The following is a 57030-nucleotide window of genomic DNA, read 5'->3' on the forward strand; positions in this document are numbered from 1 at the left end:
CTGGAGGGGGAGATGCCCGGCAGGGCAGAGGGGGGCGCCGTGGAGCGCCGGCCTTGCCCTCGGCGAAAGACCACCAAACGCTCCCTGAGTTCGCGGCGATGATCGATTGACAATTCGGCGGGACAGCGCCCCCCTCTGTCCTGCCGGACATCTCCCCCACGAGGGGGGAGATTGGCAAACCTTAACCCGCGCTGCTCTGCGGATAGCAGATGATCGAGAGATACCGCATCGGCAGTTTGGTCAGTTGCTCCGGCCCATGCGGCGCATCGGCGTCGAAGAACAGGCTGTCGCCGGGCTTCATCGGGTAGAGGTTGCTGCCGTGCCGGTACACGACCTCGCCCTCCAGCATATAGAGGAACTCCATCCCCTCGTGCTGGAAGGTCGGGAACACGTCGGAATCCTCGGTCAGCGTGATCAGATAGGGTTCGACGACCACGCCGCTGGTGTTGGAGCCGATATGGCCGAGCAGATTGTATTGATGGCCGGCGCGGGTGCCGCGGCGCTCGACATCGAGGCCTTCGCCGGCCTTGACGAAGACGGCGCTGCGCTCCTCCTCGAAACGGCGGAAGAAGGCTGTCACCGGGACGCCAAGCGCCCGCGACAGCGCCTGCAAGGTGGTCAGCGATGGCGATGTGATGCCGTTCTCGATCTTCGACAGCATGCCCAGCGAAATGTCGGTGGCGACCGCGAGATCGGCGACCGTGATGCCGAGCTTCTTGCGGAACGCCCGCACCTCGCGGCCGATCGCCACCTCCAGCACCTTCTCACGGGTGTCGCGTATGGCATGCGGGTTCTGCGTCAGCGGCGCCCGTATGGTCTTGCCGTCCGCCGAGACCTTCGGCAGCGGTTTTGCCTTTGCGCTCGCGGGAGCGGCCTTGGAATCGGAAATTGCCTTTGCCATGTCGCTCCCGAATCGTCAGGATTTATTTCACTCAAGGTGAACATGTCAGGTGCCGATACATGAGCGCAACAGCGACGGCAAGCCATCTTGTGTCGTATGCGCCTGTCCGGTGATTGCAGCCGCTGCAGGTTTTTCGCCAGGAATTCGTTGCGCGCAAACGCAGTTCGCGCAGATGTCTGTTGACAGCAGGCAAGCGCCAATTAGTGTCACTGTCAGTGAAATTTGTTTCGCTGGGGAAATCAAAAAGAGGAGGCCCGGAATGAACACTCGCGTTGCCGTCATCGGAGCCGGACCGTCCGGCCTGGCACAGCTCAGGGCCTTCAAGTCGGCGGCCGACAAGGGCGCCGACATTCCCGAGATCGTCTGCTTCGAAAAGCAGTCCGATTGGGGCGGCCTGTGGAACTACACCTGGCGCACCGGCCTCGACGAGCATGGCGACCCGGTGCACGGCTCGATGTACCGCTACCTCTGGTCGAACGGACCGAAGGAATGCCTGGAATTCGCCGATTACACCTTCGAGGAGCATTTCGGCCGGCCGATCGGCTCCTACCCGCCGCGTGCCGTGCTGTGGGATTACATCAAGGGCCGCGTCGAGAAGTCTGGCCTGCGCAAATGGGTGCGTTTCAACAGCCCGGTGCGCATGGTGACGTTCTCGGACGAGACGAAGAAATTCACCGTCACCGCGCATGACCGCACCAACGACGTCACCTATTCGGAAGAGTTCGACAATGTCGTCGTCGCCTCCGGGCATTTTTCCGTGCCCAACGTTCCCTATTTCGAAGGTTTTTCGACCTTCAACGGCCGCATCCTGCACAGCCATGATTTCCGCGACGCGATGGAGTTCAAGGGCAAGGACATCCTGATCATCGGCCGCTCCTATTCGGCCGAGGACATCGGCTCGCAATGCTACAAATACGGCGCCAAATCGATCACCTCCAGCTACCGCTCGAAGCCCATGGGCTTCAAATGGCCAGAGAATTGGAAGGAGGTGCCGCTGCTGCAGAAAGTCGTCGGCAAGACAGCGCATTTCAAGGACGGTACAACGAAGGATGTTGACGCCATTATCCTCTGCACCGGCTATCTGCATTCCTTCCCGTTCCTCACCGACGATCTCAAGCTCAAGACCGCCAACCGCATGTGGCCGCTGGACCTCTATGAAGGCGTCGTCTGGGAGAAGAACCAGCAACTCTCCTACATCGGCATGCAGGACCAGTTCTACACCTTCAACATGTTCGACGCGCAGGCCTGGTTCGCTCGCGATGTCATCATGGGCCGCATCAAGCTGCCGTCGGCCGAAGCGATGGCCGAACACGGCGCCAAATGGCGCGCGCGCGAGGAGACGCTCGAAGACGCCGAGCAGATGATCTGGTTCCAGGGCGACTACACCAAGGAGTTGATGGACCAGACCGATTATCCCGGCTTCGACGTCGAGGCGGTCAACCAGACCTTCATGGAGTGGGAACACCACAAGGCGGAGAACATCATGGGCTTCCGCGACCACGCCTACCGCTCGCTGATGACCGGCACCATGGCGCCGCTGCATCATACGCCCTGGCTGCACGCCCTGGACGACTCGATGGAAAGCTACCTCGAGGTGAAAGGGGTGGCTGCCGAGTAGGCATGATCCCGAGCCGAAGGAGCGTCGCAGGACCTTCGATACACGATCGGGAGCATAGCATTGGCGAGCGGCGGCATTCCGCCGAACTGAACAGCGCCGTCCAGGCGGGGGAGGCAGCGCCACCGGGCTGCCTTATGTTCATTATTTCGCTCTCGATAGCATTAAAGGTTTTCGCTCACTCAGACGAACAAAAAGTCACCCGCTGTCAGCGTGCTCGTAAAGTTCGCAAGAGTAATTTGGTCGGTTCCTGCGACAATGATGGTGCTGGTTCCATCTTGGGTGATAGTGAGATCATTGAACGATTGCACATCCTCCACACCACTAAACACGATACTGTCGCCTTGGTTCTGGCTGAAGTCTTGGATAGTATTTTGGATTCCGACCGTCATTGAACCGTCATCCCTGAATATGAACTGATCTTTGCCGCCCTGAGCGAATTCGCTCAGTTGCCCATCACCCCACATGTCATTGATGACCGTGCAGCCGGGGGCCGCGCTCCCAGCGTACAGGGTATCGTTTCCACCCTTGGCCGAGCCGGACATGTGTAGGGCGTCGCCGCACAGGAAGTTGCTGACTTGTCCGCTTTCGCTGTTCGCGCCCCCGGTAAGAATATCGTTGCCGCCCCTGGCGGACCCGGACATAGCAAGTGCGTCACCGTACAACTCGTTTAGAACATCCGGACCGGAGTCCCTGTTGCCGCCGGTCAGGGCATCGTTGCCGCCCACAGCGCTGTCGAGCATCGTGGCGGCGTCGCCATAGCCCAGATTATGGGTGCCTTGCAGCACCGCCACGTCATCGCCGCCAAGCGCATGGCCGGACATGGTGCCGCCCGCGTCGCCGTAGAAAGTAATCTGCGAGCCACCGGCGCTCGTGAAGGTGTCGTTCCCGCCCTTGGCGAAACCGGAAAGACCGCCGCCCGCATCGCCATAGAGTGTTTTGTTCGGGATCGCCCCACCCAGGTCTGTGTAATGGTCGTCGCCGCCCTGAGCATGGTCCGACATGTCACCGCCGGCGTCACCGAAGAAAGTGCTGGTGGAAAAGAAGGCGCCGATGAAGGTGTCGTTGCCACCCCTGCTGTGGCCCGACATATCGCCGCCGGCATCACCGTAAAAAGTGTTGAGTGAGTCGGTCCTGCTGGTGAAGCTGTCGTCGCCGCCTTGCGCACTGCCGGACATGTTGCTGCCGGAGTCGCCGAAGAAAGTGTTGGTGGCCTGTCTAGAGCCCTGAAAGTTGTCGCTGCCACCCTTGCTGTGATCCGACATTTCGCCGCCCGCATCACCGTAGAAGGTGTGGGTAGCTCCTTGGACAGTGCTTGTCAGGAAGGTGTCGTCGCCACCTTGGGCATGGCCGAACATGTTGCCGCCGGCGTCACCGTAGAAAGTGTCGACCACCTGTCTTGCCACTCCACTGTTGAAGGTGTCGTTGCCGCCCTTGCTGTGGCCCGACATATCGTCGCCCGCGTCACCGTAGGCGGTGGTGGTGGTGGACGACAGCGCCGTGGTGAAAGTGTCGTCACCGCCTTGAGAAAAATTGAACAAGCTTCGAGCCGCGTCACCGAAAAAAATGTAGGTCGAGGGTGCGGTTTCCGTAAAAGTGTCGTTGCCGCCTCTCGAGAAGTCGAGCAGGCTGCCGCCAGCATCGCCGGTCAAGATATTCGTATTTGGATCGCCTGCGAGGATGTCGTCGGTGCCCCATTGATGACGTATTAGATCACCGGGAGTAAACGGAACGCGGTTAGACATTGTACCCTCTCCTGTTGAGCCTACCCGACCCATGACAGCCCTACGCTGCTATGTAGGAGCGAACAATAATCCGGAAGCGGTAAGTCTTTAGGCGTAGGGATCAGTAGCCCTTCACTAGCCGCTCGTGGCGATAGAGTAATTCCAGGAAAGTGTGAAACGGTTTTCCCGGGAAAAGCGCGTAGCGCTTTCCCTTGGGAATTGCGTCAAAACAAAGAGTTAGAGCAGATCGCCGTTTCCGTGAAACGGTGAACTGCTTTAGCCAGCCGGCCGAGTTTCGATTTTGGCTAGCCAAGCCTCGCCCGTGCCTTCGCCGTCCAGGCGTTGAACAGCCGGTCGGCGACGATGCCGATGAAGGCTATTGCCAGGCCCGCGACGATGCCGCGGCCGGAATCGGCCTTGGACAGCGCGATGAACACTTCCTGGCCGAGATCGCGGGTGCCGACCATGGCGCAGATGATGATCATCGCCAGCGCCATCAGGATCGTCTGATTGACGCCGAGCATGATCTCCGGCAGCGCCAGCGGCAATTGCACGCGAAAGAAGGTCTGGCGGGGCGTGCAGCCGGAAACCTTGGCCGCCTCGATCAGTGCCGGCGGCACCTGCCGGATGCCGTGATTGGTGTAGCGGATCGCCGGCACCACGGCGAAGGCAATCGTTGCGATCATCGCGGTGACGTCGCCGACTCGGAACAGCATCACCACCGGGATGATGAAGCAGAAGGACGGCAGCACCTGCAGCGTATCGATGATAGGTGTGACGATCTTCTCGAAGCGATCGCTGCGCGCGGCCGCGAGCCCGATCGGGATGCCGATCAGGCAAGCGATGAAAGCCGAGATGCCGCAGAGATAGACCGTCGCCATTGTCTTTTCCCACAGGCCGGTGATGGCGCAGAAGGCGGTCAGCGCCGCGACAAGCGCGGCCAGGCGCAAGCCTGAGAGCTGATAGCCGGCGAGACCAAGCAGGAACACCGCGCCCAGCCATGGAAAGCCTTCGCAGAAGGCACGCAGCGGGTTCAGCACGTTGAGGATCAGCGCCACGCGGAAGGCCTCGATCGTGTCGAAGAAGTTGATCGTCACCCAGTTCACCGCCGCCTTCCACAGCGGCGCGGTGGTGAAGGTGATCGCCTTCGGCACCGCCGCGAAGACCGGCACGAAGAGCCCAATCAGCGTGGTGACGGCAAGGATGGCGACAGCCAGTGTCAGATTGGGGTAGCGCCGCCACAGATTCGGGCTCGCCACCTGATGGACATGCCCCTTCGCCTGCTTGTGCGCGATGGCCTGGCTCAGGCGGTCGAGCGCGATGGCCAGCGCGACGATGGCGAGGCCGGCTTCCATCGCCTCGCCGACCTTCAGCGCGCGCAGCGCGAGCAGCACGTCGTAGCCGAGGCCGCCGGCGCCGATCATCGAGGCGATGATCACCATGTTGAGCGCCAGCATGATCACCTGGTTGACGCCGACCATCAGCGTCGGCCGCGCCGAAGGCAAAAGCACGCGCCACAGTTTCTGCCGCGCGGTGCAGCCGGCCATTTCACTGAAATCATCGATCTCGGACGGCACCCGCGAAAGCCCGAGCATCGTCGCCCGCACCATCGGCGGCGTGGCGAAGATGGCAGTGGCGATCATTGCAGAGACTGGGCTGTTGCCGAACAGAAGCAGCATCGGGATGAGATAGGCGAAGGTCGGGATCGTCTGCATCAGGTCAAGGGCAGGGGAAACGATCAGCCTTTCGGCCCACGGCTTGCGCCAGGCCCAGATGCCGGCGAACAGTCCAGTGACGATGCAGAACGGCACGGCGATGGAGATCAGCGCCAGCGTCAGCATGGCGCTGGTCCATTGGCCGAACAGCGCGATGTAGAGAAAGCAGCCGCCGACCAGCATGCTGAGTTTCCGGCCGCCCACGGCATGCCCGGCGAGGAAGGCGGCGGCGCACACACCAACCCAGGACAGGCGCGGCAGGACATAGGCGTCCGCGCCATGACCGATCTTGAAGTTCTTGGCCAGCAGATTGAGCGCGAAGTCGAGCGGGACGCCGAGCACCGCGGTGATCGAGCGGGTCAGCCACGACAGGTTCGACTTGATCCAGCCCATCAGCGCGCTGACCCAATCAGCGATGGGGATGACGGCGCCGGCCGGATAGTCGACTGCCCAGGGCAGGCTGTCCTGCAGCAGGAACACCGCGAGCACGGTTGCAAGTGCTGCCGCCCAGACCAGCAACCAGCGCTGAACTGGCGGCCGTGCTACGCTGACGCTTGCCGTCACCGTCATGCGCCGGCTCCGGAGCGCTCGATGCCGGCCAGCAGATCGATCACCGCTTGCGGCGTCACTTCGCCGATCGGCTTGCCGGTGCCGTTGACCACAGCGAACGGCTTGCCGGCGGTGACGATCTCGGCCGAGAAGCTGGCTATTTTTGCCTCAGGCGCAACCGTGCCGCCGTGCTCCGAGCCATCGCAGGCGCGCATCAGGCTGCGGGCCGAAATCACCTTGGCGCGGTCGACGTCGCGCGTGAACTCGGCGACATAGTCGGTGGCTGGATTGACCACCAGCTCCTCCGGCGTGCCGATCTGGATGACCTCGCCATCCTTCATGATGGCGATGCGGTCGGCCAGCCGTATGGCTTCGTCGAAATCATGGGTGATGAAGACGATGGTCTTGTGCAGCATGGTCTGCAGCCGCACCAGCTCATCCTGCATCTCGCGTCGGATGAGCGGATCGAGTGCGGAGAACGGTTCGTCCAGGAACCAGATTTCCGGCTTTGTCGCGAGACTCCGGGCGATGCCGACACGCTGCTGCTGGCCGCCGGACAATTCACGCGGATAGAAATGCTCGCGGCCGCGCAGGCCGACGAGTTCGATCACCTCGCGGGCGCGTGCCTCGCGCGTCGCCCGGTCCTGGCCCTGGATGCTGAGCGGAAAGGCGATGTTGTCCAGCACGTTGAGATGCGGCAGCAAAGCAAAGTTCTGGAACACCATCCCCATCCGGTGGCGTCTGAGTTCGATCAGTGCCGCATCGGAAATTTTCAGCAGGTCCTTGCCCTCGAATTCGACCTTGCCGTGGGTCGGCTCGATCAGCCGCGACATGCAGCGCACCAGCGTCGATTTGCCGGAGCCGGACAGGCCCATGATGATGAAGATCTCGCCCTGGCGGATTTCGAGGTCGACGGCGCGCACGGCGCCGACCAGCCCGGCTGCGGTGACGTCGGCCATGCTGGCTTTGCCATCGCGCTCGCGGATGAAATTGGTCGCGTTCGCGCCGAACAGCTTCCACACGTTGCGGCAGGCAAGTTTTACCGGGCGGCCATCCGTGCCCGGTTGCGTCGACCCCTGTTCAGTCCCGTCCGTCATCCAATCGTCCTTCTGGAACATCAAGACTTGAGGCCCGGCGGATCAACGGCCGGGTCTCGCGTTTCCAATGGGACAATTACTGCGCCCAGGCTTTCCAGTCGGCCTCGTGGGCGGCAATCCAGGCGGCGGCGACGTCTTCCGGCGTCTTGCCGTTGAGGTCGATCTCGCCGCTCATCTTGTTCAGTTCGTCGGTGTCGATCGTGTAGGCCTTGGCCACCTTGTAGGCGACCGGCCATTTGTCCTTCATGCCGGACCAGGAGTATTTCCAGATTTCGCCATGCGGCTTGCCGCAATCATATTTGGCGTCGGGGTTCACGCCCCATTTCGGGTCAGTGTAGCATTCGGGCGTGTATTCGGGGAATTGCACCCATTCGCCCTTGTATTTGGCCGGCGCCCAGTGCGGCGAATAGATCCACAGCATGATCGGCGCCTTGCGCTGATAGGCGGAATCGAGTTCGGCGAACATCGCCGCATCGGTGCCGGCGTGGATGACGGTGAAGGGCAGCTTCAGCGCCGCAACACGCTCGTCGTCAAAGCCTTCCCATGTCACCGGGCCGCCGAGATAGCGCCCCTTCGGGGCCGTCTCCGCCGTCGAGAACGAAGCCGCGCATGTGGCGTCGAGCAAGGCATGCCAATCCGGCAGGGTCGGGCATTTCTCCTTCATGTATTCGGGAAACCACCACTCTTCCTTGGCCTTCGGGCCAAGCTTGCCGAGCCGCTCGGTCTGGCCGGTCGCGTCGGAGGCTTTCATGGCCTCGCCGGCGGTCGTGTCCCAGAATTCCAGGCCGACATCGAGGTCGCCATTGGTGAGGCCGGTGGTCAGGCTTGAGAGGTAGTCGGCGGTCGGATATTCAACGGTATAGCCGAGCTTTTCCAGGATGCCGCCGAGGATCTTGGCGTTCAGATTGACGCTGGTCCAGTCGAAAAGCGCGATCTTGATCGGGTCGTTGGATTCCGGGGCCGCGGCTTGGGCGGAAGGTGTCAGCAGGCTAAGCGTCGCGAGCGCGACAGCGCCCATCGATAGTTTCGAAATTCTGCTCCGAAATGACATGCTTGTTCTCCTTCAAGCTGTGGCGGTTATCGTTCGTTCCCTTCTTGCGACTTTTCTTGATTGTGTTGGAAAGACCTATCGTTGCGCAAGGCCGTTGCCGCCGTGTCGCGGCTGAAGCCTGCGCAGGCAAGATGGTGCTGAATTTCGGTGGTGATGAAATATGCCGGGAGGGTCAGCGTCATGACTGCCGATGGATCGCTGCGGGAGCGATCACCTGCGGATCAATTGCCAGTCTTGCGGCGCCCTGCAAGGTGCGAGCCATCAAGGTCTCATGATCTCGGCTATCAGCCCGGCAAGCCCCTTCTCGCCACGGCCGTTTCATGGGATGAAATTATATATACCAACGTTCATCGCGCGCAACGACTAAGGCTTTGCGTGACGCATAAATTCAGACCGTAGGCGAAGTCGAACCCGGCCGTTGGACATTCCTACCAGCAGACATAGCCGCCATCGACGATCAGATCGAGGCCGGTGACGAAGCTCGAGGCGCGGCTGGCCAGGAACACCGTCGGCCCGACCATTTCCTCCGGCGCTGCCATGCGTCCCATCGGCGTGTCGCGCTTGAAGATCTTCACCTCCTCCGCCACCTCCGGCCGCTTGTTCATCGGCGTCAGCGTATAGCCCGGGCTGACGACATTGACGCGCAGCCCGCGGTCGGCCCACTCCATGGCGAGGCTCTTCGACATGTGAATGACGGCGGCTTTTGAGGAGTTGTAATGCGCCTGCGTCAGCCCGCGATTGACGATCGTGCCCGACATCGAGGCGATGTTGATGATCGAGCCCTTGCGCCGCGCCAGCATCTTGCGCGATTCGGCCTGGCAGGACAGGAACACGCCGGCGACATTGACCTCGTGCACCCTCTGCCATTTTTCCAACGGCATCGTCTCGGCCGGCTCCGAACCGGCGATACCGGCATTGTTGACGGCCACCGTCAGCGCACCCAGTTCGGCCTCGACGTGATCGATCGCGGCCGCGAGGTCGCTCTCCGATGTCACCGTGCCGGTCAGGACAAGCGCCTTGCGGCCGAGCGCCGTGATCCTGTGAGCAGTTTCGTCCAGCCCGCCCTTCGATGCATGACCGAAACAGGCGACGTCGGCGCCGGCCTCGGCCAGTCCGATCGCGATTGCCTGGCCGATGCCGCTGCCGGCCCCGGTGACCAGCGCGACATCGCCGTCCAGCTTGAAAATATCCATCATGCCCTCCCTGTCTCAGAGAGGGTACGCATTGAACCATGCTTCGATCAAGCGCCCCGTGTGCCCAAGCGGATTAACAGGCGCCGATGCTCAGAAATAGCCGTTCGAGGCGGCCGTCGCCTCTTTCGGGATTTCCACGCCGTCGACCAGGATCTTGTCGACCAGTTCGTGGTGGAAGCAGACCAGTCCCTTGATGCGTTCGGCTTCGTGTACCGGCTCCGGATAGTACCAGACGAGGTTCTCGTGCCGCTTCTTGGGCGTCGTCACGTGATAGTAGTTGGAAATGCCCTTGTAGGGGCAGCGCGAAATGTAGCGGCTCGGCGCGAACATATCGAGCCGCGTGTCCGAAATCGGCAGATAGTGGCGCACCGGATGGCCGGTCTCGAACAGGAAGACGCCGCGGCGTGAATCGGCAACCTGCTCGCCGTCGAGGATGACCTGCACCCGCCGCGAGGATGGCAAGCAGTCGACCCGGCGGAACGGATCGCGGGCGTGCACGAAGATTTCTTCGTCTTCCTCATACCAGTGGGTCATCTTGGGCCAATAGAAGGACATGTAGTCCGAGAGGAGCGGGGATCCCTTGACCGGGTCGAGATAGCGCCAGGCGGCATCTTCGACCAGCGTGATGCCGGTGTTCAGGGAATAATGCGTGGCGACGCCCTTGAACGGGCTCTCGGTTGTCGTCGCGCTGGGCAGCAGGAACTCCTCGCGCACGTCACTCATCGGAAAGTAATAGACCGGCAGATGGTCGCTCTCGTAGAGCACCAGCGCCTTGGTGGTGTCGGCGACGATCATCGATCCTACCTGCACGCGCAGCCGCTTCTGCATCGGCATGGTGAAGGCGATGTAGCCCGGCTCGAACTCATACTGCACGATGATGTCGAGCACGGGGAAATGCGGTCCGCGACCGCGCAAATGAGGCTTGCGAATGGTAGTCTCCCGTCTTCTTGTCTTGGCGGCCGCGCGGTTGGACACGGTCAGCCTATGGATACACGATCAAGCAGCAGCCCGGCAGCGATCGGCGGCAAGCCGCTGACATTCTTGCGCACCGGCACCAGCAGATCCGGGAAATAACTGAAGATGACCGGCGTCTCGTCGAGCAGCAGCTTCTGGATGTCGGAGGCAGCCGCGCGCTGTGCGCCGATGTCGAGTGCCTTGAGGTAACTGGTGACCATGCCGTCATAGGCCGGGCTCTTGAAATGCGCCGCGTTCCACGGCCCGTCGCCGACCAGCGGGCTCTTCAGGAAGACGTTGGGCACGCTGCGATGCGCGTAATCGGTGATGCCGAGCGGGCTGTCCAGCCAGTCCGATTGGCCGAACACCGCCTTGCCGTAATATTTGTCCTGGTCCTCGATGTTGAGCGAGATGCGCGCGCCGATTTCCTTGGCGAAATTCTGGAACAGCTGCGCATAGCCCGGAATGTCGGAATAGCGCAGCGTCGTCAGTGTGATATCGAACCCGCCTGCGAGGCCCGCCGCTTCCAGGAGCTGCTTGGCCTTTGCGATGTCCTGGACCCGCTGCGGCACCGTCTTGTCGGTCGCGGGGAAGGCCGGCGCGAACGGGCTGTCATTGCCGGTCGCCGCCATGCCGCGGCACAGGCCATCGACCAGCTTGGAGCGATCGATGCTGAGCGCCAGAGCCTGGCGCACGCGCTTGTCGGTGAAGGGACCGGTGTCGCAGCGCATGTGGAGCTGGCGGTGCGCGGTGGAGGCGACACGCAGCACCGTGATGTCGGAGCTGTTCAGCACCACCTGGCTGACATCGAGCGGCACCGCATCGAGGATATCGACCTCGCCGGCCTGCAGCGCCAGGATACGCGGCTGCACGTCGCCGTAGAATTTGAACTCGAGCCGGTCGGGCAGCGCCTTCTCGCCCCAATAATCGGTATTGCGCACGAAGGTCGCGCCGACCTTCGGCGTGTAGGTCTCGAGCCGGAACGGGCCTGTGCCTTCGAAGGTTTTCTCGTAGTCGCCCTTGTAGCTCGCCGGCAGGATGACGGCGTTGTAGTTGTCGATCGACACCGAATAGGGAAAGCTGCCGTTCGGCGCATCGAGATGGAAGGCGACGGTGTGGTCATCGACCTTCTGTGTGCCGCCCTTCGACAGCAGGCCCTTGAACACGGAAAGCGCATTCGAGGCGCCCTTGGGGTCAGCCAGCCGGTCGAAGGTCGCGACGACGTCGTCGGCCTTGAAATCCTCCCCATTGTGGAATTTCACGCCCTTGCGCAGCTTGAAAGTCCACACACTGCCGTCCTCGTTCGGCGTCCAGCTTTCCGCCAGCACTGGTTTCAGAGTGAGGTCGGGCTGGGTGATGCACAGGAACTCGGCGGTCTGGAAAACCAGTTGGTAGCTGCCGCTGTCATAATAGGTCACCGGATCGATGGCGCCGCCTGGCGTCGCGACGCCGGCGCGCACCGTGCCGCCCGGCTTGCCTTCGGCGCGTGCCTTCTGCATGCCGAGGCCGGCAGCTGCGACAAGGCTGCCCAGGAACGGCAGCGAAAGGCCAAGCACGCTGCCATGGCGCAGGAAATCGCGCCGGTCGAGCCTGCCCGCCAGCAATTCGTCGACAGCGGAATTTTCGATTGCACTGAGATTTCTGCGAGTGGCGTCGATCATCCTGAAATGCCTTGGCATGGCTGCATTCCTTGCTTGCCCTAGGGAGATTGGCCATTTAGGTCATTGTTGACCGCGACCGGAAAGCGATATTTTTTGATGGGGCTCATCGAAATTTTCGATGAAGGAGCAAAGCCATGGATACCGAAAACCTGCGCAGTTTCCTGGAGGTTGCGGAACATGGCAGCTTCACCATAGCTGCCAGCCGGCTCAACCTTGCGCAATCCACGGTCAGTGCGCGGATCAGAGGGCTGGAGGAGCAGCTGGGGCGCCGGCTTTTCGTGCGCGATCGCGATGGCGTCACGCTCACGCCGGCCGGCCGGCAATTCCTGCCGCACGCATCCTCCATCACCCGCACCTGGGAGCAATCGAGGCAGGACATCGCCGTTCCCGATGGCTATGAAACACTGCTGCGGCTGACCGCTCCCGCCTATCTGTGGGACTTGATCACCTCGCCATGGGTCGAGTGGATGCGTGCCGAACGGCCGAACGTCGCGCTAAGGCTCGAGGGCAGTTTCCCGGATCTGGCGATCGACCAGCTGGCGGAAGGTCTGCTCGATATCTGCATCCTCTATCTGCCACGCCCGCATCCTGGCATCGTCTACGAAACACTGGCGGTCGATCAGGTCGTGCTGGTCCAGCATGCAGCGCAGACGAAGCCGTGGACCGAGAACTACATCCTGATGGACTGGGGGCTCGAATTCCGTATCGAGCACGACCGCGCCTTTGCCGGCATGGTCAAGCCGGCCATTTCGGCCGGGCTGGTCTTCATCGGGCTGCAGCATGTACTGTCGCAGCGAGCGGCAGCCTATCTGCCGCTCAGCGCCGTCAGTGGCCATATCGAGCGCGGCGAGATGCGGCGCATCGACAACGCGCCGGTATTCCAGCGCCCGATCTACCTTGCCTATCCCAGCAATCCCGCATCGTCGGAGGTGCTCGATGTCGCGCTGAAGGGCTTGCGCTCGCTTGCCAAGGACTGGACCAGCGATCAGGGCTTCTCGGAAGCCGACCGTTCCCTGGGCATGGCCGGCCGGATGTAACCAGCCAGGCAATGCGATCACCCCTGCGATGCGTTGCTTATGCCGGTTCTGCCACCACCGTCTTCTGCAACCTTGCCAGCTCCGCGTAGGGGATATGGCAACGGATCGAATGTCCGGGCTGAGCCTCGGACAGCGGCGGCTCCTGCTGCTCGCAGATAGGGCCGATCTTGCGCGGGCAGCGCGTGTGGAACACGCAGCCCGAGGGCGGATTGGTGGCGCTGGGGATTTCGCCGTCGAGCCGAATACGCGCCGTCTCGGTCTGGTCGAGCTTGGGCACGGCCGACAGCAGCGCTTCGGTGTAGGGATGATGCGGGCCGGAGAAGACTTGTTCCGATGGCCCGATCTCCATGATGCGGCCGAGATAGAGCACGGCGATCTTGTCGGAGAGGTAACGCACGACGCCAAGGTCGTGCGAGATGAAGATGTAGCTGACATCTTCCTTGGCCTGCAGGTCGGCGAGCAGGTTGAGGATTGCCGCCTGGACGGAGACGTCGAGTGCCGAGGTCGGCTCGTCGCAGACGACGATGCGCGGATCGCCGGCGAAGGCGCGCGCAATAGCGACGCGCTGCTTGAGGCCGCCCGACAGCTGGCGCGGCTTGACGGCCAGATGCCGGTCTGTGAGGCGCACCGAGCGGACAAGGTCGTTGAGGCGGGCTTCCAGTGCCTTGCCCCTCAAGCCAGCCAGCCGCTTCAGCGCCCGGCCGATGAGGTGGCGGATCGAATGCGAGCGGTTCAGCGCCGAATCCGGATTCTGGAAGACGATCTGCATCGCCTTGACCTGGTCGTCGCCGCGGTTCTCCAGCTTCGGCGCCAGCGCCTTGCCTTCGAGCTCGATGGTGCCGCCGTCATCGGGCGGCACAAGGCCGAGCAGCAGTCTGGCGAAGGTGGTCTTGCCGCTGCCGGACTCGCCAACCAACCCCAGCGTCTCGCCAGGCCTGAGGTCGAGCGAGACGTCCTTGACGGCGCGCAGCGCATGACCGTGGCTGGCATAGGTCTTGTTCAGCCCCGCGACGCGCAGCACGGGTGCTGCCGCCGGCTTCGGCGCCGGTGCCGGCACATTGCTCGGCGTTGCGCGCGGCAGGGATTGCGCCTTGTCATGGTAGAAGCAGCGTGACAGCCGGCCACCCAGATCATAGAGCGGCGGCAATTCGGTGCGGCAGCGATCGTCGGCGAGCGCGCAGCGATCTGCAAAGGCGCAGCCCTTGATGTCGGCTCCAATGCCGGGCAGGAAGCCGGGAATGGTGTCGAGCCGGCCCTGGTCCTTGCGCTGACCGCCGCGCGGCAGGCAACGCAGCAGCGCCACCGTGTAAGGATGGCGCGGATCGTTGAAGACGATTTCGGTCGGCCCTTCCTCGACCAGCATGCCGGCATAGAGCACGCCGACCCGGTCGCACATGTTGGAGACGACGGCGAGGTTGTGGCTGATGAACAGGATCGACGCCGAGAGCTCTTGTCTGAGCTGCGCGATCAGGTCGAGCACTTCGGCCTCGACGGTCGCATCGAGCCCGGTGGTCGGCTCGTCGAGGATCAGCATCGAGGGATCGTTGGCCAGCGCCATGGCGATCGCCACGCGCTGCTGCATGCCGCCGGAAAGCTGATGCGGGTAACGCTGCATGACGCTTGGCGGATCGGAGATGCGCACCCGGTTCAGCATGGCGATGGCGCGCTCGGTGGCTGCCTGTCCCGTTATGCCGCCAAGCTCGAAAATCTCGGTCAGCTGGCGGCCGACGCGGATCGACGGGTTCAGCGCCTTGCCCGGATCTTGGTAGACCATGGAGACGCTTTCGGCGCGGGCGCGCCGCAAGGCCTCGCCGTCCAGCTTCATCACATTCTGGCCGTCGAGCGAGATCGCGCCGCCTGATATCGATCCGTTCCTTGGCAAATAGCGCACAACGGTGAGCGCCACGGTGGATTTGCCGCAGCCGGATTCGCCGACCAGCCCGTAGGCCTCGCCCTGCTTGATGTTGAGGCTGAGATTGCGCAGCACGGCGCGGTTGCGCCCGGCAACGCGGTAGGCAACCGACAGATCGCTGAGTTCGAGGGCGTTTTCCGCCTTCGTGTTCCGGGCCTGGGCGGAGTTAGTCATTGAGCGCTCCATGAACGCCGTCGGCCACCAGATTGACACCGATCACTAGCGAGGCGATGGCGAGCGCGTCGAACAGCACCGTCCACCAGAAGCCGCCGCCGATCATGCCGTAATTGCTGGAGATCGAGAGTCCCCAATCGGGTGATGGCGGCTGGATGCCGAACCCCATGAAGGAGAGCGTGGCGACCGCGAAGATGGCATAGCCCAGCCGCACGGTGGTCTCGACCAGGATCGGCGGGATGACGTTGGGCAGGATCTCGACGAACATCGTGTGCAGCGCACTCTCATGCCGAAGCTGGGCCGCGGCGACATAGTCGAGTTCGCGCTCGGCCAGCACTGCCGAGCGCACGGTGCGCGCGATGATCGGCGCGAAGCTCAGCCCGATAACGATGATGACGGTGGTCTTGGAGGTGCCGAGCGCGACGATGGCGAGCAGCGCCACGATGACCACCGGAATGGCCATGAACGCTTCGAGGATGCGGCTGACGACATCGTCGACGATGCCGCGGAAATAGCCGGTGAGCAGGCCGAGTGCGGTACCGGCAACCGTCGCCAGCAGTGTCGCCAGCGGGGCGACGGTGAGGATGTCGCGCGAGCCGACGATGACGCGCGAGAAGACGTCGCGGCCGATCTGGTCGGTGCCGAACCAATGTTCCGACGAAGGTGGCGCCAGAGCATTGATGATGTCGTCGGCAAGCGGGTCGTAGGGCGCGAAATGTTCGCCGAACAGCGCGCAGGCGACCCAGAACAGCACGATGGCAAGACCGACAAGGAAGGTTCGCGAGCGCATGAGCGAAAACAGGACTTCCGCAAGGGGGCTACGCCGGCGCGTGTCGTCTTGAGCGGGAGAGGTGGTCTGGACGGCGCTCATTGGTCTGATCCCAGCCGGATACGTGGATTGAGCACGGAGTAGAGAAAGTCGGCGATCAACGTCGCCACGGCATAGACGATGCCTATGGTGAGGATGCCCGATTCCAGCATCGGAAAATCCTTGCCGCGCGCGGCGGTGAAGATCAGCGAGCCGATGCCCTGGTAGCGGAACAGCGTCTCGATCACCACCAGGCCGCCGATGAGATAACCGGTTTGCGTGGCGATGACGGTGATGGTCGGCAGCAGCGCATTGCGCAGCACATGGCGCCAGATCACCGTGCGCCAGGGCAGGCCCTTAAGCACCGCCGTTCGCGTATAGTCGGAATCGAGCGCCTCGATCATGCCGGAGCGCGCCATGCGGGCGATATAGCCGAACAGCACCAGGAACAGCGGTAGCGACGGCAGGATCAGGTAATAGAGCTGGGTGAAGAAGCCGGCGTTCTTCGGCCATGCCGCCGAGATCGGCAGCCAGCGCAACCACACGCCGAAGATCAGGATCAGGATGATGCCGGTGACGAACTCCGGCAGCACCGTCACCGAGAGGCCGCCAAGGCTGATGATGCGGTCGAGCGGGCGGTTGAGGTTGAGCGCCGCAATGACGCCGCCCAGAATGCCGATCGGCACCACCAGCACGAAGGCGACCGCAGCCAGCTTCATCGAATTGCCCAAGGCATCGATGACGAACGGCGCCACTGGCGAGCGGAAGATGTAGGACGTGCCCATGTCGCCCCGCACAAAATTCCAGATCCAGGTCGCATATTGGGTGAGCAGCGGGCGATCGACGCCGAGCGTGTGATTGAGCGCGTCCACCGCGCGCTGGTCGGCGAACGGCCCCAGGATCGCGCGCCCGACATTGCCAGGCAGCACCTGGCCGCCCAGAAACACCATGATGCTGAGCAGGAACAACGTAACCAGCGACAGCGAGACACGCCGTGCAAAGAAGGAGAGAATGGCTAAGACTCCTTGTGGAGCCAGCCCCGCGCGGGAGCTGGCTGTTAGAGGATTGGCTTCCCTTTCCGCCTAGGCCTTCGATGCCTTTTCGAGGAACAGCTGCGACATGGCGGTCGGCTGCACGCCGGCCACGCCTTTCGCCGTCGCCGTCAGATAGTCGTAGAAATAGCCGAAGATGACAGGCGTTTCCTCGAGCAGCAGCTTCTGGATCTTGCCCGCCGTCGCCTTCTGCGCCTCGAGATCGAGTGCCGCGATATAGCTGGTCGCCAGCGCGTCATAGTCCTTGTTCTTGAAATGCGCCGCGTTCCAGGTGCCTTCGCTCTTCAGCGGCGCGGCAAGATAGACGTTCGGTACGCCGCGATGGCCGTAGTCGGTGATGCCCATCACCGAATCCAGCCAGTTCGATTTGCCGAACACCGCGTCGCCATAATAAGCGCTCTGGTCGAGGATGTTGAGCTCGAGCTCGATGCCGATCTCCTTGACCCAGTTCTGGATGAGCTGGGCATATTCGGGGATTTCGAGATAGCGCTCGGTGGTCAGCGTGATCTTGAAGCCCTTGCCGGCACCGGCTGCTTCCATCAGCTGCTTGGCCTGCGCGATGTCCTGCTTGCGCTGCGGCACGCTGGTATCGGTCGAAGGATAGACCGCGGCGAACGGGCTGTCATTGCCCGCCACGGCGCGCCCCTTCATCAGGCCCGCGACCAGCTTGTCGCGATCGATACTGAGCGCTATGGCGCGGCGCACGCGGGCATCCTTCAGCGGGCCGTCGTCGCAGCGCAGATGCAGCTGCTGATGCGCAGAGGACTTCAGGCTGATGATGTCGACGCTCGGATCGTTGAGCAGGGCAACGCCGGCCAGCACCGGCATCTGGTTGATGATGTCGACCTGGCCGCCTTGCAGCGCCAGGATCATCGGCTGCACATCGGTGAAGAAGGTGAACTCGGTGCGCTCCGGCAGAGCCTTCTCGCCCCAATAGTCCTCGTTGCGGACGAAGGAAGCGCCGACCTTCGGCGTGTATTTCTCGATCTTGAACGGGCCGGTGCCGTCGAAGCTCTTCTCGTAGTCGCCCTTGTAGCTCGCCGGGACGATGACGGCGTTGTAATTGTCCGACGACAGCATGTAGGGGAAGTTGCCGTTCGGCGCGTCGAGGTGGAATTCCACCGTATAGTCGTCGACCTTCTTGCTGGCGCCTTTCGACAGGATGCCGGTGAACACCGACAGCGCGTTGGACGAGTTGGCCGGATCGGCTAGGCGGTCAATGCTGGCCACGACGTCCTCGGCCTTCATTTCGCCGCCGCTGTGGAACTTCACGCCCTTGCGCAGCTTGAAGGTCCACACCGAGCCGTTGTCGTTTGGTTTCCAGCTTTCGGCCAATGCCGGTTTGAGCACGAGGTCGGGGCCGTCGACACAGAGGAATTCGGCAACCTGCTGCATGACCAGCAGGCCGCCGGCATCTGCAATGGTGACTGGGTCGATGGCTGCCGCCGGCACGCTGCTGGCGACGCGGATGGTGGCGCCGGGGGCGCCCTGGGCGCGGGCGAGCGACGGCATGCCGCCGAGGCCGGCAGCCATGCCGATGCGGCCGAGCAGCGGCAGCGACAGGCCGAGAAGGCTGCCGTGGCGGACGAAGTCGCGGCGGCTGACGCCACCGTCGACGAGACCGTCGATGAGATGGTTTTCAAGCGGCGAGCGATTGCGCCGGATCAGGTCGAGAATGCGATAGTTCTTGCTCATGGGTTTAACCCTTTTCCCCTGTTTCTTATGGCTGAAGAATGCACTTGCGGTTGATGAATTCCGTGGAGTTCTCCTGTCCCGGCCATCAACGATGTCAGTCGATTGGACTGTAGCATGCGGTTTTGTCTGGTTCATCCGATCCTTGCGGCGCAGGGGTCAGATTTTCTTGAGGCAATGCGTCCATCCATCGGGTCCTGCCGACGCGCGCGGACCGCGGCGACGGGCATTATTCTTGAATGCGTCTCCTTCTCTTCTGGTTCTCCTAGTTCAGCGGCAAACGGCGGTAGGTCCCTGGCTTCGCCGCGTCGTGATATTTGTTGCACGGGCCGTTCTCGACGAAATCGCGATGGCAGGCCGCGAGGTTTTCCCGTGACAAGGTGACGCCGAGACCGGGGCCTTCCGGCACGCGCACGACATTGTTTCTGGGCGAAAACGGGCCTTCCTCGGTGATGTCGGTCGGCTGCATGCGAAACAGCGATTGGTTCGGCTCCCGGATCCAGCCGAGTGCGGCGCACAGATGCAGATAGGCGGCAGTGCCGATGCCGCTGTCACCGCTGTAGCACCAAAAATCGATGCCGGCGTGCTCGCAGGCGCCGACGAAGCGCAGCATGCGGCCGATGCCGCCATGCGCCGTCGGATTGCCGACGAAGGCGTCCGGAACCTTGAGGTCCATGGCGCGCGCAATGTCGATGTTGTGGGTCGAGAACGGGATAGAGCAATGGCGCCTGAGTTCGCGCATCTCCTCGATCGTCGCCACCGGATCCTCCCAGTTGCGCACGCCGAGATCCTCCAGCGGCCGCGCCAGCCGCCGGGCGGTGCTGAGCGAATAGGCCTGGTTGGAATCGATGCGGATCATCACATCGTCGCCAAGTTTTTTGCGGATCAGCTCGACCATTCTCAACGAGACTTTCGGGTCTTGCGTCGAGAATTTGCCTTCGAAGAAGGTCGTTCCATAGGTCTCGTGCAGTTCGACGCAATAGTCGGCGACTTCTTCCGGCGTGGTCTCGCCCTTCACATCAGGCCCGTCGCCCCGCAGCGAGAAATAGTCGGTGAACGGGATGTCCTTGCGCACGGCGCCGCCAAGCAGCTGGTAGAGCGGCTGGTTCCATGCCTTGCCGCGCAGATCCCACAGCGCCACTTCGATGGCGCCGAAGGCCATGATGCGGGTGCGGTCGTTGATCGACTGCACGCCGGCCCAGAAGGGCAGGCAGACATGCTCGGCGCCGGCGATGTCGAAGGCGTCGCGGCCGATCAGGCGTTGGGCGAGAACATCATTGATGATCGCGGCCGCTGCCGCCGTCGGCGCCTCGCCGTGGCCGATCAAGCCATCCTCGGTCTCGACCTCGACAATGGTTGGAGAAAACCCATCGAGTTCGCCGAACACCCAGGCGTAGGGCGCTTCGAGGCGCAGATTGATCGGCGTGGCCTTGATGCTGCGGATTTTCATCTCAGCCGCCAATCTCGAAGAACGGTGCGCCGAGCAGGTCTGGAACGACGTCGATGCCAAGGCCCGGCCCGTCGGGAATACCCATGCGGCTGCCGGTGACCGGCGGCATGTTCGAAGCGGTGCGCACAGTCACCCACTCATGGAAGGCAATCGCGTGCAGCCGGCGCTCTTCCGGCGTCGACAGCGACAGATGCGCCATCGCCGCGGTATCGATTTCGGCGCCGCCGGTATCCTCGACCGTGATCATGAAGCCAAGGTCGACGGCGATGTCACGGATCTGGCGGGTCTTGGTGATGCCGCCGAGCCGCGAGATCTTCAGCGTCAATCCGTCGGCTGCGCCCCGGCGATGGATTTCCAGCATTTCCTCGAGCGAGGTGACGGATTCGTCGAGCACCATCGGCTTGTCGAGCATCCGGCGCACCGACATGTTCTCATCGATCGTCGTGCAGGGCTGCTCGAATGTGTAGTCGATGGCGCGCGTGGCATCGGCGAACTGCCGTGCCTGATAGGGCGTCCACCCGGCGTTGGCGTCGCAGAAAATGACAGTACCTTTCGGCACCGAAGCGGCAACCGCGCTGACGCGCTCGATGTCGTCATGGACATTGCCGCCCACCTTGACCTGCAGCCGGTGGAAGCCGTCCTTGACGATGCGCTTGGCCAGTGCGGCCATGGCGTCGACGTTGCCATGGGTGACGACCTTGTAGAGCTCGGCCGTGTCGCTCTCCTTGCCGCCGAGCAGCGTTACCAGCGGCACGTTGGCGGCGCGCGCGGCGAGATCCCAGCAGGCCATGTCGAACGCCGATTTTATGTAGGGATGGCCCTTGAACACCGTGTCCATCAGCCGGCCGATGCTGGCCAGCCCACGCGGATCCTGGCCGATAAGGTGCGGCGCGATTTCCGGCACGCCGGCGCGGGTGCCGGCAGGGAAGGCGGCCGAGTAAAAATTGCCTAGCGGGGCCATCTCCCCCCAGCCGGTCAAACTGTCGGAGGTGATGGCGACGATCACCGCGTCGAAGGCGTCGGCGACGCGCCCCTTGGACATCCGGTAGGGCCCGTCCACGAAGGGCTGCACGACATGATAGGCTCTGATGGTTTCGATCCGCACGTGTCCGTCCATTGGCTATGGTTGGGTCAGGCGCCCTTCGACGGACGCTGTTCGAGGCCGCGCGCGTAAGAGAGCAGTTGTTCGAAGTCGAGGTTGATGTGCTCGCGGGCATGACGCTGGGCAGCGCGCATGTCGGTGCCCTTCATCAGTCGCACGTAAGTCTCATGGACGTCTTCGGCCGGCACCGGCTCGTTGCGGGCCTGCTGGTGCAGAGCGAAATACATCTGCAACCGGCTGATCAGCCGTTGCCAGGTTTCCAGAAGCACCGAATTGTCGGCCCATTCGTAGATCAGGCCATGCAGTTGCAGCGCGGTTTCGATCTGCCGGGTGGTGTCGAGGTTGCGTGTCGCCAGCTTCACCGCTTCGTGGCGCCGGTCGAGCTCATCGAAGAAGCGCTGGTCGCGCTGCGGCCATGTCCGTTCGATGGCGAACTCGTCCAGCACCTTGTTCAGCGAATAGGCATCGTCGATGTCCTTGGCGGTGACGTCGATGACAAAAGTGCCGGCATAGGGAATGCTGGTCAGGAGACCTTCCTGCACCAGCTCGCGCATCGCCTCGCGCAATGGCGCGCGGCTGACCCGCATCTGTTCGGAGATACGCAGCTCATTGAGCTTCTGGCCGGGTTCCAACTGACCGGTCAGGATCGCGCGTCTAAGCAGCGCCACGATCTCGGCGCGGCGCGTCGTGTCGGCAATCGGGCTGAAATCCGTCTTCACCATCCGGCTACCTCCAGCGAGAACAGACGGCAAGACAATCAGATTGTCGACAATCTAACAAGAGCCATTTTCGGATTTTCATCTTCGCCGACAACCCGGCCCGAGTGCGCCTGGGGCGGCTCAGGCCGCGCGGCCGTAGAAGCCGACCCGTTCCTCGGCGCTGAACATCACGCCTGGCCTCTCATAGTAGGAAAACACCGCGATCATGCGTTCGCGCTCGCCTTCGACGGTTGTGACGCGATGCGCGGTGTTCTTGCCGCGAAAGACATTCAGCGTGCCCGGTTTCATGCGCAGGACTCTGGCTTCAGGATCACGGCCTTCGAGCAGCCGGGCGACGCCGTCATAGTTCGGATCGTCGTCTGATCTGAGATCGGTGCGGTATTCGAGATCGCCGCCACGCTCCGCCTGCTGCAGCAGCAGCGTCGTGGTGAATTCCGAGCGGTCGAAATGCCAGTTCAACGCCTCGCCGGCGCGATAGGCCATGACATTGGTGCGGGCCAGCGGGTCCTGCATGCCATGCAGCTTTGCCTTTCCCATCGTCGCCGCGAGGAAACGCACAAGCGGTTCATATTCGTAGATCGCCATCACCATGCTGCCGGGAATCTGGTCGGCACAGACGGTGTGGCTGATAGTCTCGACCTTGCGCAGGGCCGGGTGATCGGGCGCGAGTTCAGGAATGCTGGGCTTGAAGTAGATGTTGTGCGTGCGTTTGTGGACATGGGACTGCGTGTCCATGACCGGCTTGATTTCCCCCACCGCCTGTTCGGCGACGCCGGGCCGCAAAAAGCCTTCGAGATTGAACATGCCGTCGTCTTCGAGCGCTGCGATGGACAGCTCGATAAGGCGGGTCCATTCGGCGCTGCCTTCGCGGTCGAGCGGATAGCGGTCGAGATCGAGGATGTCTTTCATGTCGCGTGCTCCCTGGGTTGGACACAGAGGACGGCAAAAAATTCTTTCTCTCAACGCGGAAAATTATTAGGACTGGGCAAGAAAAACTTATGGAGCCTGTATGGATCGGCTACCGCCGCTGAATGCGATCAAGACCTTCGAAGTCGCGGCTCGCGCCGGCAGCTTCACCTTGGCCGCGAGCGAGCTTGGCGTATCGTCCGCCGCGGTCAGCCAGCAGATCCGCAATCTCGAAACCTGGTTCGGCAAGCAGCTCTTCGTGCGCACGGGCAACCGCATCACGCTGACCGATGCCGGCCATGCCATCTACCCACAGACCGCCCGTGCGCTTGGCGACATCGCCGCCGTCGGCCGGCGCATGCTTGAAGGCGGCTTGAGAACAAGGCTTGTGGTCAGCGTGCCGTTTTCGCTGGCCGAGCTGTGGCTCGCGCCGAGGCTGGCGTCACTTCTCGAAGCTTTCCCGCACATGGCGATCGATGTGCGGGCAGAGGATGATCCGATCGATCTGATGCGCCAGAACGTCGATCTGCGCATCTCCTACGGCGACTATCACTATCCCAGCCTGCGGATGATCCGCCTCGTCCATGACGATGTGCTGCCGGTCTGCGCGCCGGAGTTCTGGCACCGGCATGGCAATGGCGACCCAAGCCTCATGGAACTGCATGAGGGCCTGTTCATCCACACCAATTGGGGCCCGAACTACGCCTCGCACCCGACCTGGGCCGATTGGTTCGCGGCATGCGGCGGCAGCCGCGCGCCCGACCCGTCGCACGGGCGGCGTGTCGGGCTATCCAGTCTGGCGATAGCTTCAGCGAGGTTGGGTCTGGGCATGGCGCTTGGCCAGCGGGTGATGGCGCAGGCCGACCTGGAGGCCGGCCGCCTGATCGCGCTGTCGCCGATCTCGGTGCGCCTCGGTCACCCCTACTGCGCCTTCATGCCACCGGCCAAGGCCGACCGCGCCGATGTGGCCGCTCTTGTTGGCCTGCTCGTGAAAGCGGCGCCCACGACCTGAGAAAAGGTCGAGGACGCCGCGCGGAAACCGGGCCTGCGGGGGATTCAGGTAGCCGGTTTCTGTGGCAGTGGCGAGATCGGCATTCCGGGGCCGATCTTCTGCAGATTGCCTGTAATCACCTGGTCGCCTTCAGAGACGCCGCTCAGGATGGCGATCAGGTCGCCGCTCGTCGGGCCGATCGAGACCAGCCGCTGGTCGACCGTGTTGCCCTTGCCGACGACGTAGAGATATTTGCCGAGCTGGCTCGAGCCCAGTGCCGTCTGCGGCACCATCAGCGCGTCGGGTTGCTGCTTGATGTGCAGCCGCACGCGAACGTACTGGCCAGGTATGAGCGTGAACTTCGCATTGCCGATGGTGGCGCGTGCGGTGATGGTGCCGGTCGAATGGTCGACCGTGTTGTCGATGAAGGTGAGTTCGCCCTTCTGGCCGGTCTCGGTCTCGCCCGGCAGCAGGACCTCCACCTCGATCGGGCCGGCTGCGCGTGCCTGCTCGATCTCGGCCAGATCCGTCTCGCTCGGATTGAAGGTGACATAGATCGGGTCGAGTTGCACCAGCGTGTTGAGCACCGTGCCGGCTACGCTGACCAGCGTTCCGACCGAGGCCTGGTTGCGGCCCAGGCGCCCGTTGAACGGAGCATGGATTTCTGCGTAGCTCAGATTGAGCTCCGCCGTGCGCACCGCCGCCTGGTTGAGCGCCAGCGAGGCCTGCGCCTCGCGCAAGGTGCTGGTGCGCTGGTCGAAGCTGTCCTTGTCCAGGTAACCGCTCTTGGCGAGCTCGGTGCCGCGGCCGAGATTGGACCGCGCATAATCGAGCGTCGCCGTATCCCGCTGGACCTGGGCTTTCGCCTGGTCGAGCGCGGCCTGGAAGTCGTCAGGCGAGATCTTGTAGAGAAGGTCGCCCTGCCGCACATCGGCGCCGTCTTGCGCCGTCTGTTCCTGCAGGTAGCCGGGGACGCGCGCTTGCAGCGTGATGCTGCGGATCGGCTCGATGCGGGCGGCATAGTCGAGATAGATCGGGATCGTCTTCTTCACCACGCTCGCCACCGGCACCGGCATGACGAATGCCGCTGGAGCGGGCGTTGCCGCTCCGGCCGTGCCGGAGCTGAGCCTGAGGTTGCCCATGTCGAGGAGGTGGACGCTGGCCACCGAGATGGCGCCCAGCGCGACAGCCGTTCCCAACGCGATTTTCCATTTACGCATGATAGTTCTCCAATCTTATTCGGCCGCTTCCGCCAGGGGAGGGAAGGCGGGTTCGGCAGTTGGTTCAGTGTGCTTGGAGGCGGGCTTGCCGCCTTCACGGCGTTCCCGCAACTGTTCGATGACCGCGTAGAAGACAGGCACGAACACCAGCGACAGGATGGTCGCGGCGACCATGCCGCCAAACACGGTGGTGCCGATCGACTGGCGGCTTGCGGCACCGGCGCCGGTGGCGAACATCAGCGGCAGAACGCCGAGGATGAAGGCGAAGGCCGTCATCAGGATCGGCCGTAGCCTGAGCCGCGCGGCTTCCATTGCCGCCTCGACGATGCTGAGGCCCTCTTCGCGCCGCCGTCTTGCGAACTCGACGATCAGGATCGCATTCTTGGCAGCCAGGCCGATCAGCATGACGAAGCCGATCTGCGAATAGACGTCGATCTGCATGCCGCGCACCCAGAGGGCCGCGAAGGCGCCGAACAAGGCCAATGGCACCGCCAGCAGCACCATGAACGGCATCGCCCAGCTCTCATACTGCGCCGCCAGGATCAGGAAGACGAAGACGATGGCGAGGCCGAAGACGACGGACGCGATCGATCCTGCCTTGAGCTCCTGGAAAGTGATGCCGGTCCATTCGAAACCGAAATCCCTGGGCAGGGCGGTGGCAGCCGCCCGTTCCATGGCGGCGACCGCCTGGCCCGAGGAGAAGCCCGGTGCGGCACCGCCATTGATCGAGGCAGAGGCGTTGTTGTTATAGTGCGGTACGGTTTCCGGCCCGACGAAAGGCACCAGCTTGCCGAGCGTGCTGAGCGGCACCATGCCGCCGGAAGCGTTGCGCACATAAAGCCGCGAAATGTCGGCGGCACCCGCACGTGCATCCTTGTCGGCCTGGATGGTCACCCGGAAGGTGCGACCGAACAGGTTGAAGTCATTCACGTAGAGCGAGCCGAGATAGATCTGCAGCGTGTTGAAGACGTCGGGCAGGTTGAGGCCAAGCAGTTTGGCCTTGCTGCGGTCGAGGTCGTAGTTGAACTGCGGCGTCGAGGTCGAGAACGGCGAGAACAGCTGCTGCGGATTGATTTCCGGTTGCTTGCGCGCCTCGGCGATCACGGCTTGCGTCGCATCGTTGAGGGCCGTGCTGCCGCGACCGGTGAGATCCTCGACGACGAATTCGAAGCCGCCCGTGGTACCAATACCTGGGATCGAGGGCGGATCGAAGGAGAGCGCGAAAGCTTCCGGTATCTGCATCAGCTTGCCGCGCACGTCGGCAACCAGCTTCGAGGCGCTCTGGTCGGGGCCGCGCTCCTCCCAGGGCTTCAGGATGGCGAACTCGACCGCCGAGTTCGACTGCGCCGCACTGGTCAGGAAGTTCAGGCCGCTGATCGAGCCGACGATGTCTACGCCAGGCGTCGACTGCAGGATGTCGCGCGCCTTCTGGGCCACCGCGTCGGTGCGCTCCAGCGACGCGCCGTCGGGCAACTGGATGACGACGAAGAAATAGCCCTGGTCCTCGACCGGAAGGAAGGTCGACGGCAGGCGCTGCCAGACGAAGTATGTTGCGACCAGTCCGGCCGCGAACAGGCCGAGCATGACCCAGCGCAGGCGGATGAGGAAGCGCACGCCATGGGCGTAGGCATGCGACAGCCTGTCGAAGCCCGTATTGAACCAGCGGAACAGCACGAACTGCGTGCTTTGGCGATGGCGCAGGAAAGCGGCACTCAGCGCCGGGCTGAGCGTCAGCGAGTTGAAGGCGGAGATGCCGACGGAAATCGCCACCGTCAGCGCGAACTGATTATAGAGCCGCCCCGAAACACCAGGAATGAAGGCGACAGGCACGAACACGGCCATCAGCACGGCGGTGGTGGCGATGATCGGACCGGTGACTTCGGCCATGGCAGCCTTGGTCGCCGCCAGCAGTTTCAGCCCGGCCTCCAATTGTCGTTCGACATTCTCGACCACGACGATGGCGTCGTCGACGACAAGCCCGATCGCCAGCACCATGCCGAGGAGCGAGAGCATGTTGAGCGAGAAGCCCAGCATCTCCATGACGACAAGCGTCGCCACCAGCGACACCGGAATGGCGATGGTCGGGATGATCGTCGTGCGCCAGCTCTGCAGGAAGATGAACACAACGGCGACGACCAGCACCAGGGCTTCGCCGAGCGTGATCAGCACGTCATGCATCGACGCCGAGACGAAGCGCGTCGTGTCATAGTGCATGGCGTAGGAGACGCCCTTCGGGAAACGGGCCGACAACTCCTGCATCTTGTCCTTGACGCGCTGCTGAAGGTCGAGCGCGTTGGAGCCGGGCATCTGGTAGACGGCGAGCACGACGGTCGGGTCCTTGCCGAAGAAGGCCGAGGACGAATATTGCAGCGCGCCGAGCTCGATGCGTGCGACGTCGCGCAGCCGCACCAGCGAACCGGTGTCGGTGTTGGCGCGCACCACGATGTCGCCGAATTCCTTCGGATCGCTCAGGCGGCCGACGGCGTTGACCTGCATTTCGAAGGCGGTGCCGCCGGGCGCCGGCGACTGGCCGATCTTGCCGGCCGCCACCTGGACGTTCTGCTCGGAGATGGCATTCTGCACGTCGACGGCGGTGATGCCGAGATTGGCGAGCTTGTCCGGATCGAGCCAGACGCGCATCGAATAGCGCCGTTCACCGAAGATCTGCACGTCACCGACGCCTTGCAGACGCTTCAGCGGATCGACGACCTGCAGATAGGCGAGGTTCGACAGCGCCACCGGATCGACGGACTTGTCAGGCGAGGTCAGGTTGACGATCAGGACGAAGTTCGGATTCTGCTTCTTGATCGTCACTCCGCCCTGATTGACGATCGCCGGCAGCGACGAGGCCGCCTGCGAGACGCGGTTCTGGACGTCGACGGCGGCGGTGCTCAGCGAATAGCCGACATCGAAGGTGATGGTGATGGTCGAGGAGCCGTCGTTGGAGCTCGTCGACGACATGTAGGTCATGCCCTGCACGCCGTTGATCTGCTGCTCCAGCGGCGTCGTCACCGTGTCGGCCACGACTTGCGCGCTGGCGCCCGGATAGTGGGCGCTGACCACGACCTGCGGCGGCGTGATGTCGGGAAACTGCGAGACGGGCAGCAGGAAATAACAGATCGTCCCGGCGAGCACCATGATGATGGCGATCGCCGAGGCGAAGATCGGACGGTGAATGAAGAAGTTTACCACGACACACATGCCTCGCCGGCTGCTCTTGCCCTGCCGAATGCACTGGCAACCCTGGATAACTGGCCACGTCCGTCACGGTTCTCTTCGCGTGAACGCAGCAACGGCACCTCGCGATGCTGCCCATCGGCAAGCGAGCGAAGCATTTTCTCGAAGGCGCGGGGGTCGACCCCATCTGCCTTCATGACCAGCCGGATCATCGGATCCCGGACGGCCTCATCTATGGTAAGATCGCGGCGCTGTGGCATTGGCCGGCTCCTTGTCTGTCGATTCGCAGCCCATGCTCGCGAACCGTTTTTCATCTCTTCACCGGCCGAGGCCGCATGATTGGCAGTTTTTCACCCGTCTCAGTCTGGCCCCGTCTCACTGGCAAGACCAGTTCACGGCCTTTTGATTGACGACGGGCGACATAGGTGTTACCAGTAAGTAACATTCTGGAAGTTACAGACCGGTAACACCCTAGTCAAGAGGTGGCCGAGGGTTTTTTGGAAACGAAAGGAGAGCATGATGACAGACGGCGTCGTGGAGCGCCCTCGTCCCCGGGATCGGATCCTGGAGACGGCGCGTGACATGTTCCACAAGCATGGCATCAAGGGTGTTGGCGTCGACGCCATCACCGAAGCTGCCGGCACGAACAAGATGACGCTCTATCGTCACTTCGAATCCAAGGACGATCTGATCGTCGAATGCCTGCGCGCCAATGCGTCCAAGGCCGGCGCGATGTGGGAAGCATTCGAGGCCGAATTTCCGGGCGACAAGCTCGCCCAGCTTCATGCATGGGTTCGCAAGGCGGCTGCAATGCTCAATGCGGATGGCCGCGGCTGCGATATGGCCAACGCTGCCGCGGAACTGACTGAGCCCGACCATCCGGCCAGGCGCGTGATCAAGGAACTCAAGGAAGCCCAGCGCGAGCGTCTCGTGGCGCTCTGCCGGGATGCCGGCATCGGCCAGGCCGAGCTTTTGGCTGATACGCTGTCGCTGCTGTTCGAGGGCGCGCGTGTCAGCGTGCAGACGGTGGGCACAGAGGGCCCGAGCGCGCAGTTCGTGCGCATGGCCGAAGGACTGATCGTTTCCTTCAGGGGCACTGCCGCCGGTTGAGTTCCGCCTTGGCTGCTGATGATTTGCCCATCGTATGATGAGGCGATGCCTGGCGCCGCTTTGACGCAGGCGGTCCTACAATCCTGCTGGTTGAACGAAAAAAGCCCGCTGCCGGGAGGAGGTGGCAGCGGGCTCGATTTCGAATGTGGTGCGGGAGGAGGTGCACCCCACTCAGCGCCGGCATCGCATCTGGGAGGAGTAGATGGCCGACAACCAGAACCTACGAGTTGCCCAATGATTCGGCAACCATAAAAGTTGCATAGCAGGTGTGCAGAATTGCCGCACCACCCACCAATCCTCCTACAAATCCGAACAAAGCGGCCTTGCTCCAGCGCGCTAACCTATTGAACCGGCACGTTCTCCCTGAAGATCAGGCGCGGCTCGATGAATTTCCGCGTCAGGTAGGGCGCCGATGACGCAATGGAACCGAGCAGGCGGATCACCGACTGTTCCGCGATCAGCCTGGCGTTCTGGTCGATGACGACGTCGACGAGATCGTCGACGAGATAGCCGCGTGTTTCCTTGGTGAGGTCGTGGCAGATGAACACCGGCTTGCGATTGGGCCTGGCTTCCCGGATGGCTTTCGCAACGCCGGAGCGTCCGGCCCCGACACAATAGATGCCGAGCAGTTCAGGTTCGTTGTGCAGCGCCTTCATGGTCTCGGCGTAGCTGGCATCGGGTTCGTCGTTGATCTCGACGGCGCTGGTCACGGTGAGGTTGGGAAATTCCTCGCCAAGCACGGAGCGAAAGCCCATTTCACGCTCCTCATGGCCGCGATAGGAGCGCGAGCCGACGACCATTGCCAGATGGCCCTCGCGGCCGCCGAGGAAGCGCCCCATCAAAAGTGCCGCCGTTCGCCCCGCCACCCGGTTGTCGATGCCGACATAGGCCGAGCGCGGGGCGGCCGGGATATCGGACACCAGCGTCACCAGGCGGATGCCGGCGTCGACGATGTCGCGCAGGATGTTGCGGGTTCGTGGATGGTCGATGGCGATGACACCGACGCCATTGGCCCTTAGCGACAGATTTTCGACGGCAGTCTGCAGCGCGTTCGGCGCGATGCCGGCGAGATTGTGGATCCGGCAGGAAGCGACCAGCGGCAGGCGCGACGCATAGTCCTCGATGTGCCTTGCCAAATCCTGCATGAAGGCGTTGCTGCCGATCGGCAGGAAGAATTCGAGGTTTGCAGGCCTGGAGGGAAGCGTCACCTGATCGGCGACCGGCAAATAGCCAAGCTGCTTGGCGGCCTCCATGACACGCTGCCGGTTGGCGGCGCTGGCGCCGGGCCGGTTGTTGAGCACCCTGTCGACCGTCGCGGTCGAGAGCCCGCAACTCCTGGCGATATCAGAGACGGTGGCCTTCATGCCGCAACCCTATGCGCCGATGCGATGGTGCGCCAGACAAGCCATGTGACATCCGACGTGACAGGCGATGCGATCTGAGCGACAGGTGATCGGCACCCATCACCGCGATGCGCATTCGGCTGCTTCGACATGACGGCTTCCGCCCGTCCTCAATGCGACGGCTTGCCGTCGGCGATGGCGTCGCGGATTTCCTTGTCCGACATGCCGGTGATGATCCGCTCGACTTCCGCCACGGTCGTCGTCTTCGGATCGATGTCGTCGGCGACCACCTTGCCCCTGCGCATGACGACGATGCGGTCGACCACCTGGAAGACGTGGTGGATATTGTGCGCGATGAAGATGCAGGAATGGCCGGAATCGCGGGCGTTGCGCACGAAGCTCAGCACGCCTTGTGTTTCGGCCACGCCAAGATTGTTGGTCGGCTCGTCGAGAATGATGAGGTCGCTGTCGAAATGCATGGCGCGCGCGATCGCCACCGCCTGGCGCTCGCCGCCGGACAGCGAGCCGATCGGCGTCGTCGGCGGAATGTTCTTCGAGATGCCGACCTGTTTGAGCAGGTCGCGGGCGACATTGTTCATCGCGTCCTGATCCATGCGGTTCAGGAAACGCGGCGGCTTGATCGGCTCGCGTCCGAGGAACAAATTGCGTGCGATCGACAGTTGCGTGACCAGCGCCGAATCCTGGTAGATGGTCTCGATGCCTTGGGCGATGGCGTCGCTGGTGCTGTGCAAGGTGACCTTCTTGCCGCGAATGAAGATGTCGCCGCTGGTCAGCGGCACCGCTCCCGACAAAACCTTGATCAGCGTCGACTTGCCGGCGCCGTTGTCGCCGAGCAGGCCGACGATCTCGCGTTCATTGACATGGAAATTGGCGTCCACCAGCGCCTGCACGCGCCCATAGGACTTGCGGATGTTCTGCATGCGGATCAATGGCTCGGCCATGGTTCACGTCCCTGCCTGATGCCGGCGTTCCAGCCATGAGTGGAGCGCCATCATGCCAAGGATGATCGCGCCGATGAAGATGTTGTAGGCAAGTCCGGGCACGCCGATCAGCACGATGCCGTTGCGCATCACGCGCAGGATCAGGATGCCGAGTACGGTGCCGATGATGGTGCCGCGCCCGCCGGTCAGGGCCGTGCCGCCGATCACCACCATGGCGATCACCTCAAGCTCGTAGCCGGTGCCGCTGTTGGGGTTGGCGGCGGAGGTGCGCAGCGAGGAGATGACGCCGGCCAGCGAGGCCATGATTGACGACAGCACGAACAGCCCGATCTTGACGCGGTTGACATTGACGCCGCGGGCGCGCGCCGCGCTGGGATTGCCGCCTGCCGCCTGAATCCAGTTGCCGGTCCGGCTTTGCGTCAGCACGTAGCCGAGCGCGATCGCCGCGGCGATGAACCAGAACAGCGACATGTAGATGCGGAACGGCCCGATGAAGAAGTCGCCGACCAGCGCCTCCGCCAGCCAGCTGCCCTCGGCGCTCCAGGTTCGCTGCGGAAAACCGTCGGTGATGAAAAGGGCGCTGCCGCGCACCACGAGCAGCATACCGAGCGTCACCAGGAAGGACGGGATCTTGAGCTGCGTGACGAACCAGCCATTGACCAGGCCGATCAAGGCGGCAACCACGAGCGCGATGACGAAGCCCATTTCCAGCGAGGTGACGCCGCTGTTGAACAGCGTCCACATCAGCACCGGCGAGAAGCCGAACAGGGATCCGACGGAAAGATCGAATTCGCCTGACGTCATCAGCAGCGTCATCGCCAGGGCGATCAGGCCGAGCTCGACGGTGAAGGCCAGCGTGTTGGAAATGTTCTGCGGCGACAGGAAGTCGTGGTTGAAGCCCCAGAAAACGGCGATTTCGACAACGAGCAGGACGAGGGGTCCGAATTCAGACCGCGCGATCAGGCGTTGGATGGGCGAATGATTTTCCACTAGGAACCCGCGACATGATTAGAACGGGCCGCGATCTCCACCGCATCGGGCAGGCCTCTCGCGGCGCAAGGGGACATCTGGCGCCGCATGCCAGAGACGGTGCGGCGCCAGGGATCGCGGTTTATTTGCCCGACAGGATCTTGTCGTAGACCGTCGCGGTGTCCTTTTCATAGAGCGCGCCGGTGATGACGTTGAAGCCCGGAGGAATGCCTGACGCGGCCATGTTGGCGAGCGACAGCGCGACATAGCTGGTCGCCTGCGGATCCTGCCACTGGCCGGCATTGACATAGCCGTTCAGCACTTCCTGCGTGGTGTCGAGCGAGTTGCCCCAGCCGACGACCGGGATTTCACCCGGCTTGACGCCGACCTGATCGAACACCCGCTTGATCGAGCCGGTGACCAGGTCGCCGAGGCCGATGATTGCCTTCACCTTGCCCTTGTGGGCGGTCAGGTAATCGACCATGCGGTTGATCACCTCGGCCTGGTCAAGCGTCGCCTCGGTCACTTCATAGGTGACGCCGAGCGGTCCGAAGACGCTCTTGATGCCTTCCTCTTCTTGGACGCCATAGGTGGCGCCCGGGATCTCGACCGGCATCCAGACGAAGTCGCCTTTCTTCACCAGGCCCTTGTCGACCAGGTATTGCGCCCAGTGCTTGCCGAAGGTGACGTTGTCGCCGCCGACATAGGCGTTGAAATTGGCCTTGGGATCGGGCGTGTTGAAGTTGATGATCGGGACGTTGGCCGCACGCGCCTCCTTTACGATTTCGACAAGGCTGCCCGGGTCGGGACTGGTGGTGACGATGCCGTCGGCTTTGGCGGAGAGAGCGGCGCGAACCGCTTCCTGCTGGGAGGCGACGTCGCCATTGTGGAACGAGGTATTGACGGTGTTGCCGGTGTCCTTGGCCCATTGCTTGGCGCCGGCCAGGAAGTAGGTCCAGACCGGATCGGCCGGGCCGCCATGTGATATCCAGTAGAATGTCTTGGCCTGCGCCGCCGCCGGAATGACCGTCAGCGCGACCAGCAGGCCGTAGAGCACAAGTCTCAGTCTTCTCAGCATTTGATTTCCTCCCGGTTGAAGATGATCCGTCCCTTGTTCCGGCTTGAGCCGGTTGCGTCTTTTGCCAGCGCCGCTCGGATGCCCCAGAGCATTCCCTTTTTCGACGGATGGCAAGCCTCCATCTGCAGATGTAGTTGGCGCCCGATGCAGCGCCATCAACAGGCCCATCAGATTGCATCAGTTGGGATGATTTTTTCCGGCAGACTGATGATTGACGTCGAGGCTCAGCCGAACGGATTGTCGCGGCCACGATCGGCACGCTGCGTGCTCCACAACCGATGGCTTCCTTTCGGGACCAAGGCCGCTTAAAGAACCGCTAGATAAGATCAGCCTTCGCCAGGTCGCGCATCAGATGGCTGGCGCCGTAGGTCCAGTGCGGGCAATCGGGCGACAGCCGCACACGGTTGACCAGCGCGCCGAATTTCTCCGACGAGATGGTGACGATGTCGCCGACCTTGTGCGTAAAACCCTTGCCCTTTTCGCCGCGATCCTTCGATGGCACGAACATGGTGCCGAGATAGAGCGCCAGCCCGTCCGGATATTGGTGGTGCGGGCCCATGGCCGCGGCAACCAGTTCTTCCGGCGAACGGCTGATCTCGGCCATCGAGCTTGCGCCCTCCAGCGAAAATCCGTCCTCGCCCTCCACCTTCAGGCGCACCACGGCCTGCTTGACATCGTCGATCGAGAAAGTGTCATCGAACAAGCGGATAAAGGGGCCAAGCGACGCGGAGGCGTTGTTGTCCTTGGCCTTGCCGAGCAGCAGCGCGGAGCGCCCTTCGACGTCACGCAGATTGACGTCGTTGCCGATCGTGGCGCCGACGATCCTGCCGCCTGAGGCGGCGATCATGGCGATCTCCGGCTCCGGATTGTTCCAGGTCGACACCGGATGCAGGCCGACATCGGCGCCGAAGCCGACCGAGGCCATCGGCTGGCATTTGGTGAAGATCTCGGCATCGGGGCCGATGCCGACTTCCAGATATTGCGACCAGGCACCGCGCGAAATCAGCTTGGCCTTGATCTCCGTCGCTTCGGGCGAACCGGGCTTGAGCTTCGAAAGGTCGTGGCCGATCAGCCCGGCAATGTCGGCGCGGATGGCGTCGGCCTTTTCCGCCGAACCGCGTGCCTGCTCCTCGATCACCCGTTCGAGCAGGCTGACGACGAATGTTACGCCCGAGGCCTTGATCGCCTGCAGGTCGACCGGGGAAAGCAGATAGGGCTTTGCCGGATTGCGCCTAGTCTCGAAACTGTTGGCCGCGATGTCATCCAGCGAGCCGATCGGCTTGCCCCTGGCCGAGCGCACATGCCCTGCCGGATCGGCCATCTCGCAGACGTCACGCACGGTTGGTGCCGCGCTCGACGTGATGTCGAAGACGGTGCCGTCACGCACCGTGACCACCAGGGGATACGAGGCGTCACTGCCCCTGGCGCGCCCGACAAACAGGCCTTCGGCGGGCAGATGTGTCAGGTTCGTCATGGCGTTGGGTCCTCCGAAAGATCGAAAATGCGCTTGCCGGATCGGCGCGGCACTTTCACCGGATTCCTGTCAAAGGTCTATCCCACGACGGATGAATGCATCAACGCAACAGCCAGTGTGATTCCGCTTGACAGTTTCATGAATATGAAAAAATCTCTGTCGATTTCAAAAAGTGGGCAGGTCGATGTCGGCCATCGTTGCAGCGCAGGCGCCAGAAGTCCGATCTTCATCGGGCTTCCGACTCGCGATGCTGCTGCCGGGCGCGATTGTCACGTTCCTGCTGATCCTGTTTGCGCTTGGCCTCGTGCTGTTCCTGGCCTTCCGCAACAATGACGGTTCACTGCTCGGCACCGGTTTCAGCCTGGCGAATGTCCTCACCGTGGTTTCCGATCCGCTATACTGGACGGTGACGCTGCGCTCGCTGATCATCGCCGCGCTTGTCACGCTGGCCACGGTCGTTACCGCCTATCCCGTCGCCTATTATCTTGCCTTCCATGCCGGCAGGCGGCGTGGCCTGCTGTTGTTCCTGGTGACGCTGCCGTTCTGGACCAGCTATCTCCTGCGCGTCTTCGCCTGGAAGATCGTGCTCGCCTACAACGGCGTCTTGAACTCGGCGCTGATCGAAAGCGGCATCTGGTCGGAGCCGACGCTGGCCTTTCTCAACACGCCGGCGGCCGTCGTCGTCACGCTTGCGCATGCCTATGCGCCGTTCGCCATCCTGCCGATCTATGTGGCGCTGGATACCATTCCGAAATCGCTGATCGAGGCCGCTTCCGATCTGGGTGCGCGGCCGTTCACCTCGTTCCGCCGCGTCGTGCTGCCCAATTCGATGCCCGGCGTTCTGGCCGCGGCCCTCGTCGTCTTCGTGCCGACGGTTGGCGACTATGTCACGCCGGCGCTCGTCGGCGGTCCCGCCAGCACCATGATCGGCACGTTGATCCAGGCGCAGTTCGGCAAGGCCAATGACTGGCCGTTCGGAGCCGCGCTCTCGGTCTGCGTCATGCTGGTCATCCTCGTCGTGGTGTTGGTCGCCCGGGGCGCCGACCGCAGATTTGGCAGCCGCACATGAAAGCGGAGCGCATCAGCACGAAACAGGATGGGCGCTGGCTCGGCCTCTACGTACTTGCCTATCTGGTCTTCCTGTATCTGCCGGTCCTGCTGATCCCGCTGTTTTCCTTCAACGATTCCATCCAGGCGGCGTTTCCGCTGCAGGGCTTTACGCTGCAATGGTATGCGACACTCCATGGCAATCCGGCGCTGTCCGGCGCTCTCGAAAACAGTCTTGTCATCGGCGTCATGGCGGCCTCCGGTGCGACGCTCTGCGGCATCACGGTATCCTACATGGATCTCTACGGCCGCTCGCCGATGGCCGCCACGATCAGCGCCATCGCGCGGCTGCCGATCCTCATTCCGGGCGTCATCGTCGGCATATCGCTGCTGATCCTTGTCAACCTCGTCGGCCTCGGGCCATCACGCATCGCCATCGTGCTCGGCCACATCCTGGTGGCGCTGCCGACGACGGTGGTGATCATGCGCAGCCGATTCGCCGCCATCCCGAAGACGGTCCGCGAGGCGGCGCTCGACCTCGGCGCCTCCGACTGGACGACGTTCCGGCGCGTCATGCTGCCGCTCAGCCTGCCTGCCGTGCTGTCGGCCTTCATGCTCGCCTTCCTGATCTCCTTCGACGAATTCATCGTCGTCTTCTTCCTCGCCGGCACCGAGCCGACGCTGCCGCTCTACATCTGGAGCCAGCTGCGCTTTCCCCGGTCGCTGCCGACCGTCATGGCCTTGGGGACAGTGATCCTGGCCGTGTCCTTCGTCATCGCCGGCACCGCCGAGGTCCTGCGCCATCGCGGGCTCGGTGCGGTTCGCCGGGTACCTGCCAATCCAGCCTGATCACAACAACGAAAGAGAGGAGAACGAAAAATGGCATTCCACCTGAAATCGACAGCCGGATCCAAAGCCCGGGCCGGCCTCGCCGCACTGGCGCTCGCACTGTCGTCGACCGTGGCGCTGGCCGCCGAGAAGCTGCAGTATTTCACCTGGTCGGGTTACGAACTGCCCGATTTCAACAAGAGCTTCCTCGCCGCGCACCCCGATGGCGTCGAGGCCTCGATCTTCGGTGACGACGATGACGCCTTCACCAAGGTCAAGGCTGGGTTCCGTCCTGATATCGCGCATCCCTGCTATGACAAGGTGGCGCGCTGGAACAAGGAAGGCCTGCTGCAGCCGATCGACACCAAGCGCATCAAGAACTGGGATTCGATCTTCCCGGTGTTCAAGAACCTGCCCGACCTGCAGGCCGGCGACGGCAAGGTCTGGATGGTGCCGTGGGACTGGGGCAACACCTCGATCCTCTACCGCACCGACCTGGTGAAGAACCCCGAGGCGAGTTGGAACCTTTTGTGGGACAAGCAATATGCCGGCCGCATGGCGACCATCGACGCCGTCCATGACACGCCGATCGTTGCCGCGCTTCTGGTCGGCGTCAATCCGTTCGACATGACGCCTGCCGAGATGGACAAGGTGGCGGCAAAATTGCGCGAGCAGCGCCCGCTGCTCTCCAACTACACCACCGACATGACTTCGGTGGAACAGGCGCTGGCCAGCGGGCAGCTGGTCGCCGCCATGACCTGGAATGCGTCCGCCACGTCGCTCAAGAAGCAGGGCGTGCCGGTCGAGTTCATGAAGCCGAAGGAGGGGATGCTGACCTGGGCCTGCGGCTTCGTCATGCTGAAGGACGCCAAGAATGTCGATCTCGCCTATGACTTCATCAACAGCCGGCTGGATGCCGATTCGGGTAAATACCTGATCCAGTCCTACGGCTATGGCAGCTCGCTCAGCACCGCTTTCGCCGGCGTGCCGAAGGAGGAACTGGAGAAGCTGCAGCTGCCGTCGGATCCCGAAGTGATGCTGAAAAGCACCATCTTCACAGGACCGATGAAACAGAATGACGATATGGCCAAGATGTTCGAAAAGGTGAAGGCGGGCGGGTGACGCTAAGGTCTTCCCTTCTCCCCTTGTGGGGTGAGCAGCCGGTTCGCGTAAGCGAATTCATCGTGCCAGTGGCACGATGAAAGGCCGGCGAACGCCGGGACGCTGCGAAGCAGCGGGGACCCGGCAGGGTGGATCGGCTACCACGCCCGGCCCTTCGTAGGCTCAGGGCGTTCGAAGCTCGAAAAGCCAAGCAATTGGCTTTTCGTCGCTGGGTGAACCGCTTCTCACCCCACAAGGGGAGAAGGGGAAGAAAACGAGGACTTACGCATGGATGTTCTTGACGAGGCGGCGCAGAAGTCGAAGGACGATGCCGATGTGCGGGTCGGCCGGCGCGTGCGGGCGCTGCGGCTCGAACGCCACCTGTCGCTGGCCGAGCTGGCCGCCAGGGCCGGCGTGTCGATCGGTGCGCTGAGCCAGATCGAGCGCGGCATGTCCTCTTTGCGCGTCAAGGTGATCTGGCCGCTCGCCGCCGCGCTCGACATCGAGCCGTCGGCGCTGATCGCCGACGGCAACGATGCCGTCAGCGATCTCTATTGCGTGCGCGCCAGCAGTCGCCGCGCCATCCCCGTTAAATCGGAAGGCATTGCAAAGGCGCTGCTGTCGCCGCCGGGTGCGACGCTGACCGGCATGCTGGTGACGGTGGAGGCCGGTGGCGGCACCGCCGAAGCCTACGCCCATGCCGGCCATGAATTCGGCTGCGTGCTCGCCGGTGAGGTCGAACTGGTGGTCGATTCGACAAAATACGTGCTGAAGACCGGCGACAGTTTTGCCTTCAAAAGCACGCTGTTGCACGCCTTCCGCAATCCTGGCGTCGAGCAGTGCCAGATCCTCTGGGTCAACACCACGAAACCCTCCGAGGTTCGCGATGGCGCCTGATCCCCTTGTGCGGCTGCAGGCGGTCTCCAAGATTTTTCCCGGCGGCATCGTCGGGCTCGATGCCGTCGATCTCGACATCATCAGCGGTGAGTTCATCACCCTGCTCGGGCCGTCGGGCTGCGGCAAGACCACCAGCCTGCGCGTCATCGCCGGCTTCGAAAGCCCATCGAACGGCAAGGTGCTGCTCGACGGCCGCGACATCACGGGGCTTCGCCCCTTCGACCGGCCTGTCAACACCGTGTTCCAGGACTATGCGCTGTTTCCGCACATGAACGTCGCCGAAAATGTCGGCTTCGGCCTGTCGCTGCGAAAACTGTCCGGCGCCGAGCAGGCAAAGCGCGTCGGCGAAGCCCTGGACATGGTCGGTCTCGCCGACAAGCTTCGCGCTCGCGTTTCCGAACTCTCCGGCGGCCAGCGTCAGCGCGTAGCGCTCGCACGCGCCATCGTCTGCGAACCGCGCGTGCTCTTGCTCGACGAGCCTCTATCGGCGCTGGACGCGCATCTGCGCGAACAGATGCAGGTCGAGTTGAAGCGGCTGCAATCGCGGCTTGGCACCACCTTCGTCATGGTTACCCACGACCAGACCGAGGCGCTGTCGATCTCCGACCGCATCGTCGTCATGAACAAGGGCCGCATCGAGCAGATCGCGCCGCCGGCGACACTCTACGACCGGCCCGCCACGAAGTTCGTGGCGAGCTTCATCGGCACCATGAATCTCCTGCAATCGCGTTTTGTCGGCCGCGATGGCGAGCGCCTGCGTTTCACCGCCGGCGCCTTGCCTCTGGAGGCCATTTCTGACACCGGCCAATCACCCGGCGAAGGCGAGATGCGAACCATTGGCGTGCGTCCGGAGGATTTGCTGGCAGCGACCGAAGTCGCGCCCGGCACGGCGCCGGCGCGCGTCAACAGCATCGTCTTTCACGGCCGCACGCTCCGCCTGCATGCCGAACTCGAGCAAGGCGCGCCTGTCGTCATCGATGCACCGCGCCAGGCCGAGGGTTTTCAATTCTGCGTCGGCGACGTGGCGCATATCAGCCTGCGGCGTGGCGCCAACTGCCCGATGCTCTCGAGCTAGCCTCACCGATGCTGGCAGGGATGTAGATGTCCATCGTCCTGACATGGATTGTCAGCTATCGACCGGTCCGACGATGGCAGGCCAGCAAGCGGTGCCCTACTTCAAGCCAGTCTGAACAGGAGGAACCCCCATGACCATTGCGGAAATTGCCAAGGATTTCACCGAACTCCTCAAGCAGGGTGACAACGAAGGCGCTGCCGAAAAATACAATGCCGACGATATCGCCAGTTACGAAGCCATGGAGGGGCCGATGGCCATCAGCCACGGCAAGGAGGCTCTCAAGCAGAAAGGCCAGTGGTGGCAAGAGAACAACGAAGTCCATGGCGGCTCCGTAGAGGGCCCCTATGTCAATGGCGACCAGTTCGCGGTGCGCTTTACGTTTGACGTAACGCCCAAGGCGACCGGCGAGCGAGTCACCATGGATGAAGTGGGCCTCTATACGGTCAAGAACGGCAAGATCACCGAAGAGCGCTTCTACTATTGAGGCCGGAAACGCCAAAAATCCGCGGATCGGGTTGGGCGCTGGCAAAGTGGGAAAGAGGGTTTTAGGCTGAGGGAGGATTCGACTTGTCAGCCTAGGGAAGCACGCGTTGACCACCACGATGTATGGCATCACCACCTGCGACACGATCAGGAAGGCGCGCGTCTGGCTGGAAGGTCATGATGCCGCCTACCATTTCCACGACTACCGGGCAGAGGGGCTGGACGCCAAGCGGCTGGACGACTGGGTCGGCAAGGTCGGCTGGGAAGTCCTGCTCAACAAGGCCAGCACGACGTTCCGGGAACTGTCGGATAAGGACAAGCAGGGCCTCGACGAAAAGAAGGCCAAGGCGCTGATGTTGGCCAAGCCGACGATGATCAAGCGGCCGGTGCTGGAGGTTGGTGACCGGATTCTGGTCGGGTTCAAGCCGGATGTTTATCAGGCGGCGGTGGGGAAGTAGAGCCGACGCTGGCCTCGCCGCGTTCCTTGGCGCCCCCCTCTGTCCTGCCGGACATCTCCCCCTCAAGGGGGGAGATCGGCAGCTTCGACGCTCCGCCATTCTTGTCACGTTCGTAGTTTGCGAAGGCGACGATAACGGCAGATCTCCCCCCTTGAGGGTCCCACGAGGGGGGAGATGGCCGGCAGGCCAGAGGGGGCGCTGTCCCGCCGACTCACGAAATTCGAACGCCTCAACCCGCACGTAAATACCCCTCCAGCGCCACGGCATTGTTGTGCGCCTCGTCATGCGCGCCGTAAAGCAGCGTCACCTTGCCTTTACCGAGCAGATCACGCAGCTGCGCCACCGCCTCACCATTCCTGTCCAACTCGGCGCGGTACCGCTTCTGAAAATCCGCCCAGCGCGCCGGCTCATGACCGAACCACTTCCGCAAGTCGTCGCTCGGCGCAATGTCCTTCAGCCACAGCGCCAGCGCGGCATGCTCTTTGCTGAACCCGCGCGGCCAGATGCGGTCGACCAGCACCCGCTGCCCGTCGCCAGGTGCCGGTGGCTCATAGATGCGCTTGACCGCGATGTCGAAGGCCATCACACCCTCGCTGGCTGGAAACTCCTCAGGCCCACTCGCCCTTGCGCATGACCGGCACGCGGCTGCCGTCCTTGTTGACGCCGTCGATGTCTATCTTGTCCGAGCCGATCATCCAGTCGATGTGGATGAAGCTCTTGTTGCCGCCGCGCGCGGCGATCTCGTCCTGGCTGAGCGAGGCACCGTCGACGAAGCACTTGGAATAGCACTGGCCGAGCGCGATATGGCAGGCGGCGTTCTCGTCGAACAGCGTGTTGAAGAACAACAGGCCGCTGGCCGAGATCGGCGAGGAGTGCGGCACCAGCGCCACTTCGCCGAGACGGCGCGCCCCTTCGTCGGTGTCGAGCACCTTCTTCAGCACGTCCTCGCCCTTCGAGGCCTTGGCCTCGACGATCCGGCCCGCTTCGAAGCGCACCGCGATATCGTCGATCAGCGTTCCCTGGTAGGACAGCGGCTTGGTCGAGGAGACATGACCCTCGACGCGCCTGGCATGCGGCGTGGTGAACACCTCTTCGGTCGGGATGTTCGGGTTGCAGGTGATGCCGTTCTTGGCGGTCGAGGCGCCGCCCATCCATTCATGGCCGTCCGCCAGCCCGACCGTCAGGTCGGTGCCCGGCCCGGTGAAATGCAGCGCATGGAAATTGTGGCCGTTGAGCCATTCGGTGCGGCCGCGCAGGGCTGCATTGTGTGCCTTCCAGTTGCCGATCGGGTCTTCCACATCCACCCGCGAAGCGGCGAAGATGGCATCGGCGAGCTTCGCCACCGCCAAATCGTCGGCATCGCCAGGGAAGACCTGTTTGGCCCAGGCGAGGTCAGGGTAGGCGACGATGTTCCAGTTAATGTCAAAGCCGGTGATCTTTTCCAGCGCCGGCTGGTAGGCCATCGAATTGGCCTTGTTGACGCGCGCCACCTTCGCCGGATCCTGCGCCGACAACAGCGACGGATCCTCGCCGCGCACGGCAAGTCGCGCCGCATTGTTGGAGAAGGCTTTCGCCATGCCTTCGTACAGCCAGCCGGCCGCGCGGTCGAACCCGGCATCCGCGCCGAAGCGATAGCGCGCCAGCGTCATCTCGTCATCGTTGAAGATCGGCGTCACCAGCCCAGCACCTGCCTTGTAGGCATGCTCGACGATGCGCCTGGTCAGCGGCAGTGCCGCGATCGATGATGTCAGCACCAGATCCTGTCCGGGCTGCAGTTGCAATCCAACCCTGATGGCGACCTCCGCCAGCCTGTCGAGCTTCACCGGGTCGATCGATGCGGAAACGCCGCGCGAATGTGTGGTCATGATCCTGCCTGCCGTAGTTTGATGTCTGATCCTACATAGTCCGGTGCCACGCTGCTTTCCACCGCGATCCCATCAGTCGTGCCCGACTTCGCCGATCCGAACTGTGCCATCGTCGCCTCGATCTCTTCCCTGATCCAGGCCTTGAAGTCCCGAACCTTGCGGCTCTCGGCCTTGGCCGACGAGGTCACCAGCCAATAGCCGAGCCCGCTCTGAGCACGGATTCCGAACGGCGCCACCAGCCGCCCGTCGGCCAGCGCGTCCGCCGCCAGCAATTGCCAGCCGAGCATCACGCCATGGCCCGCAATCGCCGATTCCAGGCACAGCATCGGATCGGTGAAGCGCGCGCCCTTCTGGAAGGTGACGGGCGGAACACCGGCGGCAGTGAACCAGCTTTCCCAGTTGATCATCGCCCGCTCGTCGGTGATGGCGCAGGTCTGGGCGAGATCCTCGATCGATTTCAATTTCCTGGCGATGCCGGGCGCGCAGACCGGAAAGACTTCCTGCGCCAAAAGCAGTTCCGCCCGCCCGCCCGGCCATTTGCCGTCGCCAAGCCGGATGGCGATGTCGATGTCGGAATGATCGAGATTGGCCAACCGCACCGACGCGTCGATGCGCAGCAGCACGTTGGGATGCCGGTCGAAGTGACGTGATAGCCTTGGCAGCAGCCATTTCGAGGCAAACGCTGGCGCCACCGAGACCACCAGCGTGCATTGGCTCGCCTCGTCTGCCAGAGCCACCGCCTGCGCAAGTTCGCGAAACCCGGCGCCGAGGCGGCTTGCAAAGACGGCGCCGAATTCGGTCAGCACCAGACCGTTCGTAGTGCGCTCGAACAGCGCCTGGCCGAGCTGCTTTTCGGTGCGGCTGATCTGCTGGCTGACGGCGCTGGCCGAAACATTGAGTTCGCCGGCGGCTGCCGCGAGCGAGCCGAGACGGGCGACGGTTTCGACGGCGCGAAGGCCGTTGAGGTGGACGCGGTTGAGCATGGTCATTTGAGTTTTTCTAAACCGGTCCGGCTGAAATCTCAATTGAAACAAACACCGAAACGGCGGACTTTGCCCGGGGGAGACCGACCCGTGGAGCCGGAAATGCTAGGGATCTTGTCGTCGCTGAAGGTCATGTTCACCGCCAATCAGCCGTATGAGCCGCGCTCCGAGAGCGACACCCAGAGATGGCTGGCCGACCCGCTTTCCCATCCCGCGCTGAACACCATGTCTGAACGCGAACTCGGCGATGTGCCGTTCAGGCTGACGGCGCGGCGCACTGCCCACGAGACCGCTTCATTGCATGCCGGTTTTGGCGGGCGCTGCTGAGCGAAGGCGGCACCTTCCAGTTCAGAATAAATCCAGCGGTGCATGGCGCACTGAGGTCGCATTGGCCCAACGAAAGGCGGGTTGTTTCAGCGATCCCTGCACTTATTGTGCGCCGCAATGACATCGGCCACCCCAGCGCTGCGTTTTACGTTCGCCGGCATGATCGCCATGGCCGTCGCAATGGGCATCGGCCGTTTCGTCTACACGCCGATCCTGCCCGGCATGATGGAAGAACTGCATCTGTCGCCGGCCAATGCCGGATGGATCGCCTCGGCCAATTATCTCGGCTACCTCGTCGGCGCGCTGGTCGCGGCAGGCGGCTGGGCGCATGGGCGCGAGCGCCTGCTGATGCTGGCCGGTCTCAGCGCCAGTGCCATCCTTGCCGCGCTGATGGGGCTGACCGACGTCATGGTCGCCTTTCTCGTCATCCGTTTTCTGGCCGGTCTGGCCAGCGCCTTCGTCATGGTTTTCATGGCCAGCATCGTTTTCAGCCATATCGCGGCGGCCGGACGCAGCGACCTGCAGGCGTGGCATTTTGGCGGCGTCGGTCTCGGCATTGCGATCTCCGCGGCGATGATGGCGGTTCTGGTCACCGAACATGCCGGCTGGGCGGCGGGCTGGTTGTGGTCGGGAGCAATTTCGGCCTGTGGCTTCGTGGGCGTGGCGCTGTTGGTGAACGAAGGGCCGCTCACCAACGGCGAAGCCGGTCCTGAGCCGGCGCTGCCGAAAGACCGCTCGCTCATGAAGATTATCGTCGCCTATGGCCTGTTTGGCTTTGGCTATGTGGTGACGGCGACATTCCTGGTCGCCATCGTGCGGCAAGGGGGCGGCAGCCGCGTCTTCGAGGCCGTGGTGTGGATGGTCGCCGGCCTTGCCGGCTTTCCCTCGACCTGGCTCTGGCAGAAGATCGCCGCACGCATCGGGCTCTATGCCGCCTATGCGCTGGCATGCTTCATCGAAGTGATCGGCGTCACCGCCAGCGTGGCGCTTGGTGGATATTCCGGACCGCTGCTTGGCGGCCTGCTCCTCGGCGGCACCTTCATTGCCATCACGGCGTTTGGCTTGCAGGCCGCGCGCCAGCAGGCGCCAAGGGCGCCCCGGCGTATCTTTGCCTTGATGACGGCCTCATTCGGCCTTGGCCAGATCATCGGCCCGATTGCCGCCGGGCTTTTGGCTCAGGCGTCAGGCGATTTCTTCCTCGCTTCGATCGTCGCCGCGGCCATGCTGGTCGCCTCCGGCATCATCACATGGTCGGCCGTGCCAAAATCGCCATGATTTGTGGTCTTGCTCTGCGCCGGGTATCGGGCGGGCATTTTCTTTCCCCCTAATGTGTGACTTTATGCCCGCCAAAGTCAGTTGATTTGCGCACAGAGCAAGGAATTTCCCACAGTGTTCGTATCCTTCTTCCCGCAGCCGAAGCTCTTCTTCTCTTCGGCCGCCATCTGGAGCCTTGCGGCGATCCTGTTCTGGTTTTTTGGCGGCGAGCAGCTGGGAGCTGTCTTGGGCTTGCCGCCGGCCGCCGCCGGTGCGCCGCCGATTATCGGTATTGCGGTGCTGGTTTCGAAGCCGTTCCTCTGGTTCTATATCTACTTCGCGCTTTGCGTGGGCATCTTCTACGGATTCTGGAGCTGGTATTCGCCGCATCCATGGCAGCGCTGGTCGATCCTGATGACAGCGGTCGTCCTGTTCTTCATCTATTTCAATGTGCAGGTCAGCGTCGCCGTCAACGCCTGGTACGGCCCTTTCTTCGACTATGTGCAAGGGCTCATGTCAGGGACCGGAACATCGACCAACGCGGAATTCTACACCGGACTGGCCGACTTCTCATGGCTCGCGCTGGTCGGCATGAACGTGCAGGTCGTCAATGCCTTTATCGTCAGCCACTGGATCTTCCGCTGGCGCACGGCGATGAACAACTACTTCATCGAGAACTGGGCCAGGCTGCGCCATATCGAGGGCGCCTCGCAGCGTATCCAGGAAGACACGATGCGGTTCTCGCAAATCATGGAGGATCTCGGCTCCAGCTTCGTCCAGTCGATCATGACCTTGATCGCCTTCCTGCCGGTCATGATCCAGTTGCAGGCTCACATCAGCGAGTTGCCGATCGTCGGCGCGATCCCGCAGCCCTTGGTGATCGCGGCACTGGCCTGGTGTCTGTTCGGAACGATCTCGGTGATGATCGCCGGCCTGAAGCTTCCGGGGCTGCAGTTCCGCAACCAGCGTGTCGAAGCCGCTTACCGCAAGGAACTGGTCTATGGCGAAGACCATGCGGACCGCGCGCAGCCCGCCACCACGGCCGAGCTGTTCGCGAATGTCCGCCATAATTATTTCAGGCTCTATTTCCACTACATTTATTTCAACGTCGTCCGGTACACCTACCTGCAGGCCGACAACATTTTCTCGCTGCTGATCCTGGGTCCGTCGCTGGTCGCGCACAAGATAACGTTCGGCGCGCTGAACCAGATCTCGAACGCATTCGGGAAGGTGACGGGCTCGCTGCAGTTCCTGCTCACCTCCTGGTCGACGATCGTCGAGCTGCAGTCGGTCCACAAACGTCTGCGCGCCTTCGAGGCAACGCTCCTCGGCGAACCGCTGCCTGCTATTGATCAGCGTTATCTGGCAAAGCATGGCGCCGAGGATCCGGCCTAGGAAGACTGAGGAACCGATGCGAAACGGGTTGGCGGCTCAGCCGCCGACCGAAACCTGCCTCTGGGAGCCGTCTTGCCGCGAAATATAATCGCGAAAACTGATGCACTCGACGTCTGATTTGACGCAAACCTCGCCGGCAAAACGTTCCAGCGCGTTCCAGTAGGCGCCGTCATTCATCAGCGTGAAATGGAAGCCCAATTCCAGCGGGATGCGCTTGCCCCGATATTGCGTATCGAAGGCGGCGCGAAACGCCTGATAGGTCCGGTCGGCGAACGCGTCCGCCTTCCTCGGCCGCTCGAAGCCGCCGGAATGCCTGACATAGAGATTATAGTCCATGGCGATCACCGGCCTTGATTCCGGTCCCTCCGGAATCTGAGGCAGCGAAAAATGCATGATGCCGTTGCCGGCCGCCGGCAGGGCAGGGCCCTGCGAGACGCCGCTGGCGTCGAACCGGTAGCCCGCGGCGGGCAGTGCCTCGTAAAGCGCCTTGCCGGTCGACAGATAGGGCGCGCGGAAACCGACAACCGCGTGCCGCGCGAAATCGCGCCAGCCCGGGGGCTCCGCCGCAATGCCGTTGATCGCATAGGCGTTCTCGAGGATGTGCTCGAACGAGGCGAATTCCTTGAGCCAGTCGGCCTGGTTCCAGTCCTTGCCGTCGAAATGGCCGCAGGCGTGGCTGGCGACGTCGTGGCCCTCATGCGCGGCGAGGCCGATCTGCTCCAGCCGCTCGGCCACTTCCTGTTTTGAAGCGGCAAAGCCGATGTTGGATTTGCCCGGTGTCTTGCCCGGCGCGGTGTATTCCTTGCGCGTCTCCGGCGACAGCAGGAAGACGCAGGACAGAAAATAGGTGAAATGCGCGCCGGTGCGCTGCGCCAGCGCCCGGCTACGCTTCCATTGCGGGATGTCGCGGGCGCTGTCGAACGAGATGATGACCACCTGCTTCGGCTTTGCCGGCATTGGTGGCGTCGGCGGATCGGCCAGGGCCGCGCCGGCGGTGGCGAGCGAGGCAAGGGAAAACGCAGCAACGCGAAACGGACGAAGCATCGGCAATCGATCTGAGGTTCAGGGAAATGTGTGGAAGCCGGCTATCGGGCAAATGTGGCGTGGATGCGATCGTTCTTTTCTGGTCTCTTGTCTTGCGATAAGCCGATTTTCCGGCTGAACCCCTTCCATGCCGACAAAATTTCGCTAAAACGCGGGCTCATGAACCGCCCCGGCCCGGGGCAGGAATGGTTTTGATTGATGTCCGACGACAGTTTTATCCGTGAAGTCAACGACGAGATGCGTCGCGAACAGGCGCAGAAGCTGTGGGACCGTTTCGGCCCGGCCTTGCTTGTCCTTGCGGTCCTCGTGGTGCTCGGCACCGCCGCCTTCGTCGGCTATCGCTATTGGGATGAGACACGCGCCAACCGCTCCGGCGACGCCTTCTCGCAGGCCCTGAAGCTTGCCAATGACGGCAAGAACGACGATGCGCTGACCGCGCTCGACCAGCTGGAGAAGGATGGCTATGGCGCCTATCCGCTGCTCGCCCGCATGCGCGCCGCGACCGTCAAGGCGAGCAAGGGCGACGTCGATGCCGCCGTCAAGGATTTCGACAATGTCGCCGCCGACACCGCCATTCCCCAGGCCATTCGCGACATGGCGCGGCTCAGGGCAGCGCTGCTGCTCGTCGACCATGGTTCCTTCGCCGACGTTTCCAGCCGTGTCGAGGCACTCACGTCCGACACCAACACGCTGCGCCACACGGCACGCGAGGCGCTCGGCCTTGCCGCCTGGAAGGAAGGCAAGACCCAGGACGCGCTGAAGCTGTTCGACCAGATCGCCGCCGATGACGGCGCCCCGCGCAACATCCGCGAGCGGGCAACGCTGATGTCCGAGCTGATCCGCGGCTCGGGCAATGCATCGTGACCTTCAAAGTCGCCATCATCGGCAGACCTAACGTCGGCAAATCGACCCTTTTCAATCGGCTGGTGGGAAGGAAGCTGGCGCTTGTCGACGACACGCCCGGTGTCACCCGTGACCGCCGTGTCCACGCCGCGAAACTTTACGACCTGCATTTCGACGTCATCGATACCGCCGGTTTCGAGGACGCGGGCGCCTCGACCTTGCCCGGCCGCATGCGGGCGCAGACCGAGATCGCCATCCGCGAGGCGGACCTGATCTTCTTCACCATCGACGCGAAATCCGGCCTGCTGCCCGACGACCGGACCTTCGCCGAGATCGTGCGCAAGTCCGGCAAGCCGGTCGTGCTGGTCGCCAACAAGGCCGAAGCCAAGGGTGCGCAGGGCGGCATGCTGGAGGCCTGGGAGCTCGGCCTTGGCGAGCCGATCCCGGTTTCGGCCGAACACGGCCAGGGCATGCCCGATCTTCGCGATGCGGTGATTGATGCGCTTGGCGAGGCGCGCGCCTTCGGTGAAGACGAAGCTGGCGAAGACGAAGAGATCGCCACCGGCGAGGTGCTGATCGGCGAGGACATCGCCGACCCGGACGTTGAGCCTGCCTATGACGACACCAAGCCGATGCGCATCGCCGTCGTTGGTCGTCCGAACGCCGGCAAGTCGACGCTGATCAACGCGCTGATCGGCGAGGAGCGGCTGCTGACGGGACCGGAAGCCGGGATCACGCGTGATTCCATCTCGGTCGACTGGGATTGGCGCGGCCGCCGGATCAAGCTGTTCGATACGGCCGGAATGCGCCGCAAGGCCAGGATCCACGAGAAGCTGGAAGTGATGTCGGTGCAGGATGGCTTGCGCGCCATCCGCTTTGCCGAGATCGTCATTATCGTGCTCGACGCCACCATCCCCTTCGAGAAGCAGGATCTGCAGATAGCCGACCTGATCATCCGCGAGGGCCGGGCGCCGGTGATCGCCTTCAACAAATGGGACCTGATCGATCATCCGCAGGAGCTTCTGGCGGAACTGCGCGAGAAGACCGAACGGCTGTTGCCGCAGGTGCGCGGCATCCAGGCCGTGCCCGTCTCGGCCGAGACCGGACGCGGCCTCGACAAGCTGATGGATGCGGTGCTGAAGACACACAAGGTGTGGAACAGCCGTGTTTCGACCGGCAAGCTCAACCGCTGGCTCGAAGCCATCCTGGCGCATCACCCGCCGCCCGCCGTTGCCGGGCGCCGGCTGAAGGTCAAATACGTCACTCAGGCCAAGACGCGGCCGCCGGGCTTCGTCGTCCAGTGCTCGCGGCCCGACGCGATGCCGCAAAGCTACGTCCGCTATCTCTCCAACAGCCTGCGCCAAGCTTTCGACATGCCGGGCGTGCCGATCCGCATCGCGCTGCGCACCTCGGACAATCCTTTCGCCGGCCGGGCCAAGAAACGCGGCTAAGCTCCAGCGCTCGTCCGATCAGGCCACGGCACGCAAGGTTCGCGCATTGTCCGGCAGCGCCTGCCGCGCCGCTTCCAGCAATATGTCGGCAAGGCGAGCCGCTACCGGCTCGGATTCGGCATCGCGTCGATAAAGGAACAGCGCCATCTTGGGCAGCGCCGGCAACCCGGCGATCTCGGGCGTCATCGCGCTGACGCTGGTCGGCAGGCCAATGTCGGTGCGGATCGTCAGTCCAAGCCCCGCGGCGACCGCTGCCCAGATGCCGCCAAGGCTCGGGCTGGAGAAGGCCATGCGCCAGGGCAGGCCGGCGCGGTCGAGCGTTTCCGTCGCCACCGTGCGCAGCAGGCACGGCGCTTCGAGCGCCACCAGCGGCAGCGGTTCGCCGTCGCGAAGGCTGGTCTCGATGCGCTTTGCCGGACCGATCCAGCGCATTGGAACATCGGCGACATGCTCGCTGTAGGGCAGCGTCTGGCCACTGTGCCAGGCGAGCGCGATGTCGAGGCTGCCTGACGTCACCCTGTCCGCGAGTTCGTGGCTGCGCGCGATCCTAGCTTCGATCTTGACCTTGGGGTGGGCGCGGGCAAAACGGCCAAGTACATCGGGCAAGACTGCCTCGCCGAAATCCTCCTGCAGGCCGAGCCGCACCCAGCCTTCCAGCTCGACGTCGTGGATGGCCGCTGCCGCCTCGTCATTCAGCTCGAGCAACCGGCGCGCATAGCCGAGCATGGTCTCGCCGGCCTCCGTCAAGCCCAGGCCGCGCCCCGATTTGCGGAAGATCGGCGTCGCGGCCTGCTCTTCCAGTTTCTTCAACTGCGCGCTGACCGCCGAGGTCGACCGGCCGAGGCGGTCGGCCGCCTTGGCAAAGCTGCCGAGCTCCATACCGGTGACGAAACTGCGGAGAACGTCGAGATCGAATGTCACGCGTTGCATGGGAAAGGTCCTGCTTTTCAGGATTAACAGTCAAAAACTTCCTGATTTTAAGGACGGACTTATGGCGATAGAGAGAAGCCGTCAAGGTCCAGCCCACCGGACCACCACGGGAATAGTACCATGTCTGCCATTGTCGACTGCACCGACCAACAGCCAACACAAACTCGGAAATCCAGCGCTGCCGGTCCTGCCGAGCGTGCGTTCAGCCCTGGCCATCGCTGGAAGGTCCTGGGTATCGGCGTCGCCGCGAATGCGAGTTTCTCGGCGACTTTCTCCGGCATACCGGCAACGGCGGTCGTGCTGCGTCAAGGCTATCACCTGAGCAATGCCGAGCTCGGCCTGGCACTCGGCCTTCTCGGGCTGGGCGTTGCGCTCAGCGAACTGCCCTGGGGTTTGCTCACTGACCGCTGGGGCGATCGCCGCGTGCTTCTGATCGGGCTCGGCGCGACGGCGGCATGGCTCCTTGCCATGGCCATGCTTGTCGTGCCGACGAGAGCAGGTATTCCCGATGTCGCGCTCCTGTCGGCAAGCCTGCTCGTCACGGGCTTGCTCGGCGGCAGTGTCAACGGCTCGAGCGGCCGTGCCATCATGGGCTGGTTCCGGGAAAACGAACGCGGCTTTGCCATGAGCATAAGGCAGACGGCGGTGCCGATGGGCGGCGGCCTCGGAGCGCTTGTCCTGCCTTCGCTTGCTTTGGCTTTCGGCTTCGCCGCGGTGTTCGGGCTGCTGGCGGGCGCCTCCGCTCTGTCTGCCCTGTTCGCCTGGCGTTGGCTGCACGAACCGCCGGCGGCGGGCGAGGGCCACGTCGTTTCATCGGCCGTGGCCGGGCCGGCGCCGCTGCGCAACATCGAGGTCTGGCGCATCGCGACCGCCATCGGCCTGCTCTGCTTTCCGCAAGTGGCGGTGCTCACTTTCGCATCGGTGTTCCTGCATGACTTCGCCGGGCTGGGGACGGCGGCGATCAGCGCCAGCCTCGCCGCCGTGCAGGTCGGCGCCATGGTCATGCGCGTCTGGAGCGGCCGTTTCACCGACCGCCACGGCAACCGGCGCCAGTTTCTCCGCTCCTGCAGTGCGCTCAGCGCATTGGCCTTCATGACGCTTTGGCTGCTGGTCCTCGCCAGCCCCGCCATCCCAAGCGGCCAGTCATTCCTGATCGCGGTCCTTGCCTTGGTGCTGATTGTCGCAGGCATCTCGGTCTCCGCCTGGCATGGCGTTGCTTATACCGAACTGGCCACCCTTGCAGGCGCTGGCCATGTCGGAACCGCGCTCAGCCTCGCCAACACCTTCGTTTTCGTCGGCTTCTTCCTGGTGCCGGTGGCCATTCCCGGGCTGCTGCACCTTTGGTCATGGTCCGGCGTCTGGCTGTCGGCCGCCATCTGCGCGCTGATCGCATGGCCGATCTTCCTGCGACCGGCCTGACGCTCCGCCGCAAAACCGCCCGACTTCGAAACCACGAGCATGAGCCGACTGAGAAAACCCGGTCGATTCTGTTAACGTCCCATCAAGGTTAATGCATCATTTTGCTCTCCAGTGGGGTCAGTAGCGTTCCTGGAGAGTTCCGTGCATCGACGTGTGTTGAAGCGGCTTGTTGCCGCCGCCGGTGAGAAGAAACGCAGCTTCGTATCTCCATTCATCATTGGCCTCGGCATCTGGATCGGCTTCCCGACCGTCGCCGCCTACCAGGATATGACAAGCCTGGTGTCCGGCCTCGAGGCGCCGACCGCGCGCTGGAATTCCTATGTCGAGAGATCCGTTGCTGGTTCGGTCCATGCCGCCGAGATGCCGTTCCTCGATTCCGACATCACCGGTTCGCTCTCGGGTTCCGGCGTGCGCCTTGCCGGCGTCGGCACCGTGTCATTCCGCGGCAAGGGCGGCAAGGTCAGCGGCTCGCCCGACGAGGATCGCATCGTGCGCGCCGACAAGAAGGGCCGCATCGTCCAGGTGTCTCCTGTTGCACCGCCGAAGAACTTCAACGCCGGTTCGATCTTCCAGCGGACCTCCTCCTTGATGCGGCCAAGTATGGACAGCGACCTGAAGATGGCCTTTGCCAAGCCTCAGCTCAAAGGCAAGGAAATTCAGATCGCCGCGGAATTCCATGCGCGTGAGGACAAGAAGCCGGACCCCGGCGTGCCGGCCATGCTTGCCGCCCTGGTCAACAACGACCATCCGGATGTGCTGGCGACGGCCTACGCGCAATCCGCGCCGGACTATGCCAAGGCCTCACCGTTCGAAGCTTTGCTTCAGGACGAGCAACCGAACAGCGGCCGCTTCATTCCGCCGATGGCCAAGGGCGATCATTGGTGGATCCAGAACCCGCTTCCGGCCAGCGTCTTCTCCAACCCCGAGCAGAAATGCCTGGCCAACGGCATCTATTTCGAGGCGCGTGGCGAATCCGTGCGCGGCCAGGCCGCCGTCGCCCAGGTCATCCTCAACCGTGTCCGCAATCCCGCCTATCCCAACTCGATCTGCGGGGTCGTCTACCAGAACGACAGCTGGTTCAACCGCTGCCAGTTCTCTTTCGCCTGCGACGGCAGGAAGAAGCGCATCGAAAATCCTGTCGCCTACAAGACCGCGCAGGACATCGCCATGGCCGTCACCGCTGGCAAGATCTTCATCCCGGAGGTCGGATCGTCGACCCATTACTACGCCCAATATGTCCATCCGGGCTGGGCGCGCACGATGGAGAAGATGACCAAGATCGGCCTGCATATCTTCTACCGCACTTATGGCGGCGGCTGGAGCTGAGAGCCCCTCGGCCGCTGGCCTTTTCCATCCACCGCAGGCTCGATCAGGGAGCCATTGCCCGGGGGATTCGCGCAACGCATGCCTGCCCGCGCGGCGGGCACGATGTCGCACCTCTCTAATAGATTGATTTCATTGCACAAAATACATGGCAATGAACTTCCGCCCGTGGCTTGACGGGCGCAAACCCTCTAACTATGTTGCCGGCGACTTTAGAAGCGGACGGACGGTGACGGTCTGACCGGGCAGGGGGGTTGCGATGGCCAAGAAAAGCAGGCCAGACGGAACCGGAGAAACCGGCCGCGGCGATCAGCATGAAACCGGCATCCGCGACGACGATCTTGAGCGACGTCGGCGTGAACTTGAAGCATCGCTTGCGACAAGGCTGCCGAACCGGCTCGGGGGGAAAGACGACGCGAAAGCGGGCAGTGCGGCCGGATATGGCCAGGCGGTCAAACTCTCCAGCGAATTTATCGCTGGAGTGGTGGTGGGCGCCGGCATCGGCTGGATCATCGACCGTCTGGCGGGGACATCGCCATGGGGTCTGATCGTTTTTCTGCTGCTTGGTTTTGGCGCTGGCGTGCTCAATGTCATGCGTTCCGCGGGCGTTGTGGCAGAATTCGGACAGGGCGACAAATCGCGCTCTGACGGGGACGACAGCAAATGACCGCCCTTCCGGCGGCATTTGGAAATAGCCGCCTCGTGCGGCAATGGTAATTTGGCCGTACGCGGCATTGACGGGGTTAGAACGTGGCAGCTGACAAGGTCGATCCGATCCACCAGTTCCATATCATCAAGCTGGTTCCGATTAACATCGGCGGCTACGACCTGTCCTTCACCAATTCGGCGCTGTTCATGGTCGCGACCGTGGTCGTCGCGGCGGCCTTCCTGTTCTTGACCACATCGAGCCGCAGTCTGATTCCCGGCCGGCTGCAATCGGTCTCCGAAATGGCCTACGAATTCGTCGGCAACATGTTGCGCGATGCCGCGGGCACGCAGGGCATGAAGTTCTTCCCTTTCGTGTTCTCGCTGTTCATGTTCGTGCTGGTTGCCAATCTGCTTGGCCTGTTCCCTTATTTCTTCACCGTCACCAGCCACATCATCGTCACCTTCGGCCTGGCCGCCCTGGTGATCGGAACCGTGGTGGTCTACGGCTTCATGAAGCATGGCCTTGGTTTCCTGAAACTGTTCGTACCGCACGGCGTCCCGGTATTCCTGCTGCCGCTGGTGGTGCTGATCGAGATCATCTCCTTCGTGTCGCGCCCAGTCAGCCTCTCGGTTCGTCTGTTCGCCAACATGCTGGCAGGCCACATCACGCTGAAGGTGTTTTCCGGCTTCGTCGTCAGCCTCTCCGCGCTCGGCGCGGTCGGCGTGGCGGGCTCGGTCCTGCCGCTGGCCATGGCCGTGGCGCTGACGGCCCTTGAATTGCTGGTCGCCTTCCTGCAGGCCTACGTCTTCGCGGTGCTGACCTGCATGTACCTCAACGACGCCCTGCATCCCGGGCACTGATCAAAAATTTCCGGCCCAAGGTTTCCAACATTGGCGCCGGATGGAAATCGCAACGGAATTTCAGATCCAAAGGAGTTGAACAAATGGACGCAGAAGCAGCAAAGTACATCGGCGCCGGTATCGCTTGCCTGGGCATGGGTGGCGCGGGCATTGGCCTGGGCAACATCTTCGGCAGCTACCTCTCGGGCGCGCTGCGCAACCCGTCGGCTGCTGATGGCCAGTTCGGCCGCCTGATCTTCGGGTTCGCCGTGACCGAAGCTCTGGGCATCTTCTCGCTTCTGATCGCGCTGCTGGCCCTGTTCGGCTGAGCCTCGGCTAGCCATGACAAGATTGGACAGGCCGGCCGCGCCAACGGCGGGCCTGATATCAGGGGATAGTCCATGTTCGTGACGTCTGCCTTCGCGCAAGAGTCCGCGCCATCGGCCGATACCAGCCATGCCACGACCGGAGGCGACACGCACTCCGGCACCGGCGTGCCAGCCGAAGCGCACGGCGCATTTCCGCCGTTCGATCCTGCGACCTTCCCGTCGCAGCTTCTGTGGCTGGCGATCACTTTTGGGCTGTTCTATCTTTTCCTGAAGCGGGTCGTGGTGCCGCGTGTCGGCGGCATCATCGATGTCCGCAATGATCGCATCAGCCAGGATCTCGATCAGGCATCCAAGCTGAAGGGCGAAGCCGACGCCGCCGTTGCCGCTTACGAGCAGGAACTGGCGGAGGCCAAGAAGAACGCCAACTCGATCGGCCAGCAGGCCGCCGATGCGGCCAAGGCGGAAGCCGAGACCGCACGCAAGAAGATCGAGGCCGCGCTCGACGAGAAACTCGGCGAGGCCGAGGCGCGCATTTCTTCCATCAAGGCCAATGCCATGAAGGAAGTCGGCAGCATTGCCGAGGATACCGCTTCGGCGATTGTCGAGGCACTGGTCGGCGGCAAGGCCAGCAAGGCCGAGATTGCGGCCGCGGTCAAATCCGTGGCCCGGTGAGGAGCGCATCATGGACGCTACATCTCTCGCAACGCTTTGGGCCACGATTGCCCTGATCATCTTCCTGGGCGTCGCCATCTACATCAAGGTGCCTCGTCTGATCGCCAAGGCGCTCGATGCTCGCGCCGCCAGGATCAGCAGTGAGCTCGACGAGGCACGCAAGCTGCGTGACGAGGCCCAGC

General features: G+C 63.1%; 53 protein-coding genes (1 of these 53 only partly in view). 23 read left to right on the plus strand and 30 right to left on the minus strand.

Annotated features, from left to right (window positions below; genetic code table 11):
* Positions 1-181: 181 nt before the first annotated feature.
* Entirely contained in the window at positions 182-901 is a 720-nt protein-coding gene (locus tag JT360_RS23825; RefSeq protein WP_214474609.1) for a helix-turn-helix domain-containing protein, read from the minus strand.
* Between the two features lie 259 nt (positions 902-1160).
* Here JT360_RS23825 and JT360_RS23830 point away from each other — a divergent pair, with 259 nt between their 5' ends.
* Positions 1161-2519, plus strand: a complete 1359-nt coding sequence (locus JT360_RS23830) for a trimethylamine monooxygenase (protein ID WP_214474611.1) — start codon at positions 1161-1163, stop codon at positions 2517-2519.
* Between the two features lie 179 nt (positions 2520-2698).
* On the opposite strand, the gene JT360_RS23835 is transcribed toward JT360_RS23830, so the two are convergent.
* From JT360_RS23835 to JT360_RS23870, 8 genes are all read right to left on the minus strand, one after another.
* Positions 2699-4261 carry a hypothetical protein gene (locus tag JT360_RS23835; protein ID WP_214474613.1) on the minus strand — a complete coding sequence of 521 codons (1563 nt, stop codon included), beginning with the start codon at positions 4259-4261 and terminating at the stop codon, positions 2699-2701.
* Between the two features lie 284 nt (positions 4262-4545).
* Positions 4546-6525 (minus strand): ABC transporter permease, encoded by a 1980-nt coding sequence (locus tag JT360_RS23840; RefSeq protein ID WP_214474615.1) that lies wholly within the window; start codon positions 6523-6525, stop codon positions 4546-4548.
* Positions 6522-7601 carry a quaternary amine ABC transporter ATP-binding protein gene (locus JT360_RS23845; protein ID WP_214474617.1) on the minus strand — a complete coding sequence of 360 codons (1080 nt, stop codon included), beginning with the start codon at positions 7599-7601 and terminating at the stop codon, positions 6522-6524. Before JT360_RS23845 ends, JT360_RS23840 begins: the two co-directional genes overlap by 4 nt.
* Positions 7602-7677: 76 nt before the next feature.
* Positions 7678-8652 (minus strand): ABC transporter substrate-binding protein, encoded by a 975-nt coding sequence (locus tag JT360_RS23850; RefSeq protein ID WP_214474619.1) that lies wholly within the window; start codon positions 8650-8652, stop codon positions 7678-7680.
* 26 nt (positions 8653-8678) lie between these two features.
* Entirely contained in the window at positions 8679-8834 is a 156-nt protein-coding gene (locus JT360_RS23855) for a hypothetical protein (protein ID WP_214474621.1), read from the minus strand.
* Positions 8835-9080: 246 nt separating this feature from the next.
* Positions 9081-9845: an SDR family oxidoreductase gene (locus JT360_RS23860; RefSeq protein ID WP_214474624.1), complete on the minus strand. Its 765-nt coding sequence runs from the start codon at positions 9843-9845 to the stop codon at positions 9081-9083.
* A gap of 90 nt (positions 9846-9935) precedes the next feature.
* Positions 9936-10733 carry a DUF427 domain-containing protein gene (locus tag JT360_RS23865; RefSeq protein ID WP_352128228.1) on the minus strand — a complete coding sequence of 266 codons (798 nt, stop codon included), beginning with the start codon at positions 10731-10733 and terminating at the stop codon, positions 9936-9938.
* A gap of 89 nt (positions 10734-10822) precedes the next feature.
* A complete protein-coding gene (locus JT360_RS23870; protein WP_214474628.1) occupies positions 10823-12478 on the minus strand; it encodes an ABC transporter substrate-binding protein in 1656 nt (551 codons plus the stop codon).
* A gap of 116 nt (positions 12479-12594) precedes the next feature.
* Here JT360_RS23870 and JT360_RS23875 point away from each other — a divergent pair, with 116 nt between their 5' ends.
* The gene (locus JT360_RS23875) at positions 12595-13497 is read left to right on the plus strand and encodes a LysR family transcriptional regulator (RefSeq protein WP_214474630.1); all 903 of its coding nucleotides are present in this window, start codon (positions 12595-12597) and stop codon (positions 13495-13497) included.
* Positions 13498-13534: 37 nt separating this feature from the next.
* Here JT360_RS23875 and JT360_RS23880 read toward each other — a convergent pair whose 3' ends face one another.
* From JT360_RS23880 to JT360_RS23915, 8 genes are all read right to left on the minus strand, one after another.
* Entirely contained in the window at positions 13535-15583 is a 2049-nt protein-coding gene (locus JT360_RS23880; RefSeq protein ID WP_214474631.1) for an ABC transporter ATP-binding protein, read from the minus strand.
* Positions 15576-16454 carry an ABC transporter permease gene (locus JT360_RS23885; protein ID WP_214474632.1) on the minus strand — a complete coding sequence of 293 codons (879 nt, stop codon included), beginning with the start codon at positions 16452-16454 and terminating at the stop codon, positions 15576-15578. Before JT360_RS23885 ends, JT360_RS23880 begins: the two co-directional genes overlap by 8 nt.
* On the minus strand, positions 16451-17404 hold the full coding sequence (locus JT360_RS23890) for an ABC transporter permease (protein ID WP_214474694.1): 954 nt from the start codon (positions 17402-17404) through the stop codon (positions 16451-16453). The genes JT360_RS23885 and JT360_RS23890 overlap by 4 nt, the downstream gene beginning before the upstream one ends.
* A gap of 69 nt (positions 17405-17473) precedes the next feature.
* Positions 17474-19138 (minus strand): ABC transporter substrate-binding protein, encoded by a 1665-nt coding sequence (locus JT360_RS23895; protein WP_214474634.1) that lies wholly within the window; start codon positions 19136-19138, stop codon positions 17474-17476.
* 262 nt (positions 19139-19400) lie between these two features.
* The gene (locus tag JT360_RS23900) at positions 19401-20585 is read right to left on the minus strand and encodes a mandelate racemase/muconate lactonizing enzyme family protein (RefSeq protein ID WP_214474636.1); all 1185 of its coding nucleotides are present in this window, start codon (positions 20583-20585) and stop codon (positions 19401-19403) included.
* A 1-nt stretch (position 20586) separates the two neighbouring features.
* Complete coding sequence (locus JT360_RS23905; RefSeq protein WP_214474638.1) at positions 20587-21690, minus strand: mandelate racemase/muconate lactonizing enzyme family protein; 1104 nt, start codon at positions 21688-21690, stop codon at positions 20587-20589.
* Positions 21691-21716: 26 nt separating this feature from the next.
* Positions 21717-22409 (minus strand): GntR family transcriptional regulator, encoded by a 693-nt coding sequence (locus JT360_RS23910; RefSeq protein ID WP_214474639.1) that lies wholly within the window; start codon positions 22407-22409, stop codon positions 21717-21719.
* Positions 22410-22526: 117 nt separating this feature from the next.
* Positions 22527-23315: a HalD/BesD family halogenase gene (locus tag JT360_RS23915; RefSeq protein ID WP_214474641.1), complete on the minus strand. Its 789-nt coding sequence runs from the start codon at positions 23313-23315 to the stop codon at positions 22527-22529.
* Positions 23316-23415: 100 nt separating this feature from the next.
* On the opposite strand from JT360_RS23915, the gene JT360_RS23920 reads away from it, so the two are divergent.
* Positions 23416-24324 carry a LysR substrate-binding domain-containing protein gene (locus JT360_RS23920; RefSeq protein ID WP_214474643.1) on the plus strand — a complete coding sequence of 303 codons (909 nt, stop codon included), beginning with the start codon at positions 23416-23418 and terminating at the stop codon, positions 24322-24324.
* A gap of 44 nt (positions 24325-24368) precedes the next feature.
* Here JT360_RS23920 and JT360_RS23925 read toward each other — a convergent pair whose 3' ends face one another.
* The 3 genes from JT360_RS23925 to JT360_RS23935 are packed head-to-tail and all read right to left on the minus strand — an operon-like array spanning position 24369 to position 28960.
* Positions 24369-25523 (minus strand): efflux RND transporter periplasmic adaptor subunit, encoded by a 1155-nt coding sequence (locus JT360_RS23925; protein WP_214474644.1) that lies wholly within the window; start codon positions 25521-25523, stop codon positions 24369-24371.
* 15 nt (positions 25524-25538) lie between these two features.
* On the minus strand, positions 25539-28715 hold the full coding sequence (locus JT360_RS23930) for an efflux RND transporter permease subunit (RefSeq protein WP_502845487.1): 3177 nt from the start codon (positions 28713-28715) through the stop codon (positions 25539-25541).
* A complete protein-coding gene (locus JT360_RS23935) occupies positions 28709-28960 on the minus strand; it encodes a hypothetical protein (protein WP_214474646.1) in 252 nt (83 codons plus the stop codon). The genes JT360_RS23930 and JT360_RS23935 overlap by 7 nt, the downstream gene beginning before the upstream one ends.
* A gap of 259 nt (positions 28961-29219) precedes the next feature.
* On the opposite strand from JT360_RS23935, the gene JT360_RS23940 reads away from it, so the two are divergent.
* Positions 29220-29810, plus strand: coding sequence for a TetR/AcrR family transcriptional regulator (locus tag JT360_RS23940; protein ID WP_214474647.1), 591 nt, complete (start codon positions 29220-29222; stop codon positions 29808-29810).
* A gap of 341 nt (positions 29811-30151) precedes the next feature.
* Here the strand turns inward: JT360_RS23940 and JT360_RS23945 are convergent, their stop codons facing one another.
* From JT360_RS23945 to JT360_RS23965, 5 genes are all read right to left on the minus strand, one after another.
* Positions 30152-31174, minus strand: a complete 1023-nt coding sequence (locus tag JT360_RS23945) for a LacI family DNA-binding transcriptional regulator (RefSeq protein ID WP_214474648.1) — start codon at positions 31172-31174, stop codon at positions 30152-30154.
* Between the two features lie 149 nt (positions 31175-31323).
* Positions 31324-32115: an ATP-binding cassette domain-containing protein gene (locus tag JT360_RS23950; RefSeq protein ID WP_214474649.1), complete on the minus strand. Its 792-nt coding sequence runs from the start codon at positions 32113-32115 to the stop codon at positions 31324-31326.
* Positions 32116-32118: 3 nt separating this feature from the next.
* On the minus strand, positions 32119-33105 hold the full coding sequence (locus JT360_RS23955; RefSeq protein ID WP_214474650.1) for an ABC transporter permease: 987 nt from the start codon (positions 33103-33105) through the stop codon (positions 32119-32121).
* A 121-nt stretch (positions 33106-33226) separates the two neighbouring features.
* Positions 33227-34162: a substrate-binding domain-containing protein gene (locus tag JT360_RS23960; protein ID WP_214474651.1), complete on the minus strand. Its 936-nt coding sequence runs from the start codon at positions 34160-34162 to the stop codon at positions 33227-33229.
* Between the two features lie 316 nt (positions 34163-34478).
* Positions 34479-35636, minus strand: a complete 1158-nt coding sequence (locus tag JT360_RS23965) for a fumarylacetoacetate hydrolase family protein (protein WP_214474652.1) — start codon at positions 35634-35636, stop codon at positions 34479-34481.
* Positions 35637-35820: 184 nt separating this feature from the next.
* Here JT360_RS23965 and JT360_RS23970 point away from each other — a divergent pair, with 184 nt between their 5' ends.
* The 7 genes from JT360_RS23970 (at position 35821) to JT360_RS24000 (ending at position 41525) form a co-directional block, all read left to right on the plus strand.
* The gene (locus tag JT360_RS23970; RefSeq protein ID WP_214474653.1) at positions 35821-36705 is read left to right on the plus strand and encodes an ABC transporter permease; all 885 of its coding nucleotides are present in this window, start codon (positions 35821-35823) and stop codon (positions 36703-36705) included.
* The gene (locus tag JT360_RS23975) at positions 36702-37532 is read left to right on the plus strand and encodes an ABC transporter permease (RefSeq protein ID WP_214474654.1); all 831 of its coding nucleotides are present in this window, start codon (positions 36702-36704) and stop codon (positions 37530-37532) included. The genes JT360_RS23970 and JT360_RS23975 overlap by 4 nt, the downstream gene beginning before the upstream one ends.
* A 30-nt stretch (positions 37533-37562) precedes the next feature.
* Positions 37563-38633: an ABC transporter substrate-binding protein gene (locus tag JT360_RS23980; protein WP_214474655.1), complete on the plus strand. Its 1071-nt coding sequence runs from the start codon at positions 37563-37565 to the stop codon at positions 38631-38633.
* Between the two features lie 267 nt (positions 38634-38900).
* On the plus strand, positions 38901-39509 hold the full coding sequence (locus JT360_RS23985) for a cupin domain-containing protein (RefSeq protein WP_214474656.1): 609 nt from the start codon (positions 38901-38903) through the stop codon (positions 39507-39509).
* Positions 39499-40584: an ABC transporter ATP-binding protein gene (locus JT360_RS23990; protein WP_214474657.1), complete on the plus strand. Its 1086-nt coding sequence runs from the start codon at positions 39499-39501 to the stop codon at positions 40582-40584. The genes JT360_RS23985 and JT360_RS23990 overlap by 11 nt, the downstream gene beginning before the upstream one ends.
* A gap of 130 nt (positions 40585-40714) precedes the next feature.
* A complete protein-coding gene (locus JT360_RS23995; RefSeq protein ID WP_214474658.1) occupies positions 40715-41068 on the plus strand; it encodes a nuclear transport factor 2 family protein in 354 nt (117 codons plus the stop codon).
* Between the two features lie 106 nt (positions 41069-41174).
* Positions 41175-41525, plus strand: a complete 351-nt coding sequence (locus tag JT360_RS24000; protein WP_214474660.1) for an ArsC family reductase — start codon at positions 41175-41177, stop codon at positions 41523-41525.
* A gap of 229 nt (positions 41526-41754) precedes the next feature.
* Here the strand turns inward: JT360_RS24000 and JT360_RS24005 are convergent, their stop codons facing one another.
* From JT360_RS24005 to JT360_RS24015, 3 genes are read right to left on the minus strand one after another with little or no spacing between them, the layout of a single operon-like run.
* A complete protein-coding gene (locus tag JT360_RS24005) occupies positions 41755-42108 on the minus strand; it encodes a DUF488 domain-containing protein (RefSeq protein ID WP_214474662.1) in 354 nt (117 codons plus the stop codon).
* A gap of 25 nt (positions 42109-42133) precedes the next feature.
* The gene (locus tag JT360_RS24010) at positions 42134-43390 is read right to left on the minus strand and encodes an aminopeptidase (RefSeq protein WP_214474663.1); all 1257 of its coding nucleotides are present in this window, start codon (positions 43388-43390) and stop codon (positions 42134-42136) included.
* The gene (locus JT360_RS24015; RefSeq protein WP_214474664.1) at positions 43387-44379 is read right to left on the minus strand and encodes a LysR substrate-binding domain-containing protein; all 993 of its coding nucleotides are present in this window, start codon (positions 44377-44379) and stop codon (positions 43387-43389) included. Before JT360_RS24015 ends, JT360_RS24010 begins: the two co-directional genes overlap by 4 nt.
* 96 nt (positions 44380-44475) lie before the next feature.
* On the opposite strand from JT360_RS24015, the gene JT360_RS24020 reads away from it, so the two are divergent.
* The 3 genes from JT360_RS24020 to sbmA all read left to right on the plus strand — a co-directional run bounded on the left by JT360_RS24020 (position 44476) and on the right by sbmA (position 47349).
* Positions 44476-44700 carry a hypothetical protein gene (locus JT360_RS24020; RefSeq protein ID WP_214474665.1) on the plus strand — a complete coding sequence of 75 codons (225 nt, stop codon included), beginning with the start codon at positions 44476-44478 and terminating at the stop codon, positions 44698-44700.
* Positions 44701-44817: 117 nt separating this feature from the next.
* On the plus strand, positions 44818-45975 hold the full coding sequence (locus JT360_RS24025; RefSeq protein ID WP_214474666.1) for a YbfB/YjiJ family MFS transporter: 1158 nt from the start codon (positions 44818-44820) through the stop codon (positions 45973-45975).
* 114 nt (positions 45976-46089) lie between these two features.
* Positions 46090-47349, plus strand: coding sequence for a peptide antibiotic transporter SbmA (gene sbmA, locus JT360_RS24030; protein ID WP_214474667.1), 1260 nt, complete (start codon positions 46090-46092; stop codon positions 47347-47349).
* A gap of 36 nt (positions 47350-47385) precedes the next feature.
* Here sbmA and JT360_RS24035 read toward each other — a convergent pair whose 3' ends face one another.
* On the minus strand, positions 47386-48393 hold the full coding sequence (locus tag JT360_RS24035) for a polysaccharide deacetylase family protein (RefSeq protein ID WP_214474669.1): 1008 nt from the start codon (positions 48391-48393) through the stop codon (positions 47386-47388).
* Between the two features lie 198 nt (positions 48394-48591).
* On the opposite strand from JT360_RS24035, the gene JT360_RS24040 reads away from it, so the two are divergent.
* Entirely contained in the window at positions 48592-49257 is a 666-nt protein-coding gene (locus tag JT360_RS24040; protein WP_214474670.1) for a tetratricopeptide repeat protein, read from the plus strand.
* The gene (gene der / locus JT360_RS24045) at positions 49254-50687 is read left to right on the plus strand and encodes a ribosome biogenesis GTPase Der (protein ID WP_214474671.1); all 1434 of its coding nucleotides are present in this window, start codon (positions 49254-49256) and stop codon (positions 50685-50687) included. The genes JT360_RS24040 and der overlap by 4 nt, the downstream gene beginning before the upstream one ends.
* Before the next feature lie 18 nt (positions 50688-50705).
* Here der and JT360_RS24050 read toward each other — a convergent pair whose 3' ends face one another.
* Positions 50706-51617, minus strand: a complete 912-nt coding sequence (locus JT360_RS24050; RefSeq protein WP_214474672.1) for a LysR substrate-binding domain-containing protein — start codon at positions 51615-51617, stop codon at positions 50706-50708.
* Between the two features lie 120 nt (positions 51618-51737).
* Between JT360_RS24050 and JT360_RS24055 the strand changes: the two genes are divergently transcribed.
* From JT360_RS24055 to JT360_RS24085, 7 genes are all read left to right on the plus strand, one after another.
* Entirely contained in the window at positions 51738-53036 is a 1299-nt protein-coding gene (locus tag JT360_RS24055; RefSeq protein ID WP_214474673.1) for an MFS transporter, read from the plus strand.
* Positions 53037-53177: 141 nt separating this feature from the next.
* Positions 53178-54362, plus strand: a complete 1185-nt coding sequence (locus JT360_RS24060) for a cell wall hydrolase (RefSeq protein ID WP_214474674.1) — start codon at positions 53178-53180, stop codon at positions 54360-54362.
* Positions 54363-54618: 256 nt separating this feature from the next.
* The gene (locus tag JT360_RS24065; protein ID WP_214474675.1) at positions 54619-55026 is read left to right on the plus strand and encodes an AtpZ/AtpI family protein; all 408 of its coding nucleotides are present in this window, start codon (positions 54619-54621) and stop codon (positions 55024-55026) included.
* A gap of 83 nt (positions 55027-55109) precedes the next feature.
* Entirely contained in the window at positions 55110-55868 is a 759-nt protein-coding gene (locus JT360_RS24070; RefSeq protein WP_214474676.1) for a F0F1 ATP synthase subunit A, read from the plus strand.
* Positions 55869-55951: 83 nt separating this feature from the next.
* Entirely contained in the window at positions 55952-56176 is a 225-nt protein-coding gene (locus tag JT360_RS24075; RefSeq protein ID WP_013896722.1) for a F0F1 ATP synthase subunit C, read from the plus strand.
* Between the two features lie 72 nt (positions 56177-56248).
* Positions 56249-56848, plus strand: a complete 600-nt coding sequence (locus JT360_RS24080) for a F0F1 ATP synthase subunit B (protein WP_214474677.1) — start codon at positions 56249-56251, stop codon at positions 56846-56848.
* A 10-nt stretch (positions 56849-56858) separates the two neighbouring features.
* Positions 56859-57030, plus strand: partial view of a F0F1 ATP synthase subunit B gene (locus JT360_RS24085; protein ID WP_214474678.1) — the 5' portion only. Its footprint extends 320 nt past the window's final position; only the first 172 of its 492 coding nucleotides appear in the window; the start codon lies at positions 56859-56861; its stop codon lies beyond the right edge, outside the window.

The organism is Mesorhizobium sp. dw_380, from assembly GCF_018588885.1.
Taxonomy (GTDB): Bacteria; Pseudomonadota; Alphaproteobacteria; order Rhizobiales; family Rhizobiaceae; genus Mesorhizobium.

Coding starts and splice junctions, on each gene's coding strand:
- JT360_RS24005 (WP_214474662.1), bottom strand. CDS start 42,108: ATGGCCTTCGACATCGCGGTCAAGCGCATCTATGAGCCACCGGCACCT.
- JT360_RS23940 (WP_214474647.1), top strand. CDS start 29,220: ATGACAGACGGCGTCGTGGAGCGCCCTCGTCCCCGGGATCGGATCCTG.
- JT360_RS23830 (WP_214474611.1), top strand. CDS start 1,161: ATGAACACTCGCGTTGCCGTCATCGGAGCCGGACCGTCCGGCCTGGCA.
- JT360_RS24040 (WP_214474670.1), top strand. CDS start 48,592: ATGTCCGACGACAGTTTTATCCGTGAAGTCAACGACGAGATGCGTCGC.
- JT360_RS23925 (WP_214474644.1), bottom strand. CDS start 25,523: ATGCGTAAATGGAAAATCGCGTTGGGAACGGCTGTCGCGCTGGGCGCC.
- JT360_RS23980 (WP_214474655.1), top strand. CDS start 37,563: ATGGCATTCCACCTGAAATCGACAGCCGGATCCAAAGCCCGGGCCGGC.
- JT360_RS23990 (WP_214474657.1), top strand. CDS start 39,499: ATGGCGCCTGATCCCCTTGTGCGGCTGCAGGCGGTCTCCAAGATTTTT.
- JT360_RS23970 (WP_214474653.1), top strand. CDS start 35,821: ATGTCGGCCATCGTTGCAGCGCAGGCGCCAGAAGTCCGATCTTCATCG.
- JT360_RS23855 (WP_214474621.1), bottom strand. CDS start 8,834: ATGACGCTGACCCTCCCGGCATATTTCATCACCACCGAAATTCAGCAC.
- JT360_RS24075 (WP_013896722.1), top strand. CDS start 55,952: ATGGACGCAGAAGCAGCAAAGTACATCGGCGCCGGTATCGCTTGCCTG.
- JT360_RS23885 (WP_214474632.1), bottom strand. CDS start 16,454: ATGAGCGCCGTCCAGACCACCTCTCCCGCTCAAGACGACACGCGCCGG.
- JT360_RS24080 (WP_214474677.1), top strand. CDS start 56,249: ATGTTCGTGACGTCTGCCTTCGCGCAAGAGTCCGCGCCATCGGCCGAT.
- JT360_RS23895 (WP_214474634.1), bottom strand. CDS start 19,138: ATGAGCAAGAACTATCGCATTCTCGACCTGATCCGGCGCAATCGCTCG.
- JT360_RS24010 (WP_214474663.1), bottom strand. CDS start 43,390: ATGACCACACATTCGCGCGGCGTTTCCGCATCGATCGACCCGGTGAAG.
- JT360_RS23915 (WP_214474641.1), bottom strand. CDS start 23,315: ATGAAAGACATCCTCGATCTCGACCGCTATCCGCTCGACCGCGAAGGC.
- JT360_RS24055 (WP_214474673.1), top strand. CDS start 51,738: ATGTCTGCCATTGTCGACTGCACCGACCAACAGCCAACACAAACTCGG.
- JT360_RS23900 (WP_214474636.1), bottom strand. CDS start 20,585: ATGAAAATCCGCAGCATCAAGGCCACGCCGATCAATCTGCGCCTCGAA.
- JT360_RS23835 (WP_214474613.1), bottom strand. CDS start 4,261: ATGTCTAACCGCGTTCCGTTTACTCCCGGTGATCTAATACGTCATCAA.
- JT360_RS23840 (WP_214474615.1), bottom strand. CDS start 6,525: ATGACGGTGACGGCAAGCGTCAGCGTAGCACGGCCGCCAGTTCAGCGC.
- JT360_RS23910 (WP_214474639.1), bottom strand. CDS start 22,409: ATGGTGAAGACGGATTTCAGCCCGATTGCCGACACGACGCGCCGCGCC.
- JT360_RS23965 (WP_214474652.1), bottom strand. CDS start 35,636: ATGACGAACCTGACACATCTGCCCGCCGAAGGCCTGTTTGTCGGGCGC.
- JT360_RS24020 (WP_214474665.1), top strand. CDS start 44,476: ATGCTAGGGATCTTGTCGTCGCTGAAGGTCATGTTCACCGCCAATCAG.
- JT360_RS23945 (WP_214474648.1), bottom strand. CDS start 31,174: ATGAAGGCCACCGTCTCTGATATCGCCAGGAGTTGCGGGCTCTCGACC.
- JT360_RS23995 (WP_214474658.1), top strand. CDS start 40,715: ATGACCATTGCGGAAATTGCCAAGGATTTCACCGAACTCCTCAAGCAG.
- JT360_RS23825 (WP_214474609.1), bottom strand. CDS start 901: ATGGCAAAGGCAATTTCCGATTCCAAGGCCGCTCCCGCGAGCGCAAAG.
- JT360_RS23870 (WP_214474628.1), bottom strand. CDS start 12,478: ATGCCAAGGCATTTCAGGATGATCGACGCCACTCGCAGAAATCTCAGT.
- JT360_RS23975 (WP_214474654.1), top strand. CDS start 36,702: ATGAAAGCGGAGCGCATCAGCACGAAACAGGATGGGCGCTGGCTCGGC.
- JT360_RS23845 (WP_214474617.1), bottom strand. CDS start 7,601: ATGACGGACGGGACTGAACAGGGGTCGACGCAACCGGGCACGGATGGC.
- JT360_RS24050 (WP_214474672.1), bottom strand. CDS start 51,617: ATGCAACGCGTGACATTCGATCTCGACGTTCTCCGCAGTTTCGTCACC.
- JT360_RS23960 (WP_214474651.1), bottom strand. CDS start 34,162: ATGCTGAGAAGACTGAGACTTGTGCTCTACGGCCTGCTGGTCGCGCTG.
- JT360_RS23850 (WP_214474619.1), bottom strand. CDS start 8,652: ATGTCATTTCGGAGCAGAATTTCGAAACTATCGATGGGCGCTGTCGCG.
- JT360_RS23875 (WP_214474630.1), top strand. CDS start 12,595: ATGGATACCGAAAACCTGCGCAGTTTCCTGGAGGTTGCGGAACATGGC.
- JT360_RS23950 (WP_214474649.1), bottom strand. CDS start 32,115: ATGGCCGAGCCATTGATCCGCATGCAGAACATCCGCAAGTCCTATGGG.
- JT360_RS23880 (WP_214474631.1), bottom strand. CDS start 15,583: ATGACTAACTCCGCCCAGGCCCGGAACACGAAGGCGGAAAACGCCCTC.
- JT360_RS23860 (WP_214474624.1), bottom strand. CDS start 9,845: ATGGATATTTTCAAGCTGGACGGCGATGTCGCGCTGGTCACCGGGGCC.
- JT360_RS24025 (WP_214474666.1), top strand. CDS start 44,818: ATGACATCGGCCACCCCAGCGCTGCGTTTTACGTTCGCCGGCATGATC.
- JT360_RS24035 (WP_214474669.1), bottom strand. CDS start 48,393: ATGCTTCGTCCGTTTCGCGTTGCTGCGTTTTCCCTTGCCTCGCTCGCC.
- JT360_RS24015 (WP_214474664.1), bottom strand. CDS start 44,379: ATGACCATGCTCAACCGCGTCCACCTCAACGGCCTTCGCGCCGTCGAA.
- JT360_RS24065 (WP_214474675.1), top strand. CDS start 54,619: ATGGCCAAGAAAAGCAGGCCAGACGGAACCGGAGAAACCGGCCGCGGC.
- JT360_RS23935 (WP_214474646.1), bottom strand. CDS start 28,960: ATGCCACAGCGCCGCGATCTTACCATAGATGAGGCCGTCCGGGATCCG.
- JT360_RS23920 (WP_214474643.1), top strand. CDS start 23,416: ATGGATCGGCTACCGCCGCTGAATGCGATCAAGACCTTCGAAGTCGCG.
- JT360_RS23985 (WP_214474656.1), top strand. CDS start 38,901: ATGGATGTTCTTGACGAGGCGGCGCAGAAGTCGAAGGACGATGCCGAT.